Here is a 57,671-nt window from a genome sequence, read left to right as displayed (position 1 = left end):
TGGAGCAGGGCAACAGCGAGTGCATCCGCTCCCATCTCTTCGCTCATGACAACGATACTGGACGATGCACCTGGTATAAATCCTAGTAAACTTGTAGTGCGATCAATCCCAGCCCAACGACTTAAAAGATACCCATTAAATAGACTCAAACTCCCCGTGAGAAAAACACAGAGTAACAAGGGTACGGCGTAGGTTGTTGCTACACTAATGGTTTCTGGAGAAAAGCGAGTGGCTGTAACTAAACCCACAACCACTTGTCCGATGAGTTTAAAGCTTGAAGGTAATGGTTGACGGCATCCTTGGCTAATCGCATAGGCAATTCCCACCAGCATCGAACCGAGTAGCCAACTGACGGGAACATTCAACCAGCTAAAGAGTAAGCCAACACCAATCGCTGTGATGATCTGCTGTGTAATTCTTTTGGTCTGAGGCAAATTGTCAACGAGTTTCTCTCTCCAATGGGAAAGACGGTTTTGATGGGGTATCGATGGGGATTCCGGTAATGAGGAGAGTTGCAAAACCACAAAGATTAATGGAGTATAAAAAACTTAACATTTCTATTCTATCATCTCTATTAATCAGGGTGCAGGGTATGGAGGGTAGGGTATTTACGGTAGAGTGTAGTGGCGTGACACACCTAATTTGATAGATTAGATTCGGCTTGTAGTAAGGGATGCGAGCCCTTGATTTCGTTGGGTTTCCTTGCGTTTTCCCAACCTACAACCTATTCCACAATTTTAGGTGTGCCACGGCAGTAGGTTGGACACTTGCGATCGCGAAACCCAGCAGGTTAACCTTACAATTGGGTCACTCTACCCTTCGGGAACGCCAAAGGCGAGTATGAGAAGGTTCTGCCCACTGGAGTAACACAGCTAAAATTGTGGACTCGACTTTACCATTAAATCGGGCGCAAAGCTTTGCGCCCCTACCAAGGTGACAAAGGACAATTAAGACCTTGTCGCACCTGTCGGAATTGGCTCCTCTTGTTCTTCCAATTCCTCATCTTCAAAGGCATCTTCGTCTTCGTCTTCATACTCCAGTTCAATATCCTCCTCAACCTCGGTAGCGCTGACTGGAATCGATGTATCTGCACTGTTGATAATTGCGCCCAATAGGGGTGATGGCTCAGCTTCGGTTAATTCTTGAGCTGCCATATTCAAGATTGATTTCTCGCTATAACCAGGTCGGGTGACGAGTACCATCCCATCGGCTAGGGGTTCGAGTAACAGGGTATCATTGGACAGGGAGAGTGCCGGACTATCAATAACTACAAAGTCGAAGCGACCGCGAGCATCGGTGATTAGCCTTTGAAATTCCCGTGATTCTAGGATCGCGGCGGCTTGTTTTTGGGGTCCTGGACTGGGTACGATATAGAGATTCTCAATATTTGGGACTAACTGAATGCAAGCACTCTTAGACCCGTAGTAAGGTAAGGGTTGGGTCTTCGCTTCCGGTTCAGGGGTGACTTGGTGGAAATGAGCTTGGGAGGATGAGCGCAAATCGGCTTCAACTAAAAGGGTACGCTTACCCGCATGAGCTGACGCGATCGCTAAATTATAGGCTGTGGTGGTTTTTCCTTCTCCGTTAACCGTGCTGGCGATTAATACCACTTTCAGGGATTTATTCTCCCCACTACAGAGCTTACTCCGGAACCGTTCGTACACCTCTAAATAAGGTGAACTTGACTTGAGTAAAATACCCGTTTGTCCCAAATCGGGGTCGATGCTCATCACCACAGGCAATTCTGCCAAGACAGGGACATCATGTTGTGCCAGCAGTTGCTGGATTTCTTTCGCCGCATAGAGTTTGCTATCCAAGATAGCCAGGATCAGAATCACACCGCTAGCCGCAATTAAGCCGACAAAAGTTCCCCCAGCGAGGATAACAATCGGATTGGTTGATTCTTTCCCGCCTTTCTGCTGAACGCCAGGACCCTGATCAAGGGTTAGATAGCTCACGGTTTCTGCGTCGGCGGCTTTGGCATCAATGAGTGATGCCTGTAATCTATTGTAGAAGTCTTGTTTGAGCTGAAATTGCTGCGTCAAACGCACCTGCTCAAGTTGTTTGGTGGGAATCTGTTGATAGTCTTTGAGCAGTTCCTGTCCAATTCTATCTGTGGTTTCCAGTTGGTCTTGCAGCGTATCGCGTTGAGTCGATAATGATACCAATGTATCGGCTAATTGTTTCCGAGCTGGGTCAAGGCTGCTATCCGCTCGGATTTGCGGGGAGGTTAAAGCTTCACCCAAGCCGTTTCCTTGAACGATCTCAGCCGCTCGCTGTCCCAGCATTGCTTCATAAGTCCGTTGCTGTCGCTGTAACTCTTGGACATTGGGATGTTGGTCTCTATACCCTTGACTTGTGAGCAGTTTTATCTGGGTTTCAATTTGTTGCAGTTGTCCTCGTAAGCCAGCGATGGTGGGGTCAGCGCTGAGCGCTGAGTTGGTATAAGCTTGGTCAGCCGTCAAACCTAACCGACTTTGCAAACTAGCCATCTGACTCTCAATTCCTTCTAGAGTCTGTTGCAGTTGGCGTTGCTGTTGTTTGTTGGCACTAATTTGTGCCAGCAAGCTGTTATCTTCAGCTAAGGCTAAGGCGGCGCCCTCAATCCGGTTAAAGGTTTCTAGTTCTTCTTGTGCTTGTTTTAATTCGTTTTCCGCCTCGGCTGAGCGTTTTTCAATGGACTCAATAATCGCTTGCAGTCGCCCGCTATTAATTAAACGACTTTGCTCGATCATTTTCTGCATCAGCACTTCTACAGTTTTACCAGCTTGCTCCGGATCGTCATCTTTGTAGAATACCAATACATGTGACGGAACAGGGGATTCCTTGCCGACTCCCTCTAACTCCACCTTGCTATTCTCTTGAATTTCTTTGGGAGTAGCACCCACAGCTATTGCTGTAGCTTTAATCACGTTTTCCGCTAAAAGATTTGGCTCCGTAAGCTGTTGCACTCCCTGCTGCTGAATTTCCCCTCCGGTTTCCGAAAAGACTTTCGGAGGAGTCGTTACTGACAAAGCTGCCCAACCCTCATAAGACACAGCACTGGGGGGAGAGGGCATAATTGCCACAATGCATGATCCGCCAGTAATTAGAGCAAAAATACCTATGCCAATAAATTTATAGCGATCAAGGGCGATTAAATAGCGTTTAATTAAGGGGATAGTCATAGTAATTTCACACTAACGAGTCGTGCAGGCGGAGTCTAGGAGAGGGTGAATGAATGGGGCTATACTAAATTGAGGCAACTTATATCAAAGGGTCTGTGCTTGTATTGTAGCTCAGCACCTCTGTAGGGTAAGCAACCCCGGTCTAAAGACACGGAGCAAAAGCCAAATAAGTTGAAGCTGTGCTTACCAGCCTAAGTCTTCACTGACTACGTTATCGGCAAGTGTTCAAGGCCTACCAGTAGATGCTCCCGCTAGTCTACTGCTCTAGAACCGAAAAGTTAAACAGTTTTAAGGTCACTGAAACAGTGCTTTTTGGATAGTTACCGACCGATAACATTGGCGAAGCTAACTTTACCCCGGAAACGGGAGACTGAGGCAACCATACCTCATTGGAGGGGCAACCATACCCCTCCGCCCCAAAAAGGGGTAGGCGGTTGAAACCGCTACCGAGTGTTCCTCCCCGGTCTGAAGACACGGGGTTTCCCACAACGGAGGAGTCCTAATGATAGGGGAAAGGATGCGATCGCACAGCACGTCATACCCAGTTGCGCCTCATAGAGGTTGACGAAGGACGCTCCCCCAGCTCCCAGACGTTGCATGCAACGTCTCTACAACCCCTTTATTCAGCAAGCCCTAATTATTATTATCCCCTGAGCCAAAAACATCCCCTACATTCTCAAAAAAGTTACGAAATCCGAGAAAATCGCTAAAGGGTCGAGTCACTAAACGTAAAGCATAGGTAACCTTGGCGATAAGGCTACGACCGACAACAATAACATCTTCATTCTGCAAGGGGACATTTTGCGCCAAATCACCCATGAGAACAGCTCTCCCATTAATGCGCTGTGTTACTACCTTCCCCTGTTCTGGATCAAAACGCATTAAGGCAATTTCACTTAAGTTCGCATCCTCCAAACTCGGCGCCAATGAGGTCAACGCATCAATAAAATTACTCCCATTGGGCAAATTCAGGTTGCCAATTCGACCATTGGGATAACTCAAGACTCGCAACGTAATTTGTGGTGTCGCTAGAGTCGAGCGAGAGGCGAGAGAGCGGTCATAATCGCTAATTGTACCAGTTTCTAATTCCAATACGACGACAGAATCCCCATCCCGCAGACGCACATCCGGTAAGGATGTAGCATTTTGCAGAGGCGTAAATAAGTCAATCTGTTGTTCAATAATCGAATTATTCACAGGAGAACGCCGACGCAGGATGATAGTACGCAAGTCAGCTAGATTCGTTGTCCCGCCAGCCGCTTGCAGAGCCGAAGTAAGCTGGGAACCGGGCGCTAGGGAGTAATAACCGGGTCGAGTTACTTCACCCGCAATCGTCACCGTGGCGGGACGCAATCCGGCTAGAACCACGGTAACATTTGGGTCAACTACAAATTCACTGAATGCGGCGGCTAGTTTATTTTGGACTTGGTCGGGAGTAAGTCCGAGAACGTTAATTTTACCGACTAAGGGAACTAATATATTCCCTTGTAAATCAATCGTGCCGGAAAAATTTAGGTCAGGAAAGCGTTCTACCGTAACCGCGATGGAATCACCAATACCGAGAACATATTCATTAAATTGAGTAGTAGGTACTCTTTGAGGCGATTCTTCTGGGTAACCCAGGGGTGGCGGTGGGGCAAAGGGATTAGGAACATTAATATTTACTCCCTCTGTCGGACTATTGATTTCTGGTGGAGGTGGCAATGTGGGAATTTGAGCCTGTTCTCTTTGAGTCGTTGGCACTGAGGTTTCTGTTATTCTCAAAGACGTTGCCCAAGCGATTGAATTAATTTGTCCTAACCAGCCAATTGCTATTAATGTGCCGATAGTATAATTAACTTTAGTCAAAATTATTCTCTCCAGTGACTCATAGTCTCGTTCCCAGGCTCTGCCTGGGAATGCTCCTCCTGAGGCTCTGCCTCCTTTGAGGAACAGCTTCTTTTTTTCGCCTATCTTTATTGGGCTATTGACCGAATAATACAAGTTGGGTTAAACCTTGGTCAGGGCGGGTTTAGTTACATCTAGGTGCTTTCCTAAATGATAATAGTAAAACCCGCCCCTACCCAAAACCCGGTTCCCTCGAATGTCGTGAAAGGTCAAGACTTATCTTCTCCCGCCAAGGCTTCTGTTATCAATGCCTTTTGCACAGTTTGACTGAGAGATTCAGCTATCGGTTTGACCTCTGCCAAATCCCCTAACGGTTCCATCGGAATCTGGATAGAAACCGCTACCCATGGTACTCGCTGACGCTTTAACTGGGCAATTTGGTCAACCCAAAACCATTGACGGGTAGCTGGATGACCCCCTGTCGCCCAAGCGTACCACTGAACAACGGCGAAGGTTTGCTTTTGAGTCCAAGCGCGAAAGAGACGGGCATTAACTTGCGCCTGCTGGGATTTCGTTTCAACGGTAAAGTTTAAGCGTTGATGGGAATCTGTCTTCCATTGAAAGACACCATTAATATCCACCCATTCAACCTGAGGTTGATCAATCGGACCATTGGGAGGACGTAATAGTAGTAATACAGGTTTATCTAAGTCTCCCTTAATTTCCTGATAAGACCATTTATGCCCCCCTAAGGTTACAGTTTTTTGCTCTAGGGTTTCCCAGCCCGGAATTTCTAGCCCCTCAATTTGCAGCACTTTGATGCTACTGAAATTGGCAAATCTCGGTGGCTCAATCCACGACCAGTTGCCTGTCAAATAACTCGGTACTGCACCGATCGCGACAATGACTAACAATAACAGTAACACGATCGCGCGGTTGAATCCCAGGCGTTTAATCACCTGGCGCAGTCTTGAGGATTTCATCAGATTTGCCTTCATGGGCGCAAGAGTTTTGAGGAAAGTAGGGGCGGGTTTCACTATTATCGTTTCTTGTCCCACCTAAATGCAACTAAACCCGCCCTGACCGATGTGTAGGGGCGGGTTTCACTATTATCGTTTCTTGTCCCACCTAAATGCAACTAAACCCGCCCTGACCGAGTTTTGAATTTTGAGTGCAAGAGTTTTTAACATTTCAAATTCAATCTCCCTCAGATACGGAATGATGGGTTTGGGGTTCGGTATCAACATAACCTTCAATAAGTTTAAGTAAAACCACTAACATTCCTAACATTCCCGCCGAATACAGATCCCCACCCCAACTTTCATGCAGCCAATGGAATGCTCCATCCATGCCGGTGCCATGGAAGAATGTGAGTAGAGTATTGCGGATAATATTACCAATCACGCTAACCAACACCGCACCAATGAGTAACAATGTGGTCTTCTGTCGCGATGCCCACGCCCCACTCCAGTACAGCAGCATTAAACTTACATATAAACTGGTAAACAGCATCTTTAAGCCGGCACAGTGGGGGGCGACTTCGACAATTCGTCCGCCGACAAATAAGTTAATGCCAACGACATTAACATCAATGCCAAATTGAATCAAAATAAAGCCCGCAACTCCAGCAATAAAGCTCTGTAGGGGTAAGGCGTAGGGTTCGATTAGGTAAGGAAATGCAGTTGGTGTTGCTAGAATTACCAAGAGTAGGGGAAAACTTTGTAAGCGTAAACCAGGAATGCCTTTAAACCATAAACAAAGTCCCGCTAAAACCGTGGGAAAGGAAATATTAACCAGTTCCGATTGACCCGACAGATAAAAGACACCACCGACGGCGAGTAATCCTAACCCGACATAATTCGATTTATCCGGTATCGTTTGCCACTCATGGCGGTGAGTCCAGGCGATGTAGGCAGCAAAAGGCAGTCCGATTAAACCGTGGCTAAAGTATTCATGCTCAATACTAATACTTTTATTCAGCCAGCCATCGTACCAGTGGATTAATAGGGGCGCATAGAGGATAATCAATAACGCCGCGATCGCACCATCCCACAGGTGACGGTCAATAGCAATGGGAATCTTTCGTCCAAGTTCCATGAGCTTACCCCGAAATTACAGCCGCCGGATGCGGTTCAAACAAGCTATTTAGGCAATCAACCACTCGCTCAATTTGAGCGTTACTTATTCCAGGATACATAGGCAATGATAAAATTTCCTGGCACAGGGTCTCAGCATGGGGGAAATCACCCTCTTGATAGCCCAAATAGTGATAAGCGGGTTGCAGATGGCAAGGGAGGGGGTAGTGGATACCCGTTTGAATCCCAGCTGCATTGAGTTTATCTTGCACGATTTGGCGATTCAGGGAACAGGCGGCGGTAATCCGAATCACGTACAGATGATATACATGACCTGTACCGCTTTGGTTTTGGATGGGGAGAATCCCTTTGTCGGCTAAGGGGGATAATAATTTGTCATAGTACTGGGCGGCGGCGTTGCGAGATTGGTTCCATTGGGACAAATGGGGTAACTTGGCGTTGAGAACCGCCGCTTGGATGGAATCTAAGCGACTGTTTTTGCCCAGTTGTGAGTGATAATATTTACGGGGTGCGCCATAATTCCGCAGCGATCGCAAGGTCTGATAGATATCGGGATCACTCGTCAATATGATTCCGCCATCGCCAAAGCAGCCTAAATTCTTACTCGGATAAAAGCTAAAGCCGGCGGCTTTACCTACCGAACCCGCCCGATATCCGTCCCGTTGGGCTAAATGGGCTTGGGCGGCGTCTTCAAATAGTAACAGGTTGTGGGTATTGGTAAAGTCGAGTGACTGCTGAGGCGATACCATCTGACCATAGAGGTGAACCGGTATAATCGCCTTGGTTTTGGGGGTAATTGCCTTTTGCGCCGCATTCAGGTCAATCAGGGCGGTGTTTGGGTCACAATCAACTAAGACGGGTGTCGCCTTTGCCTGAAGTACACCAATGAGAGTGGCGATGAAGGTATTGGCAGGAACAATAACTTCGTCACCGACACCAATACCACTTGCCTGTAATCCTAGCGCGATCGCATCCGTACCTGAAGCGACACCGACACCATAGTCTACACCAGACGCTGCCGCAAATGCCACTTCCAACTCGGCTAAGGCTTGACCTAAAACGAAATCGCCGCGCTGGATAACTGTCTGAATCGCTTGTTCAATGTCCGCTTGAATCGGCTGGTGTTGCAGCGTCAGATCAACAAAGGGAATGGTTTCTGGGGGTGGGGGATTCATGAATATACTACGAAAGAATAGGAGTTTGCTGAGTTAGGTTAGTTTATCCCTTATTTAATTTATGCCCGATAAGGCGCTAATGCCTAGCCCAGAACTATCAAGTTTTGGTAAAGTTTCCGGTTAACCTGCGTTTGGGAGCAACGTTGTCGGGGCGGGTTTTACCGATAAGATTTTGACATCAACCCATAACTTAACTAAACCCGCTCTTGTTGAACCTAGGATTGTGATTAAACCCTGAATGATTTTTCTCAAAAAGCTACAATTGTAGCTAGGAGAGTAGCATCGGGAGAATCTCATGAATCGGCTACCACGTATGAACTTTAAGACCTTATTTGCCACTGCTCTTTGTTTGAGCCTAATTAACAGTGTAGACCTAGAGGTATCGCGCGATCGCATCAGCGCATCACTTGATATACGTCACGACGCCTACGCTAGAAGCAGTGGGGGACGCAGCGGTGGTGGTTCCTTTAGTCGCGGTTCATCCTCACGTTCGGGTTCCAGCAGTAGCAGCCGTTCATCTTCCCCTAGCCGTTCATCCTCCCCTCCATCATCGTCGAGAACATCTCCATCTCAATCTAATCCTACCAATAGAGGAACAACCGGGGGACGAGCTAGTGGCGGGACATTAGAGAAACCCACATCTCCAACTCCGACTCAAACCAAACCGAATCAACCGAGTCCCTCATCAACCCATCCCAGTCGCATCCCTCACCCGACTTATAGACAAGGTGGACATAGTTCGGTGGAACTCGAAATTGAAATTGAAAATGACGATGACGATTTCCAGAATTATCCGCCAACATCCTATCCAGGGACAACCTATTCAGCACCGCCTCCACAACCCAATCAAACCCTTCCCAATTCAGCACCCCCCGCACAACCCAATCAAAGCCTGACCAATCCGGGATCAACTACTAGTACAACTCCACCGCCAGCTACCGCGCCAGCAACGAATCCAACTCAAGCGGTGAACTCAACGAAATCAGCCAACTCTTTACCCGTCTTGATCATTTTACTATTTTTTGGGGTCGGTATTTTCCTGGTGGTTTATCTACTAATCAGGTTAATTTTGTCTCTCCTCAAACGCCGAAAAGCCGCCACCAATGAACTAGAAAATGATATTGTTACAGTGAGTAAATTACAGGTCGCTTTATTTGCTCACACCCCCAACTTGCAATCAGAGTTATCGGAACTCGCCTTAACTGTCGATACAACGACTCCCGAAGGCTTACTCGAACTGCTACAAGAATCGGCGTTAATCTTGCTGCGTCATTCAGATACCTGGAGTCATGTATTAAGCAGTTCACAAAGCGTTAATATCGAGGAAGCCAAAACCCTATTTACAAAACTTTCGGTAGAAGAACGCAGCAAATTTAATGCCGAAACCCTCAGCAATGTTGGCGGAAGAGTGCGGCAAAGAGTTCCGGTAATGCCCGATGCTCAAGAAGATCCATCGGCTTATATTGTCGTGACGCTGCTAGTTGGAACAGCAGATGATCACCCGTTGTTTAGCGACATTCGTTCAGCCGAAACCCTGAATCAGGCATTAAAAAAAGTGGCGTCAGTACGTCCTGAGTATTTAATGACCGTGGAACTGCTGTGGAGTCCTCAAAGTCAAGATGATAGTCTAACTTATGATGAATTGTTGACGGAATATACAGATATGATTCAAATCATTTAATTAACAAAAATGCCTCCTCATATCATGTCCGGTTGAATACCCATAATTACGGTGATGGGGAGTAGGGGCTTGGTAACCAAGCCCGTACATTTTTATTATGGGTGATTTGCTGGACATCATATCAAGAGGAAATGTAGAGACGTTGCATGCAACGTCTCTACTAACGCAGGGGCTCCTTATCGATGAGAAAAAAACATGAAATTTATCAGTCCTAAACTAGATTATGCATTTAAAAAAATATTTGGTTCTGACCAAAGCCAAGAAATACTGATTAGCTTTCTCAATGCCATTATTTATAGTAACAAAAACGTTATTCGTTCTTTAACCATTCTCAATCCATACAATCCTGGTAAAGTTCGAGAGTTAAAGGAGAGCTATTTGGACGTGAGAGCCATTTTGTATGACGGCTCGACTGTTATTATTGAAATGCAAGTATCCAGCACAAAAGCTTTTGATAAACGGGTCACGTACAACCTCGCTAAGACTTACGCAAATCAGTTAGGCGTTGGCGAAGGTTACTGGCTGTTAAATCCAGTAATTGCTATAAATATTGCTGATTTTATCATGTTTCAAGAAACCCCTAAAGTTGTGACAAAGTTTATTTTCAAAGAAGAGGAAGAGTCATTTAGGTATAAAGCCGTAGAATTACAACTCATTTTCCTAGAATTACCGAAATTCAATAAAACCTTGTCTGAGTTAAACAGTTTGACGGACAAGTGGATTTATTTTATTAAAGAAGCAGCAACCTGGGAAAGCATTCCAGCCCCCTTAGCGGAAGTATCTGCAATAGAGAAAGCGTTAAATATCGCGAATCAAGCAAATCTCACCGTAGAAGAATTGGAGGAATTGGAGCGGCGAGCCATAATGTTACAAGATGAAACAGGGCGAATCATTCAAGCTAAAGATGAAGGAATTCTACAGGGAAAGCTAGGAGTATTAATAACTTTACTCCAGCAGCGTTTTGGCGAAATTCCTAAAAACATTAGCCGCAAAATCGAAGGCTTGTCTGGGAAAGATTTAGAACGCTTAGTTCAGACAATTTTAAGCTTTAATAGTCTGGAGGATTTGTCGATTTGGTTAGAACAAGATACATCGGCGGAATAAGTTGGGAGACTGATAGTTGTCCCAATTTTTGGCTCTAGCAAACCTAATTGAACGTTACGTGTTTTCGCTGACCTTTTCCTACCCTCATCTCCTCTCAACGTTGAGACCAAGGAATCTCAGACTTATCCGCCAAGAAACTCGCCACAGCCGCCGCACCATAGCGATTGAGATGACTCGGATCAGCAAAATACTGATTTTGATTTTTCCATTGCTCTGCTAAATCAACAAAAACAAACTCATTCTGAGCCGCCTTCTGCTGCATTCGCTGTCGAAACTGCCGTTCCCTCGTTAAACGCACCCCATCCAAATAATCTTCACTCAAAGGCAAATTAACAATTACCAAAGGAATCTGCTGCTGTGCTAAAAATGCCTGAATCGAATTCAACGCCACCGCCTGGGGACCGGCAAAGCTAAAGGGTTGATAATCCGCATCATAGCGTCCCGCCACACGGGGATTTTGCTGATAGTAAGTTTTCGGGTCAAATTTACTATCCATCGGCAAAAAGCCATTGGCATCCATCGCGATCGCACTGTATCCTGTAGTATTACGTGCCAGTGCTAGTCGTTGCGGTTGGCTTCCCCCTAACTGAGTTAAGAGTAACCGAGTCTCTGGGGTGGGGACGGGATTGCTACTCGTCTCAAAGGAAACTCGGGTTAACCGCCAGCGTTCCGCCGTGTCATTAGCAGGTATAGTATTTCCCGGTTGTGTGGATTTATCCGAATCGGGACTCTGGGTAATTGAAGCAGGAATTTCTTCACAAGTATCTGGAGTTTTGGTCGTCGATTCTGGTAGTTTGGGGCGATTTCCTGCCATTAACTGTTGATATCCAGCCGATGTTGCCAAACTATTGTAGGTTTTATCTGTTCGCCCACTATTAAACGCCCGCACGCCATCTGCCCAAATAACCAGGCGCGGGAGTTGTTCTGGCGTTAAGAGTTGTCGCAGTTGAAAATCAACCACTTGAGCCGTCGCCCCATTCACGCCAAAGTTGAAAATTTTTAAACCCCCTTTACCGTAACGCGCCAGAACTTGTTGCAGTTGTTGCGGATCAACACCAACTAATGCTCGTGAACTGCCCACAATCAGGACATCTGGAGGACCTACGGCGGCGACATAAGACAGATACAGCAGGAGTTGTTCTTCAAAGATGGGGTTATCAAAGCTGGCAAAGGGTAGAGGAGAGGTTTTTGTCGTCGCTTTTTGTTGGGCAACATCCAAGTTTCTCAGATATTCTGCCACCTTTTTCTGAGCAAACGCCCGTTTCGGACTATCCGGTGACACCGATTGCATCGCCTCAATTGCTTGAATCCAGCCTAAGACAACCAAATCCCAATCTTGGGGGGATTGGGCAGATTGAGCCAGATTCGCCGCCCCCGTCGCTTTGTCAATTGCTTTGGTAAAGGGATCAACTTGGGACTGACAGGATGGGGGATTTTCCACCGCTAGAATGGATTCAGTCTGAGAAGATAAATCCTGATCTGCAACCGTATCAGGGGGTGAATTGAAGGAACAGCCAGTTACCCCCATCAATAATGCAGCGAGGACAGTATAGGGACGTTTACAGTAGAAGTTAGCCATAAGGCGATCAGTATTCCTCTAATCGTCAAATCGATGAACATTTGTCGAGTTTGTGGACATAAACCGTGTCTACGTTGAAACCTGTAGTTTTTCCCTAAGAGAATCTCCAGTTTTCAACTTGGACGGGGTATAAGTGTAACCGTCAGTTTTCCACAAGAGGTGGAAATACTTCCAATTAATGCTTTGCAGTTTTCCTTCTGTAAGGGAACGCCAGAAGCCCCACAGTAAGCACATTGGTGATTCCACTTTGCACCGCTCAACGCGGTAAAAACAGGGTAGCCTTTTGAGATTGAACCGCGATCCCGGTAAACAGCTTTCCTGGATCAATTCCGACTACGATATCTTGGGTTGCTTCCCCCGATGGCTCCTTAAGTAACTGGACTTGAAATAACCCCAAGTCGTTGTGTATAACCTTGGCTTTACCGCTCCCTAGCCAACGCCTAACACGGCTGGCTTTAGCTGGTATTAATGGTTTACCTTTCGGTGATAAAACTGGTACACGAATCATGGGTATAAGCCTCTCGTGTGAGTCGTAAGTCCCCTCGACCACCGTTAACAAGATGTCCTTTCCGCAAGCACCTATAACAAGTAGGTTTGTAGATAATCCAGACTGGGGAAGTATCCGGAAGTACGTACCAGTTAACGGCTAATCAGGTCTATTCAACGCTTACGTTGCCAGTCCTGTTCCTGGCAATCCCTGACTTCAAGCGATAGCTAAGTCAGGGTTGTTGAATATGCTCAAAATCGGGATCGTAATAATCGGTTATTGGGATAATTCTCCCCCATCTCCCCCATCTTCCTCATCTCCTGGAGCCCCTCCGCCCCCCGCCAAGAGAACTACGGCAAAAATCGATCTAACGCGGTCTTCAATTGTTCAATTTCCGCCTCCATGTTACCTTCATCAGCCGCCCGACCGATACATTCAGTTAAATGCTCATCTAAAATAACTCGGGCAACTCGATTTAATGCGCCTCGAACCGCCGCAATTTGCACCAGCACATCTGGACAGGGGCGGCTTTCCTGTACCATCGTCTTAATCCCTCGGATATGTCCTTCAATTCGAGAAAGCCGATTGACAATTCGCCGCAGAGACTCCTCATCATGAACATGGGTGTGGCTAGATGCCGCATGATCATGATCATGATCACCATGGCTGGTGTGGCAGGATTGATTCAGTGACTGTAAGTCTGAGTCTGAGCGAGTATAGGTTTCATTAATCAATGGCTTAGCTCCAGTTCGGGATTGGCAACATTTATGGGTTGGTTCTTCTGTTCATAGTAATCCAGAGTCGAGATGTTTGGGAGCAAGGTTTTCCAATGGAGGGGAACCGCTCATCGCTGAAACACTTTTGGCTCAAAGAACGTCCTGGATTAACCAGCCAATGTTAAGCAATTGTGACAATAATTTGGATAGATGATCATAGATACATATAACTGAACTCAAGAATAAGGCTATGCGATTGACAACGTTGTTCCCTCGGTTACGCCAAATCAGCGCTTATGTGATTGCGATCGCAACAGGTGTTCTGTTGACGGTTGGGTTTTATAATGTCTTACCCTCTCACGCTGAACCGGTCTTGAAAAATGAACCCGAATCTCCCATAGTTCTCGCCCAACGCCCACCCATTACCGATATCGGCGGCAGTTTTGTTACAGCGGCGGTGAATCAAGTTGGACCTGCGGTGGTGCGGATTGACACGGAACGCACAGTGACACGCCGCCTTGATCCATTTTTCGATGATCCGTTCTTCCGACGGTTTTTCGGGGAGGAGGCGCTTCCCCAAATGCCCCAAGAACGGCGTCTGAGGGGTCAAGGTTCTGGCTTTATTATTGACCCGAGTGGTGTGGTTGTCACTAATGCCCATGTGGTAGACCGGGCTGATAAAGTAACGGTAATTCTCAAAGACGGACGCCAATTTGAAGGAAATGTGCAGGGTGTCGATGAAATAACCGATTTGGCGGTAGTCAAAATTGATGGCAACAATTTGCCTGTTGTCACATTGGGAGACTCCACTAATGTGCAAGTCGGGGATTGGGCGATCGCAGTGGGCAATCCCTTGGGGCTAGATAATACCGTGACGCTAGGGATTATCAGTACTCTCCAGCGATCGAGTGCAGAAGCTGGGATTCCCGAAAAACGACTCGATTTCATTCAAACCGATGCGGCGATTAACCCCGGTAACTCTGGTGGTCCACTCTTAAACCAACAGGGACAAGTGATTGGTATCAATACCGCCATTCGTGCCGATGCGATGGGAATTGGTTTTGCCATTCCCATCAATAAAGCCAAAGAAATTACTGCCAAATTGATGCGCGGTGAAAAAGTTGTCCATCCGTTCATCGGCATTCGCATGACAACTTTAACCCCTCAATTGGCGCAAGAAAATAATCGCGATCCAAATTCCTCATTCATGGTACCGGAAGTGAATGGGGTTTTAGTCGTGCAAGTTGTGCCAGATTCACCAGCGGCGGCGGCGGGTATGCGTCGTGGGGATGTCGTCACGGCGATTAATGGACAATCTGTCAATAGTGCACAACAGTTACAACGCCTGGTGGAGAATAGTGGTGTGAATCAAGTTCTCCAAGTCAAAGTGGTGCGGGGTAATCAGACGAAAACTTTATCAGTACGCACCAGCGAAATGCGAGAAACGACTTAGTGTAACAGGTTGGTGTGGTAAAAGGGCGCACGTCTGTGCGCCCCTACCATTCCAATCCATCACATCAGATTGGGTTTTCTCGGGTACACTCCCAGCCGCGATCGCACAGCTTTTAACTCATATGATGTCCGGACTCATCACCCCTACTCCCCATCACCGTAATTATGGGTATTCAACCGGACATGATATCACCTTATATTTCCTCCGCAGTGATGGTAACCGTTGGTTCTGTGAGAGTTGTATCAATAAGATTTAGGTTGACGACATTGAATAATTAGGCGTGGTTTTCATAACTATTTTTTCTGGCGATCGCATCACTATAAGAGGTATGGGGATTAAATTGTTTATTTATGTTACAATTAAATTGTATCCTATCATTTCAGGCTAAAACGGGAGAAACAAATGAGATTTATCAGCCCTAAGGTCGATTATGCCTTTAAAAAAATATTCGGTTCTGAACAAAGCCAAAGAATTTTAATTAGCTTTCTTAATGCCATAATTTATGGCGGCGATAAGGTGATTCAATCCTTAACGATTGTCAATCCTTATAATCCCGGTCAGGTGTTCACCTTAAAAGACACGTTTTTGGACGTAAAAGCTGTATTAGCAGATGGTTCTATTGTGATCATAGAGATGCAAATCGCGTCTATGGTGGCTTTTAACAAACGGGTGGCGTATAACCTGGCAAAAGCTTATAGTAATCAGTTGGTCAAAGGGGAAGATTATCCACTAATCAATCCAGCGATCGCGGTGACGATTACCGATTTCATCCTATTTAACGATACGGAGAAAATAATTAGTAAGTTTGCTTTTCATGAGGAAGAAGAAAAGTTTAAAATCCTGGAAAATGAATTGCGACTCATTTTTGTAGAATTGCCGAAGTTTAATAAAACTATCTCTGAGTCACATAGTTTGACAGATAAATGGATTTATTTTCTGAAAGAGACGGCACATTTAGATAATATTCCGGAGAGTTTGGCAGCAATCTCTGAGATAGAATTTGCTTTACAACTGGCTAACCAAGCTAACATGACGGTGGAAGAGTTAGATATCGTGGATCGCCGAGGGATGATGTTGCAAGATGAAAAAGGGCGAATTGCTTATGCTGAAGAAAAAGGTGAAAAACGAGGTGAAGAACGAGGTGAAAAAAAAGGACGAATTAAAGAGGCGATCGCCTTAATCATGCGCCAACTGAAAAAGCGTTTTGGAGATATTCCGGCGACAATCAACAGCCAACTGGAAGACTTATCTATTGAAGAGTTGGAACGTTTAGGAGAAGATATTTTTGATTTTAACAGTTGGGAAGATTTGTCAAGTTGGCTGGAAGTGCGATCGCGTTAAGCAGATGTTACAGGAGTGCGATCGCTCACCTCGTAGGTTGGCTTGAGGAACGAAACCCAACATCACAATCCATATCATATCCGGTACCCCGCCAGATGTAGGAAAACACAATAGTATAGAAATATGCTATAGGCATGACTTTAGGGGTTGACAATCAAGCATTTTATGGCACTAAAGTGCCTCCAAGACGCATTGTAAGCGAGTTCGGCTGTCAGGGTTAACCACCAGTATGTCCAAGACGGTAATAAATCACCATTATCGATTAGGCAACGTTTCCACGGTTCGAGAGCGTCGTAATCTACCATCCAGGCGGTTGTTCGTACAGAACCTTCCACCTGAACGAGTTTGCTGTCCAACTGTAAATCCTGCTCTAGTAACTCTACCGAGAGTTTACTCAGAGGAATACTTCGCAATACATCGCTTGTTGTCATACGAAGGCATAGCCCTATCCGCGACTAATAAAAAATTTAACTACTTTGTTTTCCGGATCATACTCAATTACATATTGTTCATAGTCAAGTCCAAAAGGAGAGACACCTAAATAATACAAGTCTGCATTTTCTCGGACTTGCTCAGGTCGTCCAAGAATCTCTCTTACTACTTCTCGGGACATACGTTTGTGTAAAACTTCCCGTTCTAAATCAGGAACCATACCAATACGAGGATTATCACGCTGATATTTTTTATATTGCGCTCTCCATAATGCGGAATCAAAATTTCCCGTAGAAATAGTGGTACTCATCACCTTCACCTGATTATTAGAGGTAATCAAGGATTACTTAATCCCACCATGCATGAAAGATATTAAAACCCGGAAGTATTTCGGGCGCATTGGATGGTTTTTCTGTTGCCCATCCCTCAACAACCTCATCTGGCTGTAGCTCGGCTAACCAATTTTCAACTTCTGTCCTTGAAGCCGAGGTGATTATATATATGTGATCAGAAAAGGGCCACATATCTGGAAAATCTTCCTCTATTTCAATAACTGCAACTAATACATCTTGAACATCTTGACGTTCACGAATGAACTTTAGACGCTCAAAAAACTGCTCAAGCCCTGGATGTTCTAGCAAGTTACAACCAATTGATCCATAATCCTCGTTCCCTAGGAAAAAATCTTCCAATGAAACAAGAGGAAAGGGAGGGTTTTGTGCAATAGGCAAAACAAATCCTTGCGCTCGAATTTTTTCAATAAGTTCTTCACGCTTACCCATTTCATTTTTATCGCTTCATTGTACAGATTTTTCTGGTGGATACTATTGCCGGGTATTTGAAATAACTAACCAGCAAAAATACCTTTGATATCTGAGTTCAAAATACATATTGAACTTCATATAGGAAAGATTACCGGGAATCTGGAAAACCAGATATGGATGAAGCATTAGCTATCACTTGTTCGGGATTTTTGCCCTCTCGTACCACTCCTGACAACGGTAGATAGAAGTCTTCTGCTGTCTTGACAGTAGTGCGGAACAAACGCTGAAGTTCCTGAACTGATAAAGTCCCGTCATCCCGACGGGGCACACTAAGTCGATAGTAGAGCAACCGACTGACATGATTTAGCCCGAAGCCTGGTAATGTTAATGCATGGTTAATCCGTGCGATCGCGCTTTCAGCAGCAGGAATTCGGTCTTCTGGCACTTCAAAAGGTAAAGGATGGATGCATTGCACTAATGAGCTTCTTGCATCCCATAGAATTAGCATCTCCCCTTCGAGCTCTCCAGATTGAGTGGGAAGTTCCACGCTTTGTTGTTCTGGGTTAGCGCGGTGAGGTACATTATCTTCTTTCAACAGATTCAGTAAATCCTGAAAGTTTGCGAGTAGCTTTGATTGATCAGATTTAATTGTCATTTTTACCACCAACTTGTTACAGCATCCCAGGCATTGCCAGCAGTTTCTGAGGCATTATTCCAGGCATTACCAGCTCCTTCTTGGATACCACTCCACGCATTGCCAGCAGTTTCTGAGGCATTATCCCAGACATTACCAGCTCCTTCTTGGATACCACTCCAAGCATTGCCTGCGGTTTCTGAGGCATTATCCCAGGCATTACCAGCCCCTTCTTGGATACCACTCCAAGCATTGCCTGCGGTTTCTGAAGCATTATCCCAGGCATTACCCGCTCCTTCTTGGATACCATTCCAAGTATTACCTGCGGTTTCTGAGGCATTATTCCAGAGATTACCCGCTCCTTCTTGGATACCATTCCAAGTATTACCTGCGGTTTCTGAGGCATTATTCCAGAGATTACCCGCTCCTTCTTGGATACCATTCCAAGTATTACCTGCGGTTTCTGAGGCATTATTCCAGAGATTACCCGCCCCTTCTTGGATACCATTCCAAGTATTACCGACGCCTTCGGAAATAGAATTCCTAGCCCCAGCAATGCCATCCCATACTCCAGCAAGATTTTCGTCGTAGTTACCTAGCGCACCGCCCAATCCCTCCTTTGCCCAGTCTGTAAAACCGCTACGATTGGCTAGTTCGTGAGTTAAATAACTTCCTGCCATACCGGCTAGAAAACCAACGCCAGCTCCTACAGCCGTACCCGCTACTGGGATCACTGAGCCAATAGCTGCTCCAGCCGCTGCGCCTGCTAACCCAGAACCTACACCAACACCTGTATCAACTGCAACATTAGCTGTAGCCTGTCCAGCACCAATATCGCCCTGCTCGTAGGCTCCTGCATTATCCCAAGTAGAAAACAAACCGCTAGTTGCAGCATCGATAATGGCTCCAGCCTTGAGACCACCACCAACTCCTCCTCCTAGGCGTGGGGTAAGCAAATCGTCAGTATAACCAGACAAACCACCAAATCCAGCGTTGAGGCCTATGCTGCCAACGTCTTCTGCGCTCAACTCCCCATCCATCAGATTTTGAACAGCCGCCATCCCACCTGCGGCTAAAGCCCCAGTTCCAGCTTTTCCCATCCATTGAGGCTTAGGTTGGTAGGTTCTAGCACTGCTGAAATCTCCACTATTAGGATCAACGCGAACAAAACTGTTCACTGCGTCAGGATCTCTGATGGGAATTTGTTGTTCATGATGCAAGCTCTGTCCAGATTGAGTATCAACCTCTAAATTCCAACGTCTGTCAGTGTTTGGATTAATGCCAGCATTATCTGGTCGGTTTCTCCCTACCATATTACGTTGAGCATTAACCTGGGCTTGATTGAATCTGATGTCGTTATAACCCAGGTTTTGCATTTGCTGGTTAATGTTTTGGGCAAGGGGATCTTGCATTCCAGGGAGATGATAGGAAACGTTACCATTATTAGCTCGTGGAGCGCCTTCTCTTGCTCCTTTACCGGGCTGTGCTTTGTACTTTCTTGACGGTATATTTGTGTGGTTGGTACGATTCAACTCTACCCCTAGGAGTTGCTGGAGTCCAGCCTGCTGAAAATGCCTTTCGGAATTCCACAAAAAGTTTTCGGCACCCTGAGCGCCAGCTCTACCAAGCACGGGAGCAGGCAATAGGTTTTCATTTTGCGGCTCTCCCTCTTCCTCTTGACGCTGAATTTGTGGAGAGTTGCTCAAAGGTGCTGATACTGACGTCACTCTCGACTTTGTATTGTTAACCTCCTGGTTAGATATGTCCCCTGATTGTTCATTCTCCGGCTCTGTGTCCAGAGAGCGCATAATGTTCGCCGTTAACAAATCGGCAGCGGCGGCGGAGTGGCTTGGGATGTCCTGAAAGTCAGATTGTGTCTCCCGTTTCCGCTGCACAGCCGAACTGCCAGGTTTGGAAAAGTTCTTACTCTTTTTCTGAATCGAAGTTGGAGTCCACGAAGAACTTTTTTTTTGTAATGGTTTATACATAGACAACCTCGGTTGGGGAAACTCGGAAGTGAGGTAAAATTGGTTGAAACTGTCTCCTGCTGTACGTTTCCGTTTAGGGAATTTCAACGGACTTAAGCGGATAGCTAGAGAATAAATTCTCTGACAAGTTGTCGTAATGCGTGCGAGATGTCAACCCAAATATTTTATAGTGTGGTAATTATAATATGATACACATCCCCTATATCAGTCAGACTTGAAACAGTCCTTAACATTACGGCGAATCACATTACATTTGGCAACATTTGGATACCACATAGACTAATTATGGCTGTCTCAGCACTTCCCACCTGGCATCAGGCTAACTTACAATACTTGCTAGCATCATTACATCGAGTGAATCAGGCGTTAGCCGATTACATCACGCGCTTGCAATCATCACCCATCCAAATCCCATCGGTTCCCAAATTAGCTCCAGAAGCTTTAGCCGTTTTACAGAACAATCCCTCAACTTTAGATCAACTCTGTAATCTCTTCAATTTATCTAGCTTTGAGCGGGATATTCTCCTCTTGTGTGCTGGTATGGAGTTAAATCCCTATTTTGAAGAACTGTGTACTAAAGCCCAAGGTTCTTTAAAACGAAATTATCCCACTCTCGGTTTAGCCTTATCTATTTTTCCGGAAATCAATTGGCGTATTTTTTCCTCAAAATCCCCCTTGCAGACGTGGAACCTCCTTGAAATCGAACAGGGGCAAACTTTAACCAAATCTCCGATAAGAATTAACTCCCGTATTTTCTGCTATCTTTTAGGTGAACCCTGTGAGGATGATGACTTGATTGGTATCCTCAAACCTATACCCCCTTTTCCTCCATCTTCTCTTCCCCCGTCCTACCAACAACTCACCGAGCAACTCATCGCTACTTGGTCTCAAAAAACACCGACATCTATCTTTCCTATCGTTCAATTGTGTGGTGCAGAACTCGGTGCTAAACATACCATTGCTGCTGCTGGCTGTAGTGCTTTGGGTTTGCATCTGAACTTCATTTCAGCGTCCCAACTTCCCCTTAATCCCCATGAACTCTATCAATTAAAACAGCGGTGTTTACGAGAAGCCATATTAACCAACAGCGCCCTCTTACTCACCTGCGATGAACTGAATCAAACCGATGGGATGCGAGAGTTGGCTATCTTTCAGTTCGTTGAGGACTTAAATCTGCCTTTAATTATTAGCACTCAAGAACGACAACCACAACGCCAGCGCCCGATGATTACGTTGGATGTGGGTCAACTCAGTCACAGGGAACAAAAGTTGATTTGGGAGTCGTATCTCGGTTCAACGGCGTCAGAATTAAATGGACAAATCGATACGCTAGTGTCTCATTTTAATCTCAATCCTCTAGCCATTCAAGCGGCTTGTTTATCGCTGGAAGGGATGGAGTTTCCTCCAGTCAAAACCGAGGACCCTAAGGAGAAAGAACCTGAGAAACCTGCTTCCTCTTCAAGGCGTACTCGCAAATCTAAAAGCCAAACCTCAAAACCCAAAATAGAGAATCCTTTCTCTCCCCTGCAAACTCACTTGTGGGATTTTTGTCGCACTCAAGCGCGTCCCCGATTAGATGATTTGGCGCAACGGATTGATGCTGTAGCGACTTGGGAGGAATTGATTCTACCTGAACGGGAAAAAAATACATTACAGGAAATTGCGGCTCATGTTCGACAACGAGCGAAAGTCCATCAAGAGTGGGGATTTGCCGGAAAAGGGGGACGGGGTTTAGGGGTTAGCGCTCTCTTTTCTGGACCGAGTGGTACGGGGAAAACGATGGCGGCGGAGGTATTAGCAAAGGAATTACGCCTGGATGTTTATCGGATTGATTTGAGTGCGGTGGTGAGTAAATATATTGGCGAAACGGAAAAGAATCTACGACGAATTTTTGATGCAGCGGAAACGGGTGGGGTAATTTTACTGTTTGATGAAGCGGATGCTTTGTTTGGAAAACGGACTCAAGTGAAAGATTCCCATGACCGCCATGCGAATGTGGAAGTGAGTTATTTACTCCAACGGATGGAAGCCTATCAAGGATTGGCAATTTTGACGACAAATCTGTTGGAATCATTAGACCAAGCATTTCTGCGTCGAATTAATTTTTCGGTGAAGTTTCCGTTTCCTGATGCTGAAGCGCGAGCCGAGATTTGGCAGCACATTTTTCCTGAAGAGACGCCGACGAAAAGGTTAGATATGAAAAAGTTGGGTAAGGTTAATATGGCGGGTGGAAATATCCGCAATATTGCCCTAAATGCAGCGTTTTTAGCTGCTGATGCGGGAGAAGCTGTGATGATGAAACATATTTTACAGTCAACGAAAAGTGAATCTCTTAAGTTGGGGAGAATTTTGACCGATGTAGAAATCAGCGGCTGGGTTTGATGGTATCTAAAGAGGCAGAGAAAGCCCATGTAAGAGGAGGCGATTGAAATCGCTGCTACACAAACTAAGTCCGCCTGCGCGGACTAGATTATAAAGGGGGTGGCTAATCCGGATTTGGGATGAAACGCCAGGTAAGGATGCAAGGTAGAGGGACATGATAGTATATCCGGTAGTATCGGACAACCCGCCAGATTTTAAGGCACTTTAGTGCCTACTACAAACAGGTCTATTCAGGAAATTTTTGCTCAGATGAGGCTATGGCTTTAATCGTCTCGATTCCCCATTCGGCTAAGGGGTGATTTAGGGTGACTAAATAGTCCCATCCTTGGCGATACATGAGCAATAATTCAGCAAGGTTTTGCTTTTCTTTGTCTTCCCCAGCCGCTTGCAGTATAATTGCTGCTAATAATTCTGGTGAATTGATGTTTAATGTAGTATCTTTAAGGTTAACTCCACTCAGGTTAGCACCACTGAAATTAGCCTCCTGCAAATTAGCATGACTGAGATCTGCCCTAGTCAAATTAGCGCTGACTAAACGCGCATGACTTAAGTCTGCTTCACTCAAATTCGCCTCGCTTAAATTCGTCAGACTCAACTCACTCCAACTGAAATTGGCTTTATATAAATTGGTCTGACTCAAATCAGCGTTAATCAAAGTGGCATTGCTCAGATTGGCTCCGACTATTGTAATGCCAGTTAATTGAGCGCTGATTAATTGAGCGCCGATTAGTTTTGCCCCGCTGAGATTTGCATTAATCAAATTGGCTTCTATCAGGATGGCATCGGTTAAATTCGTGGCAACTAAGATGGCACCACTAAGGTTGGCATTCAGGAATAGGGTTTGACTTAAGTTTGAGCCGAATAAAAGTGTGTTGCTAAAATCAGCATGGCTGAAGTTCGCCTCTTGGAGTTTTTCAGTAATGAGTGTTGCACCTGGTAAGTTAATCCCCGAAAAGTTTCGTTGATTCTGGCTATATTGCTGAAGCAGTTGATTTTCTTTGTTCATTTTTACTAATAAGTGATAACTTATAAGCTCTCAACCCCAGCCCCTCTCCATCCCCCCTAGCCCCCCTTTGAAAGGGGGGAATGAAGGGAGAGGGGAGCAAGAGATGCTAATCCATCAAATTAGGTGTGCCACACGACTTCTTTTTATGCAATTTGCAAGGCGATTTTTCCGGTGGTTGATCCTGATTCTATAGCTTGATGAGCGCTAACGGCGTCGGGGAGGGGAATGGTTTGAGAGAGGTGAATGTTTAGCTTACCTTTATCTATCCACTGGGCGCATTGTTCGAGAATCTCGGTTTGGTGTTCCTGCGCCGCAACCAATCCTTGGAGTGCTGGTGTTAACATGAGTTCTAAGCTAATCCGCAGATTTCGCGATCGCGCCGTTTTCAATTTCCCAATATTATAGTCAGGTTCGAGGATGGTAACCAAATCCCCGTAGACTTTCACGGCGGGAACGGTATCGTAAAAGGTTTGACCCCCCACAGTATCAAAGGCTACATCTACACCTCTTCCCTCTGTCCAATCTAATGCAGCTTGGGCAAAGTCGGTTTGTGTGTATAGAATCGGTTCGTCTGCGCCGAATTGACGCACTAATCGGGCTTTTTCCTGGGAACTCACCGTTGTACACACATTAGCCCCTTTGATTTTGGCAAGCTGAATGGCAACATGTCCCACACCACCAGCACCCCCATGAATCAGCGCCGTTTGTCCGGCTTCTAAGCGCCCTCGGTCATATAATGCTTCCCAGGCGGTAATTAGGACTAAAGGGGCGGCGGCGGCTTCTGTAAATGACAAGGATTTGGGTTTTCGGGCGACCCAGCGTTCATCAACAACTGTGAGTTCGGCATAATTACCTGTACCCGATTTTCCTAATCCGCCGGCACAGAAATACACCTCATCGCCAACTTGAAATCGGCTGACAGCAGACCCCACGGCTTCCACGACACCCGCACCATCACAGCCTAAAATCGCAGGCATTTCGTCGGGATAGAATGTGCCACGGCTTCGCAGTTTGGTATCGATGGGGTTAACGCCTGCTGCGTGGAGTCGCACTAAGATATCTCTATCGGTTTGCAGTTTCGGTTCGGGTACATCCTGCAATTGCAGCACCTCTGGCTTACCCGGAGTAGTCATGACGACGGCTTTCATTTCTTTGTCCTTTGTCATTCGTCCTTTGTCATTTGTCCTTTGTCATTTGTCCTTTGTCATTTGTCCTTTGTCAAGGAATAGGGAATTTTTTCTAAAAACGGTAACATAAAGATACAAAATATCTCCTCTGATGCCTGATAACTTATCTGACTTTTCACGCCTGAGTCGGGGCGGGTTTAGTTACATCAGGTTGCAACCGAAAAGATAGTAGTGAAACCCGCCCCTACAGAGGCACCACATACCGTGAAAAGTCAGGATAACTGATGACTTTAGCCTAGCATTACTCGCTATTTATATTTAATTCTCGGATCAACTAACGCATAGGAAATATCAACAACAAGATTAACCAAGACAAAGATAATCGAGACAACAACGACGCCACCTTGAACAATGGGATAGTCTCGTGCCAAAATTCCTTCGTAAATCCAGGAACCAATTCCGGGCCACGAGAAGATAGTTTCGGTTAGAATAGCACCGCCTAAGAGCGTACCAAACTGCAATCCAATAATTGTCACCACGGGCAATAGAGCATTTTTTAGTCCATGGCGAATAATTACCCAATGTTCGGGAATACCTTTTGCCCTAGCTGTGCGAATATAGTCCTGGGAGAGAACCTCTAACAGAGAAGAACGAGTAATTCGCGCTAAAATGGCTAAGGGAATTGTGCCGAGGGTTAGAGCGGGTAAAATGAGGTGAGATAGAACATCTTGTAATAGGTTTATATCTAATTTTAGAATAGCATCTAAGAGGTAAAATCCCGTAATCGGTTGAAAGCTTAATCCCGCTTCAATACTAATTCGTCCACTGGGGGGAAACCAGTTCAAGGTAATGGCAAACAGGTAAATTAAGAGTAATCCCAGCCAATACACAGGCATGGAAACCCCTAGCAATGAGCCAATCATGGTTACGTTATCGGCGGGACGATTCTTATAAACAGCCGCTAAAACTCCAGCCGGGATTCCCAAAATGACGGCGACTATCATGGCGGCTAGGGATAATTCAAATGTGGCGGGAAAACGGGTTCTAACTTCATCGATAATGGGAATACCGCTGATAATACTTGTGCCGAAGTCGAGATGGAGTAGATTGTTGATAAAAGTGAGATATTGCAGAGGTAGGGGTTGATTTAAACCCAGTTGTTCCCGTAACGCTTCTACCTGTTCGGGAGTCGCTCGTTCTCCTAGCATAACCGTTGCTGGGTCACCGGGGATTAGGTGAAGGAAGAGGAAGACTAACAGGGTAATACCGAGAAGAACCGGTAACAGGTTCAGTAGACGCTTGATGATATAGTAAGTCATCTGCGAGCCGTATTGGGTCAACAGAGTTTAATGTGTGAACGGTTAGACAGATCAAACTTTTTAAGGTTATCCTCGACCCAAGGCTTAACTTCGTCTTCTGTTAAAATGTCTGCACCCAGATCAGAATACATAGAGGTTATTTTTTCATAATTTTGCTTAATCTTTTCATGGGTAGGATCGTGTGAATTAGGAGGTAAAGTCACAATAGCTAAAGGAAAATCAGGTTGAAGTTCTTTCACATCATAAATTTTCCAAGAGATTGAATTTTGAAGAGTCGTTTTAACTTTAACTTCAAAAGAAAGTCCTTGAGCAGCAAAATAAGGTTTTCCATTGGCAACGACAACATCAAATTCGTGTTTGATATTATGAGAACCCAACAAAGGGTAATTTTTGTGTATTAACTCTTTTGCTGCATCTCCAAAACGATGTTCAAGCACGTTTTTAATTTGCCTTACAGCCACGCTAGCGGCAACAGCGCGATCGCGCGGCTTTGGCTTCTCCGGTGGCTCAAATAAACAGGTATCAGCAATATCAGCTAAAAGGCTTTCTACATCGTCCAGAGAACCACGCGGTTCAGTTAACTGAATGCTATTAAACCAATTCTGAGCGACTCTGATTAAACGTTCCTGCTGGGGAGTCTCATTTGGCGAATCCCCCGGAAACAATAATCCATCAGCAGCCGCATCCTCCACGCGACTAGCGAAATCTTTGAGGAAATGGATATCTTCCATTCCAAAGCGTTTTACCCGTTCCCAATTGCTTAAAAACCGAACACACACCCGCTCATCATCAAAGGCAAGCACACCAATATTGATCCGCTCATCAGCAATCGGATTGGGAACGTATTGGACGATACTGTATCGACTAACCATTGCTCTTGCCTTCTTTTGATACCCACTATTCACTAAATCCCACTTGGCTATTTCTTTCTCCTTCGCTACTGACATTTCCTTTCCCTTGACTCAATGTCGTTTCACCTCATTTTGTCAAGTCCTAATAACTTAAACTATTCTTTACTCTAGAACGGTTTAATTTTTTCAATCAGAGTCTCGTCTCAACAAAACGTCATAATTGCTCGTTTTTCACCTCTTTTTGCGAAAAAGCTACGAAGTTTCAGGGGTTACAGCGATTGTGAGAGGCTTGTGCGGTTTTCAGGTATACTATCTATGATGGGTTTTTTGTGGGCAAAATTAATTTTGACACAGCTAAATCCCTTGAATATTCGTAAAACTTTGTATAATTTATAGTTTTCGTCTCACTCTTAATGTCTCCTTGGATGCATGTATTTTTTTTAAGTTTAGATAAAAATCATGACTAAGTATTGACAAAAACACAGATGACACAGAGGGGATGATGCAGACAGAAGCCTGAATAGTGAGGGACACAGATTGACACAGAGAACTAACTAATTTCCTCAAAACTTTAATCATCCTTTCGTTCAAGTCAATCTACAATGGTGATATGGATTGACTTGGTTGAGGGTTTGTGGTCAACGCTCTACTTTTAATGGCGCTAAAGCGCAACTACAAGCGCAACTACAAACTTTTGCTTATTGTCTCAAACGTTTCTGAACCTAGGGGACTGGGTGTCCACCCGGTAACGGATTTGCGTTTAGCTAATAAGGGCTGAGAGTGAACGATGGGTAATCGGACGGCTTCTTGGGCTAAAATTTCATCGACTTGGGCATAAATTTGAGTTCGTTCTGCTTGATCATTTGTCGCCCTTCCCTGTTCTAAAAGCTGGAGAACTTGCTCATTTTTCCAGCCGCCTAAATCCTCAGTTGCGCCGGGACCAAAATGAGCATAGTAAAAGTTATCGGGATCACCATAATCTCCTGTCCATCCCAACATAAAGGCTTGAAATCCTGGTGATTTTCGGCGATCCTCTAAATAAGCTGCCCAATCTTTAGTTTGTAAGTTAACGTTAATCCCAATTGCACTTAATTCGGCGGCTATCGCTTCCGCGATGGGTTTGGGTGTGGGAAAATAAGGACGACTGACGGGCATATACCACAAATCCAGGTCAAAGCCATCAGGATACCCTGCATCAGCAATCAGTTGTTTGGCTTGTTGAGGATTGTAGGGATAATTGATAATTTGCTCAGATTGATACTCCGAGAGAGACGGCGGGGTAAAATGATTATCATGTTGACCCAATTCTCCCCAGAAGGCGGGGACAATTTCTGAGGTATTAATAGCTTGCGCGATCGCACGACGTACTTCTACCTTAGAAAGGGGTTCATAGCTGGGATTTAGTGCCAAATAGCCGACGTTAAATGAGGGGCGAAATACGGCGTCTAGGTTGGCATCATTTTCAATTTCGGCTAGTTGATCGGGGGATAAATCCACAGTAAAATCAATAGTACCCGCCCGTAATTGTGCCAACCGTGCCGATGGATCAGTAATGAAGCGAATCACCAACTGATTCGACTTCGGTAACTCCGGTTTCCAGTAGTTCGGATTCTTTTCTAGAACAATGCGATCGCCAGTCCGCCATTCTTTAAATATAAATGGTCCCGTACCCACTGCCAAGGATGCTGGAGTGCCATAATCCGCCCCCGCTTGTTTAATCGCATCGGGACTGGCAATCCCAAAATAACTCGAAGATATCGCCGCCCCAAATGCGGCAAAGGGTTGCTGAAGGATAAACTCAATGGTATTATCATCCGCGACAACAATATCTTGTAAAATTGAGTCCGGACTTCCCTTATACCCGCCAAACAAATTCGCCCAAATCTCGTAATTTTTCCCTGCATCCCGATACCCAAACTCACTGTCGGGATTCCACCAACGTTCTACATTAAACCTTACCGCTTCGGCATTAAAATCGCTACCATCGTGAAATTTAACATCATCGCGCAACTTAAACGTCCACCTCTTACCATCCTCAGATACCATCCACTCCGTCGCCAACCCTGGTTCTAACTCCGTGGTTCCCGGTTTAATACTCAGCAAGGTATTATAGATTTGATGCTGTACAACAATAGAATTACCGTCGGTAATATTTCCCGGTTCCAGGTTCACCGGTTGTCCACCCGAACCATAAACCAGGGTATCAGCAGGAATCGTGGGACTATCGCTAGTTTGGGGAGAGGGACTATCACAATTCGCCAGCCCTAAAGCCAAAGCCAAGCCAACAATAACCAACAGAATAAACCGAATCAGCGATCGCCGATTGGATGCGTTCATACTTTGCCTTACACAGGACACAACAAAACCCTTAAACTCTCATCAACTCTTACCTTACGTTCGTAGTCAGGGCTTTAGCCTTAAAATTACAACCGATTGCCATACACCACTAACTCCCTCTGCGTTCTCTGCGTAAACCTCTGCGTTCTCTGCGTTAAAAAAATATATATAATGACTAACAGATTTAATCCTACAGCCTTTCTGGGCACACGCCCCGTGCGCCCCTACATATCTTGAACCAACTCAGCCGATGGATTCACCCCCGTATTCCGGTCTTTTCTCGCCTTTCGTACCTCCCCCAAAGCCTCCTTAATCACAACAGCAGTGGGTACCGCTACAATCACGCCCAATAATCCCCCCACCCTTACCCCAATTAACAGAGAAATAAACACCCAGAACGGATTTAATCCTGTAACACGACCAAAAACTCTCGGCGCCAATAAATTTTCCACAAGTTGCTGAAAAACCACCGCCACCGCTAATACCTGAACCCCTAAGCCAATATCTCGCAATGCTACAAGTAGCGTGACTAATGCTATACCCACAGAACCGCCAAACGGAACAAGTGCCATGACTCCAATCGTAAAGCCAAATAGCAGACCAAAAGGAACTTTAAGTAAGACAAATAGCGAAATTAACCCCGACGCCATACAGGTGGCAATAATTAGCTGCCCGATAAAGTAGTTTTGGAAGCTTAAACGTAGGGTGTTTGACGCCGATTTCTGCAGTTTCTTAGGTAACCAATCAATTAAACTACGCCAGACTTCGTGACCATGCTGAAGTAAATAAAATGTGGAAATAATGGTTAATAATACATCCAAAACCTTAGTTACGGTAAACACCGCTAAATTTAGGGTAAGATTCAAGGATTTAGAGGCAATAATTTGCAGTTGTGCTTTAAGTCGGTCATTAATTTGAATAATTAAACCATCCAAACTAATCGGCAAACCTAAATCTTCAATCCTCTGATCCAGCATGATAAGCTGACGCCGCCCGGAATCGAACCATTCGGGTAAACGACTCACCAGTTGTTGGGCTTGAGTAATAACCAGGGGAAACAGCGTTACGCCAATTGCAAACAACAGCAACAGCGCGACTAAAAAGACGAATAACGCGGCTAATCCTCGCTTAATTCCCAGGCTTTCCAACCAACTTACTGAATAGTTCAACAGAAATGCTAACAGAGAAGCCACTAATACCGTGACAAGTAGGGATTGAAAATAAGCGAAAATTTCCGAAAATGCCCATGCATTTAACACCGCCAAGGGTGCAGCCAGGGCGATGACTAATAACCGTGATTGGGGAGTTAGGGACTCCCACCAGCGCATTAACTTGTTTTTGGGTGTGGATGACCCGGAATTGACCATCTATAGCAAAAGGCAGAAGGCAGAGGGCAGAAGGTGTATTATGGTTACGTGGATGCCAGAGCCGTTAAATCTGTCCTTTATGGCTACAGCTAATTTTCCCCGTTAGGACGAGTATAGCGATTTCCACTATTCACTAATCCTAACTAAAAATTATAGGTTGGCAGTGGCTCAAAATTTGCTGTAGATTAACAACATCACCAATAACCGCGATCGCAGGCGCTTCAAAGCCAGTTGCTTCTACTTGCTGCACAATGGTTTCCAGGGTGCAAATTAGGTGTTCTTGCTGCGGTGTGGTTCCCCAGCGAATTAGAGCCACGGGGGTGGCTGGAGAACGTCCGGCGGCGGTAAGTTGTGCCACGATATTGCCCAGATTATGCACCCCCATATAGATTACAATGGTTTCACTTCCCTGTGCGATCGCCTGCCAATTGACTTGGGGGCGATATTTACCTACGGCTTCGTGACCGGTGACAAAGGTGACGGATGAACTATACTGGCGATGGGTCAAGGGAATCCCCACATAAGCGGGTGCTGCAATCCCCGACGTGATACCTGGAACCACTTCTACCGACACACCCGCCCGAATTATATCCTCCATTTCTTCCCCACCGCGCCCAAATACAAAGGGATCACCCCCCTTGAGGCGCACCACAACGGCATTCGTTTTGGCTTTTTCAATTAGTAACTGTGTGGTTTGTTCCTGGGGTAATGAATGACGCCCGCGCCGTTTTCCTCCATTAATCTTTTCCGCCTTCGGGTTAATCATTGCCAAAATAGGCGCACTGACTAAAGCGTCGTAAACCACCACATCGGCATGTTCTAACAAGGTTTTACCTTTGAGGGTAAATAATCCGGGATCTCCAGGACCTGCGCCGACTAAATAGACTTTACCGAGATAGGTGGGTTGATTCATGATCATTCAATAAAATTGTCAATTGCAATTCATCTATATTCTCTACCCTCATAAGTTACATTCATTGAGATTGATGAATGGCACTAAATTAAGGGTAATCTCGCGCTCATCGTATAGCCAGGAAATAAATTTCTGGAACCAATCTATAATCTATAGGGAATGCCCAATTCATCTAGTTACTTAAGATACATAATACTAGCCAAAATGACGTTTTTGCATGTCAACTATGCGACTTTAACATTTCTCACTTGATGTGGTGCTTATAAATCAGTCAGTAATCTCGCTTTTGTGAGAATGAAGGTCAAAACCGTTTCTTCTGTGGTAATAATATCGGCTCTCCCTTCCATACCCGATTGAATCGGACAATTTTGCCCAGTAGAATTCAACTGGAAACGTTCGGGTTCAATTGTCACATCATAAGCAGGACTCGCTGTATTTGTATTACTGCCCACAGAAGTATTAACACCATTGGAGTGAGGTGCGATCGCGTCTGGAGAAATGGTGCTAACTGTCCCGGGAAGCGTACCGTAGTCGGGATAGGAACAGGCAGAGACGCGCATTTGCACCCGTTGACCTGTTTTTACTTTACCGATATCCTGAGAGGGTACTAGGGCTTTAATCACTAAGGGCGCTTCACTGGGAGCAATTTGTGCGATCGCCTCTCCTGAATTGACGACTTGTTCTCGGTTGCGGAGATTCAGTTGTTGGATAATCCCAGAAGCTGAAGCACGAATCACAGTACCCGTGAGTTCAGTTTCCACCTGTTTGAGTTCATTCCTATCTCGGTTGAGTTGGTTCTGGAGTTCCACCTGACGCTGGATTAGTTGTGAGTGTTCTTGGTTTAATCGGGATAGACTGGCTTCGCCTGTGGCGCGTTCTTGGGCGATTTTCTCTAGGGCTATGGCGACGGTAGCATTACTGGGGTTCAGGTGGACCAATGCCCCTGCTAGTCTAGCTTGGGCTGCATCGACGGCGGAGGCGAATCGTTCGATGTCTTGTTTTTGGGCTTCAACGGTGGCTTTTTGGGCTTCCAGGGCTTGTTCTTGTTGAGTGACAGAGAGTTGGGCTTCCTGGAATTGATCCTCAGACAGGGCGCCCAATTCAGCAATGGGTTTGTAGCGATCGCGTCTAGCTTTGGCGGCGTTTAAGGCGGCTTCGGTGGACTTTAAATTCGCCTGAGCTGATTTTAGCTGTGCTTGTTGTCGTTGTAAATCTTCTTTGGCTTGGTTTAAATTGGCTTCGGCTTCTTGAACTGAGGTTTGGGTAGTGATTTGTCTATCTCGATAATCCCGTTGGGTGTGGTTGAGTTCAGCTTTGGCGGAAGCGATGGTGCGTTGGGTGCGATCGCGTTCGGCGCTAATCTGTTTATCGAGGGCAATAATCTGGGCGTCGATTTGCCTAAGTTGTTGTTGATTTTGTTTCAGATTACTTTGTAGCTGGCTTTTTTGAGTTTGGAGGCGGGAGTCGTCAATGGTAGCAATAATATCCCCTTGTTTAACAGGTTGGTTTTCTTTTACCTGGATACTTTTCACGGTTCCTTGGGTAGCGGCTTGTACCAGACGCAATTCACCCGCTGGACGAATTGTGGCAGGGGCTTTTACGGTAATATTGTATTTGGTGAAAGCGGCAAGAGCTACCGCGATTCCACAGGTTCCCACTAGAAACAGTCCGCCAAGGGTTGTCCAGCGACTGATTGGCGGGAGAAACTCATCGCTTTGAATCGGGCGGAGAACCTGAGGGTTAGATTCACTGAGCATAATAAATTAGCAAGCAAAATTTTAGATTATCAAAGCCCATCCCATTCAGGTTAATCTTAACCCCCCTTTATCCCCCCTTGCCAAGGGGGGATAGCAAAGCAAAGTTATTCGATTTCCATCGCCCTGAAGTGAGTTCCCTCCCCTTGATAAGGGGAGGGTTAGGGAGGGGTCTTTTTTTAGGGTTAGGGAGGATTAGTGTGGTTTATTCATGCTTCCCTGACAACGTTTCCTTCAGTATCAAAGTTCATAACTATCCACAATAAATTGGAAAATGCCCAGCAGTTTTTCCAGTTCATTGATGTAATAGCGCGGGTTATCCACGAAAACACAATTGCCCTCTAGCTTCAAAAATTGCCAATCTTCCCCCGTGGTTACACAGCCGTAAATCCTAGAAATTGAGTTATCTTCTAGCTCGTTAAAGCGTTGCGCTCCCAACATTTGAGCAATGCACTGACCTAAACCACCTTTGATATCGCTTTTCTTCGCTTCTACCAAAGACACAATCGGAGCCTGCATCGTCAGAGAAACGGGACTTTTAGCCAAGATAAAATCACATTCTCCTTTCAACCCTTGCTCATCGTCTACATCGAGCTTTTCGCCAGAATAGATGGATAGTTTATTCGGATTTCGTCGTTCTAGCTCAATTAAAATGGGGGCAATAATAAATTCTGAACGGGCTTTTTCACTGGAGGAAAACAGAGCTAATTTAAGGCTGTAGCTAAGGGTTTCCTGTAGCCAATTACTTGGTTCTAAGGTGGCGACATCACTGAAAAGCTGAACCGATTTTTCAATTAGTCCAAAAGCTTTTTTAACCTGATTCAATGAAAAATCGCTGTATGCCATAGCAGCCGTTCATAACTAGACTAGGATTGTTTAACGACTACCTCACGGTTACTTCTGGTATATTATCGGTGCTGCCACATCTTAGTTACACTCCAGTTACATCGAACTGAGATTTCCCATGAATTATTCCTTGTGTCACGGTGATCTGGGATAAGTTTTACGACTTTTCCCAAATGTTTGCCCTCATTCCTCGGCGCGAGAGGTGATTGCTTCATACCAGTCAGTGATGGGTATCTCAGTCGGTGCCGTTAGCTCATCAAATACCCGACGGCAAAGTTCTAAAAAGGAAGGATAGCATTCCCGACGCCAATTAGCAGCCAGTTGCCTGAGAGACGCTTGTCGTAGATTTCCCAGAGCATATTGGCGAGCAAATCCATGTTGAATTGGCACAACTGTACCATCAGCCTCAATAATCAGTGGCGACAAAATATCAGCAAATAAGCCCTCCGTATTTTCAAGTAAAGACGTATCTGCAAAAACCATACCAGGATATGCCCGCAACACATCTCGGTGGGCAAGATCAACTTGCACATACAGACGATCTCCAAAGGCTTTTTGCAGGCGCATCCCTTGCAGATAGGCATAGGCGGATTGGTTCTCGTTTGCTCTTACTCCCGCTAAACGCTCCTTGGCACGTCCAACTTCTCCAAGGGGATGAATCTGCAATAATTTCGCTCCTTGTTCAATGGCGAAATTGGCTACCCAGTCTAAGTCCTGAAGATTGTACCGTGTTAGAGTAAAAATAAATCCGAAAGGAATGCCCGATTGTCGAAGCCCTTCAAGTCTTGATGTCATTATCTCAAAAGCTTGTTCTAAAGAGCGCATTCGGTTATGGAATGCAGGTACACCGTCAAGACTAATTGCTAGTAAATCCACCCGGTTACTTAGCTTTTCCAGGTGTTTCTCATCTAAGAGCATCCCATTTGAGGTAACGGTTGTTACCATACCACATTGATGAGCCTGTTCCAGCAGCTTGTCGAGTGGTTTGTACAAAAGGGGTTCTCCACCTGAAATGTTAGCAACTGTATAGCCTTCTGCACTAGCGTCGGCTATTGCCTGTTGGAGAAGTACCTCATCCAGTTCCTCCTGTTCTTGAGGGCTAGAAGAGGAGTAGCAATGAAGACATTGTAGATTACATCTTCGAGTTGGGTGGATCTGTAAAATTCGCTGACACTCTCCAGTCGGTGCCATAAAATCACGCTACTCCAAGTCCTAAAAATTTACTAAAATGTTTAGGGAGCGCACTCCCTATAAAACTGCCTTTTTCCTGAGTCAGTCTTCAGGTAGGCAATCCCCACCTGACCGAAAAATGCGACGTTGTTTTGAGACGACTTTTTTACGGATCAAAAATTACCTATATTTATTCTTCCTTAAAAAGTCAGGATTAGCAATTCCATATGGGAATCCTGGGAAGAGCTTACTTAGAAAGGGACCCGTTATACTTGGTTGAGGATGAGGATCACCCCGGAAAGTAGGAAGTAATCCCCCTTTCAACTCTTCTAGTTCTTCAGGGGTAAGTTCTACAAACAATTCTTTATCTTTAAATTCTTCCATTTTTCTTTAACCTACTAAAATTAATTTTACTTATTGGATATATTACCACTAGAATCTTTAAACGTCAAATGATGCGTGGTACGCCATAACTATATAGATATATCGTTTGTCTAAGTCGGTCGTTAAATAGCTATTCTTGCTAAGCAAACTTTGCCGCCTCATCTAGATTCCACTAGACTTATGCTCCCCATTCGGCACTTCAACTTGAAGCTTGTTTTTTCGTACCATGAAATCGGGGTAAACAGAAGTATTTATACCTAGTTCAATCATTCAAAAATTCAAAAGAACATTTATCGGGTTAGGATTGTTGTGGAAAATAATGCTGGCTCGGCAAGAGTCAATAACGATACAATAAGGTTTTGCCTTCTTAGCGGTGAAAAAATATCAGAGTGTTCTCCAACACAGCGAAGAAGACTGTGGTGCTGCTTGTCTAGCCACTATTACTAAACACCACGGGCGTACCTTTACCATTAGTCGTATCCGAGAAGCCGTTGGCACCGGACAACAAGGAACCACTTTATTGGGACTTAAACGGGGCGCGGAAGCCCTAGGATTTAATGCCCGTTCCGTTAAAGCCACCCCGGAAATCCTCGACAAATTAGATCAAGCCCCCTTACCCGCCGTTATTCACTGGAAAGGCTATCACTGGGTCGTATTATATGGACAACGGGGCAAAAAATACATCATCGCTGATCCCGGTGTAGGTATCCGTTATCTGTCCAAATCCGAACTCGCCCAAGGTTGGTTTAATGGGGTAATGCTTTTACTCCAACCTGATAAGAGTCGCTTTTTTAGCCAACCGGATGATAGCGATAAACCCAGTGGCTTTATCCGCTTCTTCAAGCGCGTCTTACCCTATCAAGGCATTCTCGGTGAAGCCTTATTAATTAACCTAGTTCTCGGTTTACTTTCCCTAGCTTACCCCTTCTTCATTCAAATTCTCACCGATGAAGTGTTGGTACAGGGGGATACCCAATTGCTAACGGGTGTAGTCGTTGCGGTGATGGTGATGAACCTGGTGCAAAGCAGCCTACAACTCGTACAATCGAACCTCATTGCCCACTTTGCTCAACGCTTAGAATTGGGACTCGTCCTGGAATTCGGACGGCAAATTCTACGCCTTCCCTTAAGTTACTACGAATCCCGTCGTAGTGGCGAAATCGTCAGCCGTCTCCGCGATATCCGTGAAATTAACCAACTGGTTTCCCAAGCCATTATCAGCCTCCCCAGTCAGTTTTTTATTGCCCTGGTTTCCTTGGGATTCATGCTGTTCTATAGCTGGAAACTCACGATTGCGGCGGCGGTGATTGCGGTTTTAATGACCCTTTCCACGATCATTTTCCTACCCACCCTACAACAGAAAACTCGCCGCCTTTTAGTCACCGATGCCGAAAATCAAGGGGTTTTAGTCGAAACCTTTAAAGGCGCACTCACCCTAAAAACTACCAACGCCGCCCCCCAAGCCTGGGAGGAATTTCAAAGTCGATTTGGTCGCCTTGCTAATATTACATTCCGCACGATTCAAATTGCCATTTATAATAATGTATTCTCTGGATTAGTCTCCAGCATCGGTAGTATTGCCTTACTCTGGTTTGGTAGCCGCCTAGTCATTGGAGATGAATTAACCATCGGTCAATTGCTGGCATTTAACAGCATGAATGGTAACTTTACCAGCTTCATTAAAACTACAATTACCTTTGTGGATGAATTCACCCGTGCCAAAACCGCGACAGAACGATTAACTGAAGTCATCGACGCCACTCCAGAAACCCCAGAGGACAGCAAAAAACCCTTTGCCAAAATTCCCGACGCGGCGGATATTATCTGCACCAATCTTAACTTTCATCATACCGGACGAGTGAACCTACTCACGGATTTTTCTCTCACCATTCCCGGCGGTAAAGTCACCGCATTAATCGGTAAATCTGGCTGTGGTAAAAGCACCTTAGCCAAACTCATCGCCAGCCTCTATTCACTGCAATCGGGCAATATTCGCATTGGCATTTATAATCTCCAGGATCTCTCCTTGGACTGTTTACGACAGCAGGTTATCCTGGTTCCCCAAGAACCCCATTTCTGGAGTCGTTCCATTTTAGAGAACTTCCTCTTCAGCTATCCCAACGCCACGTTTGAGCAAATTGTCACCGCCTGTCAAATTGCCAATGCTGATGAATTTATTAATCAACTTCCCGATAAGTATCAAACGGTTTTAGGCGAATTCGGTGCGAATATTTCTGGGGGACAACGACAGCGATTAGCCATAGCTAGGGCAATTGTCACTGATCCTCCGATACTTATTTTAGATGAATCAACAGGCGCTCTTGACCCCGTAGGCGAAGCAGAAGTTCTAGACAAATTACTCTTTCATCGCCAAGGTAAAACCACAATTATGATTAGTCATCGCCCTCGCGTGATTAACCGCGCCGATTGGATTGTACTCCTAGAGAATGGACAACTCAAACTAACGGGAACTCCCGATGAATTACGCCGCTTGGAAGGAACTCATCTAGACTTCATCAACCCTTAAGTTCGTAGTTGCGCTGTCTTCGCCATAAACTGACGTGGCACGCCTAAAATAGAGCAATAATAATTATTTTATCGGGTCACTATGCATCGGGTATCGATAATTATCTGACACCGCCTACATTTAGACAAGGGCGAGTCGAGACAAGTTAATTCTAACACCGCCTACTATGAACAGCGACTCGCCCCTACAATAAACCGTGATAATTCCTACAATCCCAATTTACTCTAAATTCCTCGACTAATCTATCCAGATCAAAGATTGTTAACGGGTAGATAAGTAATACCAAATCCGGGTTAGCTACCCCCGTTATAACTTAGTCCGCGTAGGCGGACTTTGTTTGTGTAGCAGCGATTTCAATCGCCGTGGCAAAAGGGGGTAATAAAGGCGGATTTGGTATAATAGGATCATTAAGTTTTGTAAAAATACGCGATCGCTCATTGGGAAGAGGCGAAGACATCGCAACTATAAACTTAATCAGATACTAATCGTCCCACCTCTGAGGCTTTGCGAATAATAATTTTATCCCCTGGCTTAACCCTCACTATTGTGGGATTATTATCCGCCACCAACTGTCCCGCCTCCCGCGTAATTTCCAAACTCAGTTCTCCGGTTTCATCAAACAACAAAACTGAATTTTGTATTACCTGTCATCTGTTCCTGAGACAGCCGCTGAATTTCCAGTTTCTTTGCTAATATACTGTAAAATTCGCTCAAAGTCACGGCGAATTTCAGCTAATTGTTTCACCTCTTTGTTGGAACCTGCGATCGCGTCTATTTCTTGCTGCCGTTTTACGCTAATTTGTTGCTCAATTTGGCGATAGGTTTGTTGCTCTACTTCCCACAGTTTAAGATTAATTTGATTTTCTAAATATTTAGCAATTGTCTGAAATTGAGTTGTAATATAACGGATAATATCGTTCATTTGCTTTTCCATCTGTGCTGTGGATTCCCGACTATCTGATTCAGCTTTTTCCGAGAAAAGGATTGTCGCTGAACTCAAGAAATGCGAGATATGAACAATCGGAGTCATTGCTTCTACCGTCTGCCAAGGTTTGACTTGAAACTCGGCTAAATTCTGGGGAGAGTTTTCTGAGATCATCTTAACGGTATCCCTAAAATTTTTCAACCAATACAGTTGATGCTGGATGCGTTGTGCCTTTTTAGAGTTATCTAAATTTTCAGTATTCTGTTGAATATTTTCCCAGGATTCTAGCAAAATTTTCACGAGGTTTCCTTTCAAGATTGTACCGACATGCTCGTGCAGGGATATCATCGCCTGCTTCAGAGTATTAGCTATTTGTTGTCCCGCTTGTTCATAATGCTTTTGGATATTCAGTTCCGTTCGCTGAGTCAATTGTTCAAAGTTAAGTTGGCTACCCAAGGCTAATTGCAGGATATCCCCTTCTTGAATAATCGCGGCAGATAGACGCAGAATTATCCCCTGAATCTTGGTACGCAGGCGATGGCGTTCTTGGTGTAGAATTCGATTTAGGCGGGTAAGAATTTCTAAGAATACGGAGTCTTGGGGGGTGGTACGACTGATGTGGAATTGCGCGTCATCCACACAGCTTAAGGCGATGCGAATGGGTGTATCAAATCGGCTCAAATACCCTCGCTGTTCGACAAAAGTATTCAATGTCTCCATTAAGGTGGAAAAACGACTCACGTCTATCAGAAACTTATCCCCTGCATCGATTCCTTCACAGTAGTCTTTTGCATCAATAAAACAGATCGGAAATTCATCAAGATTATAGGGATGTAAGGCTTCCGCCAAACTGCGACGATAGTTAGCCATTTTTTCACTATCATCACCCGCCTCATCAGACATTTTATTAATCACCAGCATCATTTTCCAGCGATAGCCTTGATGGTAGGCTAACTGCTTAAAATTTTCCACCGTTATGGCGTCAAATAGCATTGAGGTAAGACAGAAAACCAACAAATCTGCCTTCGCGATCGCGCCATAAGTTATTTCATCATGATCCTGCCGTTCTGTAAAGAGTCCAGGGGTATCGATAAGTTCTATTCCCTGCCAATTATAATGGGTGATCTGATCCATTGTGATATCTGAATGAATGGCAATATCCCGTCGCCCTGTTAAAGCTGAAATGAGGGTAGATTTTCCCGCCCCATATTGTCCCACCACCACAACACTCAGCATTCCTTGATGGCGATAGGTATTAAGTTCATGGCGTAGTTTTTGACGAATTTCAGTTAGAGGCGTTTGATTTATTTTTGCCAGATATTTGTCAAATTTGATACAGGCTGTCGTTAACTTAGACGCGACAACCACCGATTTAAATTGATTCGTCATTCGTCCTTTGTCCTTTGTCTTATGTCTTATGTCTTATGTACAGTCGGGGCGGGTTTAGTTACATCTGGGTGTAACCAAAAAGATAGTAGTGAAACCCGCCCCTACACAATTTTCCCTATCTCCCGATAACTGATAACTGATAACTGATAACTGATAACTGATAACTCCCTCATCTACTGAAGGCGATGCATAGACACATCTTCTTGCAAAATTCGATTAATTTCCTGGCTGTCTAGATAAGATTGGACTTGAAATTTGGTTTGAATATTAATCTGTTTACCAAACTCCCGTTTTACTTGGGTAATTGTTTTGTTAATTCCGGCTTCAGTTAAGGGTTCATAGTTTCCTTGACACCAATCGACAATCCGCTTACCATAGGCGACATTAAGCCGATTAATCGTATCATTGAGTTTTTGCTGAGGCTGATGAAACTGCTTTGATATTAGCTCAAACTCTTGAATCAGTCCCTCAATATACTGCATAAGGTTACCCACTACATGGCGATAATAGCCGCGAAAATTATCAGCCGCTTGTTCGGTGATCTGGCGCTGACTCTCGCGAATTTGAGGAACTAATAACTTAGACAACCGTTGAACGGCAAAATGGCGTTTTTGTTCGCGAGTTGTAAAAACGCCCAAAATGCTATTGAGCACAACTGCTCCCATCATCACTGTTTTGTTCACCGGGGGACTAAAATGAGTAACGACAGTTTGGGAGAGTCTCAGGAAACTACCGCCAATTTGTGCCGCATTATCGCTGTACAGATCAGAAATACTGGGGAAAAATCGGAGATTCTCCCCACCCATCTGAGCCATTAATTGTAAATCTGTTCCCAGTTCGGATAAGGCGATTTCTACATCCCGGTTAAAGTTTTGCACCGTTGTTTGATAGGCGTGTTGCAGGCGATCATCAATTTGCAGGGCTTGCAGTTTATAGTCCCAATTTTGTCTTAAGCTTTCCTGACTAAAATTCCAATTGGATTCAGCAAAATCGGGTAAACTGTTGAAAATATCTTGAAAAATGCTGGCAATTTGATACTGGAGAAATTCCAGATGATCCTTCCCCGCTCCTTTAATTTGTGTCTGTAAGGTTTCCCGTTGACGGGTGAGGGTAGTACTCAATTGTTGATAGCTTTGACTTTTCTGACTCATCCAGTGGTAGGGGCGTTCAATCGCACCCACAGTGGAACCTAGAAGCGTTTGCGATCGCCGAATTGCGCCATGCTTAACTAGGGATTCGCGGATGGAGTCTAAAAAGTCCTGGATGCGACTAGCTTTGAGCAGTTTTTCCCGATTGGCTTGGTGTTCGGGTTCGCTTGCCATTTGCGCCGCTAGCAGCATGACGGGGATAATATCAAAGTAGTCGTTGGCATAATGGTTTTGGGCATAGCGATGGATGCGATCAATATGTCCAGCAATCCCACTACTTCCCTCTGAGGTAAAGAGTTTATCGGGATTTTTTAAGAAGTAATCTAAGCGACGCGGATCACGCAGGTTATATTTAAGGTTGAGCAGAATAACTAAGGGTTTTGCTTTGGCTTTTAATTGCTGCAAGAATTGGAACTCAGTTTCTTGGATGCTGTCATTGGTAACAACATAACAAATCAGATCCGATTCCTCAATCACACTGGCGACAATTTCTTCTTCGCTTTTCCCTCCCGGTGCGCCAATTCCTGGGGTATCGATAATGCGAATATTTTTCCAATCATACACTCGATTAAAGCGAGTCGTGCGCTGTCCCCCACTACCAATCGCTTCCCAGCCTTCACCAATAATAATCGCATGGAGGGTACTTTTGCCGACTTTGGTTTTCCCCATACAGGCAAGACTAAAATGGTGCAGAGCGCGTTGTTTTGCCCACAGGGATTCGCGTACAGAGTTTAATTCTTGCCCAATCTCGGTGGCTAAGGTGTTTTTGGTTTGATTTAAGTGATTGATCAGTTCTTTCGTGGTTGGGTTCGTTGGCTGCTTTTTAATGGTTTTCTGGAGGTTTTCGAGGGTGAGTTGTAGGGTTTGATTTAAGCTGATTAACGTGGATTCAGTATCCGTGAGTGCGGTTTCAGCGAAGCGATAATCTTCCCCAGCGATCATACTATTGCGTTGTACCGCTTCTTCGTAATCGGGTCCAGCTAAGAGGATTTGTCGTTGCAATTGGACAATGCGGCGTCCCAGAGTTTCGGGGGCGAAGGTAGCGAGTTTGGCGATTAAGGTGCGGGATAAGATAGACTCTGCACCCATGAGTAAAATCGCGCTGAGTGAGAGTTTCTCGGTGTGAGAATCCCTGCCTTTTTGCCGATTGGCTTGCAGGGTTTGGGCTTGAGTTAGCATCTGTTCCACCTCTGTCGCATCCCAGCGCCAAATTTGCGCCACCTGTGCAATCATTTGCTGTTCGAGAGGGGAAAAGAATCCATCGACATAAGCCAGCGCCAGGAGTTGCTGCATGGCTTCCCGTTGTTGTTCCTCTGGGATTTGCTGGGCGATGTCCTCTACCGGGAGGAGGGTTTTCTCTTGGGTGAGAATTTTCTCCATTTCTTGGATTGTCTGTTTTCCCACCTGAGTTTGATCTGCCAATTCATGCAAGAGTTTCGACTCTTCCCGATGAATTTGGCGATCGGCGCAGACGAGATGGGTGAGTAGGAGAAAGGGGTAGTCGAGGGGTTCGCTAGCCATGGGAGTGGTGTTGGGTAGGGTTACCTGGGGGTAAATGCCGGAGGTTAGGGATACCATGATAAAGGAAAGCACAATAGGTTCTCCTATACAGTTCCCAGGGAAAGCGATCGCGAACCGGATGCTTTGACTGCAAACGCACCGAGGGGAGATGGCTAAACGTGAAAATGGTTATCTTACACCAAGCCAATTAATTTGATGGAATTACCAGTCTTTGTAGGGTGGGTTAGGCGGGAACTGAATGATGGTACGTAGCCGTTAAATGAACTATCCGCCGTAACCCACCAAATTGTAGTGGAGGACAACCCGACTAACTTGAATAGATTGGTGTTAATGATGGGACGTAACCGTTACATTAACTATCCACCGTAACCCACAAAATTGAGTAAAGGGCGACCCGACTAACTTGAGTAAAGGGCGACCCGACTAACTTGAATAGATTGGTGTTTTTGATTAATGCAGGCGGGTCGCCCCTACACGGCTAATGTTGACTGATTTTTGTCGGGGCGCTAAACACGATCACATCCTATGTCAATAAATGTAATCGTTTTGATTGATGAAAATTGTCTAAGTCGGTTTTATTGACATGGCAAAAGGCAGGTAGGGGCGCAAGGCTTGCGCCCCCAAAATTTAGGGCTTTAGCCCTTACTACAAACCCGTTAAAACCGAGATTGTCTTTCCTCTTTCCCTGGCACCAGATAACCCTCCGTCCACTCGGGACGCGGGGGAACATTTCCCTCCTTAATATCATTCTGCCATTCACTATCCGATTTGCGAACAACTCCCGGCATTTCAAATTCATAATAGCTTAACACGGGTCCAGCATACACCATTTTGTCTTCACCATTATCCACCGCAATCATCAGCAAATCTACATTCCCTACTCCTTGGTGCAGTACCGCCCCCGGATCACCAAAAACGGGATCGGGAACATCCGTATGTACATCGGCAACAATGGCATCCCAACTATTAGAATCCTTGGGTTCTTCGTAGAACAAAGACGGATACCAACCACTGTAATAAGGACCTCCTGAACCGCCATCGATTTCCACAATATTTCTGAGGAATTGAGTCTCAGCTTGGCTAAGTTCCTGCTGTGCCAATTCCTTGGTGGCAATGCCTTTCAGGATGGCTAATTTTTCCGCAAAGTTCTCTAAAAATTCGACTTGTTGTTCCTGAATCTGGCGAGATGAACCGGGAAAACTGGTTTGTTTAATCTGTTTGGCGGCTAACTGTACCATCCTCTCAAACCGTTCCCAAAATTCTGGTCTGGGTTCAACAAATCCGGCGGGGTAAAAGCAACGAGTTCCACCGGTGTAGGATTGTTTGGCATATAAAATCGTGTCGTGGCGTAACTGCGTCCAAGAGGCTAATTGGGTATTTAGGGTTTTCATTGCCCAGGCTTTTGTCCGCATTGCTTCGGGGTATTTCGCTTCGGTGGTTGGTGTTGAAAGTTCCCGTAATGTGGCTAACCAATTTAGGTAGATGTTTTGTTCCCAGATGGCAGGATTTTGCTGATCCACAACGGTTTTGACAGCAGCTAAGTGATGTTGATAATTGAGTCCATCTCTAAATTGACGCCCTCCTCTATTCGTCATCCGATCCACTAATTCGGGGACAATCTGATTATTACCTAACGCGGCAAACGCCACATCTAAACTACTGGGAATACGACGTGGTACTTTCTTTCCATCCCAGAGAATGTCATCATAAAGCCCACGGGGTTTAAACTGGGAAAAATCAACGCTGCGATCGCGTCCAAATAAGTTAAACTCTTGAAGCTGTCCAGATTCAATGGCATCAAGGGTTTCAGCGACGCGACTATTCTGGTTAAAATAGGCTCTAACTCGATTCCCGGAAAGTAGCGATCGCGCCACGGCGATAAAATAATCGGCATCAAGGATACTCTCCTCTAATACACCCGTACCATATTCCTGCCGTAATTGAGGCAGCCTCTGCGCCATACCCGCTAAGATTTCATCCAGCGATCGCGCCAAATACTCGGCTTCTAATTCCTCCAACATAGCATCATAAGACCGATGCCATGCATGAAGTAACGCATCACTAGAGACAAACACAGGCAAATCCCGACTATAAATGTTATAAAATATAGCGGCAAAGCTAGGAGCGCTCATCCGTTCACTGACGACAAAGCCATTACGTTGAAAAATCGCTAATTCTTCCGCATTCAGGCGAAAGTCATCACGAGGTTGAATGGGAATTATCTGATCCCGATACCGCCGAGAAATATCCTCTGGTGATAAATTAAATTCATCCCAAAACTTCGCCGTCGTCACATCCCAACTAATTTGAGGCAAATACTCAGAGAGAGACGTTCTGGGAGAACGTCTCTACGACAATTGCCATAACGTCAACGTCTCTAATTCACAAAGACTTGACCATCTTCTTGAATTCTCAGAACACCTTGGTTACTGTCTAAGGTTGTTTTTTCTTCAAAAGTAACCTCCAATTGCCCAGTTTCATCAGCAGACATGGGCATCATCTGAATTAAGCCATCATCCTGACGAACGGCGGTTATCGTAATCGGCGTGGGCAAGTTTTGCAGGAGAATTTCTTCTCCACCTGACAAATATCGACGATCAGTATGTCCGACAGCTTGATAAGAAACAACAGCGTTGGTGTTATTTTTCAGTCGCACATCAACAGTACCATTTGTGGGTTGAATTCGGGCAACTGCATCACTGCGTACTTCAGGTAGAGGGGGTTGAGACACACTTGTAGGCGTTGTAGGCGTCATTTGTCTATTAAGCATTTGACCGCCTCTACCCCTCTGTGCTGCTGCATTCTGCGGACATCCGGGTGGAACCATGCGTGTACTATTGTAAGGTTCTTCGTAGTAGATTCCCGGACAAGGATTAACTTGAGCTAACGTGGAAATCGGTACGGCTGATGCTTCTAGAATCGTTGCTGGCAGACTAATCAGGATGCCGCCAACTATCGCTCCTAATAGTCCGGTATTTTTTAGCTTACTCTGATGTTCTTTTTTCATGAAAACCTCTTTTAAAATTATCTATGGACGATAGTTTTGCCACCCAAACTAAATTTAATTACTTAGTTGAATTATCAGGCAAGACTATTTTACGATCCGTAATAGATCCGTAACAGCTTAAGGTATACGAATACTGTTCGCGCCAGAACCGAGTTGCCTCTGATTTTCGTTGTCCACCTAACAATTTAACCGCTTCTATTGACCGTTTCATCTGCCTAGGGAAGGGCATAACCTTCTATCGAAAGTAGGAGTTTTTATAAGCCTAGCTCCTACACCCTGCGCGAAGCGCACGTCATTCGGCAAAAATATCTAACTGCTGTACCGATGTGTCTGGCGTAATCGTTTCAGTATCTTTGGCTTTCTTGCCAATACCTTTCCGCAATCCCATAGCAATTTTACTGTGCTTTTCAATTTGCCCCATCACCTGCTTTGCCCGTTGAATCACCGCCGGGGGCAAACCCGCCAGACGCCCCGCTTCAATCCCATAAGACTTATCTGCCCCACCAGGTTGAACTTGGTGTAAAAAGATAATTTCATCGGGCAATTCTTTTACCGTTACCTGATAATTGGCAACATTCTCTAAAATAGATGCTAGTTCGTTCAATTCATGGTAATGGGTAGCGAAAATAGTGCGTGCCTGAATTTGCAAGGATAGATATTCTGCCACAGCCCAAGCAATGGATAACCCATCAAATGTGGCTGTTCCTCTGCCAATTTCATCTAATAGAACCAGAGACTTATTGGTGGCATGATTGAGAATATTCGCCGTTTCATTCATCTCCACCATAAACGTGGATTGACCCGTGGCTAAATCATCAACCGCCCCCACACGAGTAAAAATGCGATCGCAGATTCCCAATGTCGCCGATGTCGCCGGGACAAAACTCCCCGTCTGCGCCATAATTTGAATTAATCCCACTTGGCGTAAATAGCAACTTTTGCCACTGGCATTGGGTCCTGTGAGGATAATTAAATCGGGATGTTGATGATTTCCTGTCTCCGTCTTTTCTTCAGCAGATGACGTAGACTCTTCCCATCCCAAATAGGCTGAATTAGGCACAAAAAACCCCGTTGGGAGAGACTTTTCTACCACAGGATGGCGTCCATCGATAATCCTAATCTCTCGCCCCTCTACCATTGTGGGACGGCAATATCCCTGACGTACAGCCACCTCAGCTAAACCAGACAGGACATCAATCGCCGCTACTGCACGAGATAGGTTGCGAATTAACTGGGCATAGTTTCCCACTTGGGTGCGTAATCCGACAAAAATCTCGTATTCCAAGCGGTTTAAATCATCCCGTGCGGTGAGAATCCGAGTTTCTCGTTCTTTTAAGTCGGGGGTAATGTAGCGTTCTTCGTTGGTGAGGGTTTGCTTGCGGATATACTCCTGGGGAACTTGGTCGGCTTTAGAGCGAGAGATACTGATGTAATAGCCGAAGGTTTTGTTATATCCTACTTTTAGATTAGCAATGCCCGTGCGATCGCGTTCGGTGACTTCTAGGTTAGCAATCCACTGCTGATCCTCCTCCGCCATGCGACGCATCTCATCCAGTTGGTCATTCACCCCGGAACGAATCAAATTGCCTTCCTTTATCTGTAACGGCGGCGATTCCACCAGATGGGCGCAAATCGTTTGTCCCAACTGTTCTAATTCTGGGGGAACTTTTTGTAATGCCCTTACATAAGGGGAACCCCCATAAGCCGCGAGTTCTGCCAAGTCCGGTAATTTTAAGAGGGAATCCGCTAACGCCACCAAGTCCCGTGCATTTGCTGTTCCTGAACTTGCTCGTCCCGTTAACCGGTCTAAATCATAAATTCCCCGTAATAACTGGCGTAAATCTCCCCGCAGTCCGGTATTTTCCACCAACTCCTGAATCGTATCCTGTCGCGCCCGAATTCCTTTAATATCTAATAACGGTTGCAATAACCAACGCCGTAATGCCCGTCCTCCCATGGAGGTACTGGTTTGATCTAATGCCCAGAGAAGGGAACCATGAAACGTATTATCCCGCACCGTTGCTGTAATTTCTAAATTGCGGCGGCTTTGGTGATCTAATATTAGATAATCCGCTAAGGTATAGGTGCGTAAATGTTGCAGGGCGACATAATTTTCTTTTTGAGTTTCTTCTAAATATTCCAGCAATCCTCCCGCCGCCCGCACTCCCAGAGGCAGATGTTCACAACCCATCCCTTCTAGCGATCGCACTTTAAATCGTTCCAAGAGTCGTTGTCTTGCTTCTGAGGGACTGAAGGGGGTTTGGGAACGCAGGGTGTAGCAAAAGGAGTTCGGTAACCAATCGGGTAAAGACTCCGATTTTTCCCCTGGGCGCAGCATACTGCCCAAATCCGGGGCGTTGGTGGGAATTAGGACTTCTGAAGGGTGCAAGCGCAATAGTTCCTGTACCAGTAGCTCTAAATCTGTGGCTTGGGTAGTGAAAAATTCCCCCGTCGAAATATCAGCATACGCTAATCCCCAATGATTCCCCGCCATCACCACCGCCGCCAGGAAGTTATTGCGTTTAGCAGTTAGCATCCCCGCTTCGGTTAATGTACCAGGGGTGAGAATACGAGTTACTTCTCGTTTAACCTGACGCCCTTCTTTGGCGGCGACTGACGCATCTTCTACCTGATCACAAATAACAATGGCATAACCTTTTTCCACTAACTGAGTGGCGTGGCGTTCAATGGAGTGATGGGGTACACCAGTCATGGGAACTCGTCCCACACCCTTCCCCGCCTCCTTACTGGTGAGGACTAATTCCAATTCTTCGGCTATCCGTCGCGCATCTTGGAAGAAGGTTTCATAGAAGTCGCCAACTCGATACAGCAGTACCGCATTCGGATACTGGTCTTTGAGTTCAGCAAAATGCTGCATCATCGGCGTTAGCTGTTGGCGGTCTACCGTCCGATGATCCGCATTCTCAGACGCCACTAGCTTCGCCTTATCGGTAGCGCGAATGGGAGTAGCACCGTTGGATTCGGGAGTAGATGCGTTGGGATGTCCGCTCATGAACAGTCTTTGATATGCCGACAACAATCATGACTTTACCGCAATCTGGGTAAAATTGGTCTTAAAAATTTGTGAGGATTGGGTATTCAGCAGCACAAAGACCGGAAAATTGACTGAATAGACGCAAACCCAACTTAACAACACAGCTTATTTATTCCTCTAGAGTCTGAGGTTGGCAAATGGGAATTTCAATCCAAAATTCAGTGCCTTCTCCTGGCTGAGAACTGTATTTAAAAATTCCTCCATGTTTTTCCACGATAATTTGATAACTAATCGAAAGACCCAAACCTGTCCCTTTGCCAATCGGCTTGGTCGTAAAAAAGGGATCGAAAATTTGCGATTGGAGTTCTGGGCTAATTCCCGCACCACTGTCGGCAATTTGAATCACGACATGATTTGGAGATGAGCAGTGATCGTCCTCTAATTTTACCGTGCTATTGTTCAGGTTATCATTTTTTTCAACATTCGGAGACTGAACACTTGTGGAAATTGTAATCGTTTGTTTATCTGGCTCGCATTCTTCTAAAGCATCGATCGCGTTGCTCAAAACATTCATAAAAACCTGGTTCAGTTGGCTCGGATAACATTCAACCAAGGGCAACTTCCCATAATTTTTGATCACCTGAATTTCCGGATAATTATGTTTTCCTTTCAGGCGATATTGCAAAATCAGTAGCGTACTATCTACCCCTTCATGAATATCCACTAACTTTTTCTCAGCTTGGTCAAGGCGAGAAAAATTTCGCAACGACAAAACGAGCTTGCGAATCCGCTCAGAACCCAATTTCATGGATTCTAACAGCTTGGGTAAATCTTCTTCCAGAAACTCCAAGTCAATCAGATCTAGCAACTCAATAATCTCTCGCTCCGGATGAGGATGGTATTTCTGATATGAATGAATAATAGTCAGTAAATCCTGAGCATACTGACTGGTATAAACCAGGTTACCATAAATAAAATTCACCGGATTATTAATTTCGTGAGCCACCCCTGCAATCAACTGTCCAAGACTCGACATTTTTTCCGTCTGAATCAGTTGTGCTTGAGTTTGCTTGAGATGGTGGAAAGCACTTGCCAATTGTTGCGCTTGCGCTTGAGTATGGGTAAATAATTCCGCTTGCTGAATCGCCACAGCCGCTTGATCGGCTAGCTTTCTCAGGAGTTTAATCTCTGAAGGGAGCCAGTCTCGCCTAGCTTTACATTCCTGAGCAATCAGAAGTCCCCAGAGGGGTTGTTCCCATCGTGGACATGGGAAACTATCCGGCATAATAGGTATCTCATTAGCTTGAGGATTCCCGACACCAATGGGAACAATTAAAGCGGCTTGCACTTGACAACGCTGTAAAAACTCTCGCTGATCCGGAGTTAATCGGGCTTGAGTGACATCCTGAATTACTCCTAATTTGCCGAGCTGGTAAAATTGAATCTGGGCTTTCGAGAAATACTGCTGCGGATCGTCAATGTTTAAAAGTGATAACCACTCCCCTGTAATCGATTCCACAATCACTTGACCATGGGAATCATCGGTGAACCGATAAATCATCACTCGGTCAGTATCCAACAGTTGGCGAACTTCCCGTACAATCGTTTGCAGAGTCGTTTTCAGATCCAGAGTACCGCGAATTTGGTTGGTAACCCGTTGCAGCGCCCGCCCTTGCTCTAGAGATTGCTGTAGCTTGGCGGTGCGTTCAGCCACTTGGCATTCTAAGTTACTATTCAGGGCTTGTACCTGAGCATAAAGTTTATATTGCTCGATCGCCATAGCAAAATGATGACCGAGTGCGAGCGCTAGTTCAATGTCGTAATTCGTCCAAGGTTGAGCTTGATGCCGTTTCACCTCTCGCCACTGTTCAAAGGATTGACGGGGACAGTGTTGTTTTTCATTCGGGTTAAATTTTCCAGCCCAGAGGATTTCTTGAGCGACTTGGCTGCGAAAAATACTCAAGCTACCCAGGAATGAGGAGCGATAATACAAAGGTACCACTAACCAACCTCGAATTGAAGTCCCCTGAAAGGCTGGAGCAAGACTCGCCAAGTCGGAGACTTGATACAAATCGTTGACAATTAGAGGCTGACAACCAACATGAGCCGAATTAGATTCGGATAAACCATTGTGGGTGTCAACGGTTTTATCCCCTGTTACCCATTGAACAAACACAGGATGCTCTTCAAGCGTCGTCTGGCTGTCTCCATCTCCAAATGCAGGTTGAGTTCCACAAATGAGGCACTCTGCCCTAGGATTGACTCTGTCTGGGGCAATATATAGCCTACCTCCCGAACTCCCAAGAGCGTTAACTGTTTCTTTTAATGCGGCTTGTAGTTGAATCGTGGGTAACGAATGTAGCAGGGTAGAGACACGATTAATTGTCGCTTCGATTCGATGCTGCTGACGTGTCTGGGATAAAAGATTAGACTGGGCAATGGCAATGGACACTTGATCCACCACTGATTGGACAATTTGCAATTCCCGTTGGCTAATGCTGCGTGGTTTGACATGATGAGAGACTAAAAGCCCCCAGAGTCGTTTCTGTGCCTGCTGAGCCTGGATATCATAGTGGACAATGGGTAAGACCATTGAAGACTGGATGCCCATTGCTTGCAAGTACTTTACATGACAAGCGTCTACAGGACGATAGTGGATCGGCTGAGGGGTTGAGTGATCATCGGTTTCTGTAGGTTCTAACGGTGATAAACCAATCAGTCCGGCTGAAAGATCCACAATGGAACGCAAGCGCTGTGTGAGGTACAATTTACGGGCTTGTTCTGGAATGTCATCAGCGGGGAAGTTTAATCCGTTGAGACAAGGAAGGCGATTGGTGTCTACCGATTCAGCAATCACCTGTCCACCACCCGACTCATTAAAGCGGTAAACCATGACGCGATCGGTTCTTAATAATGATCGCACTTCTGCCACCGTGGCATTTAAAATCTCTTGTAATTCCAAGGATTGGCGAATCCGATTCGTGATCCGGCGCAACAAGTCTTCTTGATCGAGTTCTGGTTGTAACACTGTCCTACTCCTATGAAACACTCTCTGATTCCGGTTTAGAGGGCGATCCAAGTTACGAATCAGATATTTGGCTCGATGCACCGACTTCACAAATCTATGTGAATATACTTAACAGTGTAAGGATTTCAAGTATGCCTGTGTCTAACTCAGATTTAGCGATCTAGGAGTTTATAGTTGGTTTGTGCCAAGCGCTGTCGGATTTGTTGACGGACATTCATCAGCGTTTTCCCCAGATGATTCTGACCCGTTTGCTCCTGACCGCAACCCCAGTAGTAATCCGTGGGAGAATCTTCAACAATCACTTCTTCTCCGGTGTTCAGCAGGATTTGTTGAATATCAGGATGGGTGAGGAATTTGGTCAAAACCCCTTGCCACATGATCTGGCGTTTCACCTGTTCCCAGTCAAGACGCCGTTGGCGGGTGCGATCGCGTCCTAGGATGGCAGCTTCCATTGGCGTTGCCGCATTTTTGATCGTCCAGATTAAGGCTTCGTCTGTCGTTCCGACGAACTTGTGCGCCTGATAGTAATGCTCAACGGTTTGCCAACACCAGCCATCGATCTCAATTGGGTGTGGCGAGAAGTTGGAAAAGCAACCATAGGGTTCATCAACCTTATAAAAATAAATTGTCATGGCAAAACTATCAAACTATTTCGCTGTGTAAAAAGCCTCGTCAACAGACGAGTCATGTCCTAGGGTGCGGCGTCGGAAACGAGGTTCCGTCAAGCCCTCCCCAGATTTAAGGGTTAGTTAATCTAGTCCTTTTTATTGGTCAACCGACGGCTGATTGATACCTAAATCTTATAGTAGCGATCGCGAGGCGTTTACGATGAGGGAGATAGAGGAAGACTCTGAGAAGATGGACAGAACAAAAAAAAAGAGTCACTTGCGCGACTCTCTTGATTATCAGGGTGCATCTACATATCAAACTATAGCACTTTAGGGATGAGGGGTGTCACCCCCTATTTTATTTAAATAAGCAAAGAGAGATTGCTGGGAACTAATGAAGAAAAGGTTTTCAGGGAAAAATGGATAAAAAACCAGCTCACATTTTGTTACAAAAATTAACTAATATAGAAAAAACAGTCACCCTGAATCGGGAAACATGCAAACAGCTACCCCACCATCAACCCGTAAAGCTTGGGCAAACGCGATCGCTCAACCTGCCACTGAATTTCCCTTAACTCCCTTACCGATTCTCTCTGGCAGAATCCCCCAAGGGTTACAAGGCTCTCTGTATCGCAATGGGCCCGCCCGCTTAGAACGGGGAGGTCAAAGGATGGGACATTGGTTTGATGGGGATGGCGCTATTTTAGCGGTTCATTTCACGGAGGCTACAGCCACTGGGGTCTATCGCTACGTGCAAACGACAGCCTATCAAGCAGAAGCAGAATCGGGGAAATTACTGTACCCCAACTATGGAACCAAAGCATCGGGGCGGATTTGGGAACGTTGGGGTAAACCCGTAAAAAACAGAGCAAATACTTCTGTATTACCCTTATCCGATAAATTGTTAGCCCTCTGGGAAGGCGGTAATCCCTATGCACTCGACCTGCAAACCTTAGAAACCTGGGGATGCGATCGCTTAGAGAGTTTACCCGAGGGTTCACCCTTTTCAGCCCATCCCAAGCGTGATCCAAAAACGGGTGAGATTTTTAACTTTGGCATCAGCATCGGACTCAATTGTCGCTTAAATCTCTACAAAAGCGACTCAAGCGGCAAAATAGTTCAAAAAGCAACGGTTCCACTCCCAGGAATACCCCTGATTCATGATTTTGTCCTAGCCGGATCTTATCTGGTATTTTTCGTGCCACCTGTGCGGGTTAATCCCCTACCCGCCGCATTGGGGTTGAGTAGCTTTAGCGAGGCGATGGAGTGGCGTCCCCAATTGGGAACTCAAATTTTAGTTGTTGACCGAGAAACGCTCTCATTAGTCGCACGTAGCGAAGCTGATCCGTGGTATCAGTGGCATTTTGTCAATGGCTATGTGAATCAGCAGGGTTCTATCGTGGTCGAGTTTATTCGGTATGAGAATTTTGACACAAACCAACGTCTCAAAGAAATCGCCACAGGTGAGATTCAGACGGTTACTAACGAGACATTATGGCAAGTTGAGATCAATCCCCAAACCGGGACAATTATCGCCCAACGGGAACTGTTGGATCGATACGTCGAGTTTCCAATTGTCCCAGATGCTCAAGTGGGTCAAGCCTCCCGCTCTATTTATCTGGCGCTGCATCGCCAAGACGTAGATAGACGTTGCGAAATTTATGGTGCGATCGCACGGTTTGATTGTCACACACAAACCCTCATCGAAGCCGATCTCGGCAAGAATCGCTATCCCTCAGAACCAATCCATGCACCTGACGCGCTTAATCCAGAACAGGGATGGGTGTTAACCGTAGTTTATAATGGGGATTCTGACCAAAGTGAAGTTTGGATCTATGACAGCGAGGCTCTTGATCAAGAACCTACCTGTCGGCTGCAATTACCGCAGGTCATTCCTTTAAGTTTTCATGGCAAATGGAAATCTGTTCGTTAAGACGTCCGTGAAATTAAAGTGGAGTGATTAAATTCCTCATTTGTCCTTTGTCTTATGCCCTTAAAAATAAATAACCCGACTGCAAAAACCGGGTTGCCACTAAGTATGTGATAATTGGCATTCAATCTAGTAATCTGAATTTGGTCTAAAAGCTGTTTACTATCGAGGTTGACAGTCAGGAGGGTCAATCCGATTACAACCAGGGGGTGGACTTTCATCTGTTGAACCTAGCGCAAACCTCTGCTGATCTACCAGAAAAGAGGGTTCAAGTTTTCCAGGTTCAGTGATTGACAGACTAGCGAACAAAATCCAGCTATAAATGTGCATTGTAGATATCTTTGTCATCGCTTGTACATCAAGACTTACGCTGTGACTCCTTTGAGGAGATTTAAAGGTTAATCTCTACAAGAAGGATTTTAAGTTCGTAAGTCATGTAATACTTGCTTCAGACAGTTCAACACCAAATCCGCATAAAATTGAAAGGGATAATAAATTCTATGAAGTTTGCGGCAAATGGGGTTGCTCAGAAACAGCACGGAGGTAGAGGATATAATTCAAATATTTTTGATGTAAATGTGATTTTAAATAGGTTAATTTATCTCTATGGAATTAAACTGTTAAACCTATTGACAATAATAATAAAAGCACTAAGTAAAAGTTATGAATTTACCCAAAACAGGATGCACTCCTCATCATTTAGGGTAGGCAAGAGAAATAAAGCTGTAAACGTTTATACTATTGTTGATTAATCTTGTGCGGCTTAGGGTTACTTGTAGCGATATCACAAGCCCCACAAGATGATCGGCTAAAACTCGTCGATTAACATCCAATGGATTATAAAACAGCTCGTAGCTTTATTATTAATCAGACAACAGCATCTGACCCAAATACAGATGCCTTTTTGGTTCGTCTAAAGTACCGAAAACCACCCGTTCCAGGTCAGGTTACCAATATTTTATTAGCGCTGAAAATGATATTTGAGGGTTTGCGAGATGCATCGACTCTAGATCGAGAACTCGTTTACTCCCTATATTTGTTGGCTTATGAGAGCCGAGAACAGTTTGAAGCAGGGCGTCAGGCTAGGGTGAATTGGCCCCCCCTGCTCAATGAAGATCTCAAGCGTATTGCTCGTGCTGTTGAGAGTATTTTTTCAGGTGTTTGGCAAATAACATAAGACTAGCGATTTCGCAACTCAACTTCAAGTTTATCTAAATCTTCTGGCAAAAAAACCGTTATCCGCCCATTAATTGGCTTGCCATTCTCAGTTTGAGTCACTTCTAACCAATAGGCAAAGCGATCACCTAATAAAAGCTCGCCTTGTCGTGCTACCAGCATCGGTCGATTCTGTCGCCGAGCTAAATCGATGGTTTCTGGTGTGGGATAGGCGTATACCAGTTTAGCTCTCTGGTAATCTTGATAGATCGCTGGACCATAAATCACTCGCATTGACTCCGTGAGTCGTTCTGGAGTCACCCCATTAATCATGTCATAGAAGGAAATTTGCTCACTTTGAATGATACGGCGATTCGTGGGAAAGGTGATTTGACCTGGAGGAAGCACCGAGGCTTCAAATTTAAATCGTTGAGCGGCGGTATTATGCTTGGTTACGACTAATCCATCTCCAATACCTGGTTCTAAAGTAGGATGAGCCGCAATCCAAGCCGCAACTGTTTCCACCGTTTGACCGGGTAACGCCTGAGCGGGATTGGCTATCAATCCCAAGATCATGCCAAGGAATAGAAATGACCCCAGTTTACTTTTTTTCATCGCCAGCCTCCTTCAAGTTTTCTTTTCCCTTATAAACAATTATGGCAGTTAGCTGAACATCTCACCGTTCGCTCATTTGGGTAACTCAGTAAGTAGTCGGACTTTTATTAAAGCTAACGGTGGAGATTAGGCAACAGGCAACAGTACAGAATGTCCTAACCTGCCTTGGTAAGGCTATAAGCTGTCATGCATTTAAATTGGCAATGGGTAGCGAGCAAGATGCTCGCACTACGGCAAGGATTTCGCCATTATACAGAGTTTGCGGTTCAGTGAACGAACCAGAATGATATGTGGTAGTGAGGTTGAGAAGCCTTTATTGAAGGTTAACTTGCGGAAAAATTTTCACCAGTGGGCTTTGTATAATTGAATTCCAGGGAGTTTTAAAAGACAGCTAGTATTTGCCTTCTTCTCCTCTCCCTTATTGTTTATCCGAGTCTGACTCGCTGAAAAGAAAACTTGCTTTCTTGCTCTCGTTACTCCCACATAAAACACACTAAGTTCTTCTAGAAAGTTTGTTTCATTTTCAGAACTTATTCTAATATTACAATCACTCCTGTATTGACACTCACCACACAATCCATACCAGTTTGGATTAGAATATTGTTCCATATCTGGCATGATTACATAATCCCATTCAAGTCCCTTAGCTCCATGAATAGTAGATACAATTACGTTTTTATCGATGTATTCCATATTTTGTTTGAGAGCATTATTTTCAAAAGTATCTTTTATAAAAACTATTTTGTCCTCCAATCCTAGAAAATTATATTCAGTTATTATACGTTTAATAAATATTTCTAGTAAATTCAATAAAGAGCTAATAATTATTTTTCTTCTGCTTTCATCGTAAGGATTCAGGTCTGTGTTTAGCTTATTAATCAGCCTGGGGGCGCTCGCCGTGACCAAATAACTTTGAAAGGGAC

General features: G+C 45.1%; 44 protein-coding genes and 1 pseudogene (1 of these 45 running past the window's edge). 9 read left to right on the top strand and 36 right to left on the bottom strand.

What is annotated here, in order from left to right; translation table 11 throughout:
• From ACLGGO_RS07775 to ACLGGO_RS07745, 7 genes are all read right to left on the bottom strand, one after another.
• Positions 1 to 524: the start of an AbrB family transcriptional regulator gene (locus ACLGGO_RS07775; RefSeq protein WP_446418872.1), read on the bottom strand. The gene continues 673 nt to the left of window position 1, outside the view; 524 of the gene's 1,197 nt are visible here — the first part of the coding sequence; its start codon is at positions 522 to 524; its stop codon lies off the left edge, out of view.
• A 423-nt stretch (positions 525 to 947) separates the two neighbouring features.
• Positions 948 to 3,167 (bottom strand): GumC family protein, encoded by a 2,220-nt coding sequence (locus tag ACLGGO_RS07770; protein ID WP_446418871.1) that lies wholly within the window; start codon positions 3,165 to 3,167, stop codon positions 948 to 950.
• 443 nt (positions 3,168 to 3,610) lie between these two features.
• The gene (locus ACLGGO_RS07765; RefSeq protein ID WP_446418870.1) at positions 3,611 to 3,766 is read right to left on the bottom strand and encodes a hypothetical protein; all 156 of its coding nucleotides are present in this window, start codon (positions 3,764 to 3,766) and stop codon (positions 3,611 to 3,613) included.
• Between the two features lie 34 nt (positions 3,767 to 3,800).
• Positions 3,801 to 5,015, bottom strand: coding sequence for a polysaccharide biosynthesis/export family protein (locus ACLGGO_RS07760; RefSeq protein WP_446418869.1), 1,215 nt, complete (start codon positions 5,013 to 5,015; stop codon positions 3,801 to 3,803).
• 248 nt (positions 5,016 to 5,263) lie between these two features.
• Positions 5,264 to 5,977 carry a cyanoexosortase B system-associated protein gene (locus ACLGGO_RS07755; protein ID WP_446418868.1) on the bottom strand — a complete coding sequence of 238 codons (714 nt, stop codon included), beginning with the start codon at positions 5,975 to 5,977 and terminating at the stop codon, positions 5,264 to 5,266.
• Between the two features lie 214 nt (positions 5,978 to 6,191).
• Positions 6,192 to 7,091 carry a cyanoexosortase B gene (gene crtB / locus ACLGGO_RS07750; protein WP_446418867.1) on the bottom strand — a complete coding sequence of 300 codons (900 nt, stop codon included), beginning with the start codon at positions 7,089 to 7,091 and terminating at the stop codon, positions 6,192 to 6,194.
• Positions 7,092 to 7,095: 4 nt separating this feature from the next.
• A complete protein-coding gene (locus tag ACLGGO_RS07745) occupies positions 7,096 to 8,265 on the bottom strand; it encodes a DegT/DnrJ/EryC1/StrS family aminotransferase (protein ID WP_446418866.1) in 1,170 nt (389 codons plus the stop codon).
• A gap of 295 nt (positions 8,266 to 8,560) precedes the next feature.
• Between ACLGGO_RS07745 and ACLGGO_RS07740 the strand changes: the two genes are divergently transcribed.
• Positions 8,561 to 9,946: a DUF1517 domain-containing protein gene (locus ACLGGO_RS07740; protein WP_446418865.1), complete on the top strand. Its 1,386-nt coding sequence runs from the start codon at positions 8,561 to 8,563 to the stop codon at positions 9,944 to 9,946.
• A 195-nt stretch (positions 9,947 to 10,141) separates the two neighbouring features.
• Positions 10,142 to 11,050: an Rpn family recombination-promoting nuclease/putative transposase gene (locus ACLGGO_RS07735; protein WP_446418864.1), complete on the top strand. Its 909-nt coding sequence runs from the start codon at positions 10,142 to 10,144 to the stop codon at positions 11,048 to 11,050.
• A 94-nt stretch (positions 11,051 to 11,144) separates the two neighbouring features.
• Here the strand turns inward: ACLGGO_RS07735 and ACLGGO_RS07730 are convergent, their stop codons facing one another.
• The 3 genes and pseudogenes from ACLGGO_RS07730 to ACLGGO_RS07720 all read right to left on the bottom strand — a co-directional run bounded on the left by ACLGGO_RS07730 (position 11,145) and on the right by ACLGGO_RS07720 (position 13,805).
• Positions 11,145 to 12,629, bottom strand: a complete 1,485-nt coding sequence (locus ACLGGO_RS07730) for a hypothetical protein (RefSeq protein WP_446418863.1) — start codon at positions 12,627 to 12,629, stop codon at positions 11,145 to 11,147.
• A gap of 265 nt (positions 12,630 to 12,894) precedes the next feature.
• Positions 12,895 to 13,137: pseudogene (locus tag ACLGGO_RS07725) on the bottom strand (RRXRR domain-containing protein); the annotation flags it as partial.
• A gap of 329 nt (positions 13,138 to 13,466) precedes the next feature.
• A complete protein-coding gene (locus ACLGGO_RS07720; protein WP_446339601.1) occupies positions 13,467 to 13,805 on the bottom strand; it encodes a metal-sensing transcriptional repressor in 339 nt (112 codons plus the stop codon).
• A gap of 277 nt (positions 13,806 to 14,082) precedes the next feature.
• Here ACLGGO_RS07720 and ACLGGO_RS07715 point away from each other — a divergent pair, with 277 nt between their 5' ends.
• Positions 14,083 to 15,285 carry an HhoA/HhoB/HtrA family serine endopeptidase gene (locus ACLGGO_RS07715; protein WP_446339598.1) on the top strand — a complete coding sequence of 401 codons (1,203 nt, stop codon included), beginning with the start codon at positions 14,083 to 14,085 and terminating at the stop codon, positions 15,283 to 15,285.
• A gap of 402 nt (positions 15,286 to 15,687) precedes the next feature.
• Positions 15,688 to 16,626, top strand: a complete 939-nt coding sequence (locus tag ACLGGO_RS07710) for an Rpn family recombination-promoting nuclease/putative transposase (protein WP_446418862.1) — start codon at positions 15,688 to 15,690, stop codon at positions 16,624 to 16,626.
• Positions 16,627 to 16,766: 140 nt separating this feature from the next.
• Here the strand turns inward: ACLGGO_RS07710 and ACLGGO_RS07705 are convergent, their stop codons facing one another.
• The 5 genes from ACLGGO_RS07705 to ACLGGO_RS07685 all read right to left on the bottom strand — a co-directional run bounded on the left by ACLGGO_RS07705 (position 16,767) and on the right by ACLGGO_RS07685 (position 20,444).
• Positions 16,767 to 17,057 (bottom strand): hypothetical protein, encoded by a 291-nt coding sequence (locus tag ACLGGO_RS07705; RefSeq protein WP_446418861.1) that lies wholly within the window; start codon positions 17,055 to 17,057, stop codon positions 16,767 to 16,769.
• A gap of 14 nt (positions 17,058 to 17,071) precedes the next feature.
• Positions 17,072 to 17,368: a hypothetical protein gene (locus ACLGGO_RS07700; protein ID WP_446418860.1), complete on the bottom strand. Its 297-nt coding sequence runs from the start codon at positions 17,366 to 17,368 to the stop codon at positions 17,072 to 17,074.
• Positions 17,369 to 17,405: 37 nt separating this feature from the next.
• Positions 17,406 to 17,840 carry a hypothetical protein gene (locus tag ACLGGO_RS07695; protein WP_446418859.1) on the bottom strand — a complete coding sequence of 145 codons (435 nt, stop codon included), beginning with the start codon at positions 17,838 to 17,840 and terminating at the stop codon, positions 17,406 to 17,408.
• A 130-nt stretch (positions 17,841 to 17,970) separates the two neighbouring features.
• A complete protein-coding gene (locus ACLGGO_RS07690) occupies positions 17,971 to 18,477 on the bottom strand; it encodes a YbjN domain-containing protein (protein ID WP_446418858.1) in 507 nt (168 codons plus the stop codon).
• A gap of 2 nt (positions 18,478 to 18,479) precedes the next feature.
• Positions 18,480 to 20,444, bottom strand: a complete 1,965-nt coding sequence (locus ACLGGO_RS07685) for a phage tail protein (protein WP_446418857.1) — start codon at positions 20,442 to 20,444, stop codon at positions 18,480 to 18,482.
• Positions 20,445 to 20,729: 285 nt separating this feature from the next.
• Between ACLGGO_RS07685 and ACLGGO_RS07680 the strand changes: the two genes are divergently transcribed.
• Complete coding sequence (locus ACLGGO_RS07680; protein WP_446418856.1) at positions 20,730 to 22,826, top strand: ATP-binding protein; 2,097 nt, start codon at positions 20,730 to 20,732, stop codon at positions 22,824 to 22,826.
• 226 nt (positions 22,827 to 23,052) lie between these two features.
• On the opposite strand, the gene ACLGGO_RS07675 is transcribed toward ACLGGO_RS07680, so the two are convergent.
• The 11 genes from ACLGGO_RS07675 to ACLGGO_RS07625 all read right to left on the bottom strand — a co-directional run bounded on the left by ACLGGO_RS07675 (position 23,053) and on the right by ACLGGO_RS07625 (position 35,900).
• Positions 23,053 to 23,832: a pentapeptide repeat-containing protein gene (locus ACLGGO_RS07675; RefSeq protein ID WP_446418855.1), complete on the bottom strand. Its 780-nt coding sequence runs from the start codon at positions 23,830 to 23,832 to the stop codon at positions 23,053 to 23,055.
• Between the two features lie 143 nt (positions 23,833 to 23,975).
• Positions 23,976 to 24,980 (bottom strand): zinc-dependent alcohol dehydrogenase family protein, encoded by a 1,005-nt coding sequence (locus ACLGGO_RS07670; protein ID WP_446418893.1) that lies wholly within the window; start codon positions 24,978 to 24,980, stop codon positions 23,976 to 23,978.
• A 287-nt stretch (positions 24,981 to 25,267) separates the two neighbouring features.
• Positions 25,268 to 26,278: an ABC transporter permease gene (locus ACLGGO_RS07665; protein ID WP_446418854.1), complete on the bottom strand. Its 1,011-nt coding sequence runs from the start codon at positions 26,276 to 26,278 to the stop codon at positions 25,268 to 25,270.
• Positions 26,279 to 26,295: 17 nt separating this feature from the next.
• Complete coding sequence (locus ACLGGO_RS07660) at positions 26,296 to 27,150, bottom strand: DUF3037 domain-containing protein (RefSeq protein WP_446418853.1); 855 nt, start codon at positions 27,148 to 27,150, stop codon at positions 26,296 to 26,298.
• Between the two features lie 663 nt (positions 27,151 to 27,813).
• Positions 27,814 to 29,466, bottom strand: a complete 1,653-nt coding sequence (locus ACLGGO_RS07655) for an ABC transporter substrate-binding protein (protein WP_446418852.1) — start codon at positions 29,464 to 29,466, stop codon at positions 27,814 to 27,816.
• 224 nt (positions 29,467 to 29,690) lie between these two features.
• Entirely contained in the window at positions 29,691 to 30,833 is a 1,143-nt protein-coding gene (locus ACLGGO_RS07650; protein ID WP_446338133.1) for an AI-2E family transporter, read from the bottom strand.
• Positions 30,834 to 30,972: 139 nt separating this feature from the next.
• Positions 30,973 to 31,746, bottom strand: a complete 774-nt coding sequence (gene cobA, locus ACLGGO_RS07645; protein ID WP_446418851.1) for a uroporphyrinogen-III C-methyltransferase — start codon at positions 31,744 to 31,746, stop codon at positions 30,973 to 30,975.
• Between the two features lie 260 nt (positions 31,747 to 32,006).
• Entirely contained in the window at positions 32,007 to 33,503 is a 1,497-nt protein-coding gene (locus tag ACLGGO_RS07640) for an HlyD family efflux transporter periplasmic adaptor subunit (RefSeq protein ID WP_446418850.1), read from the bottom strand.
• 237 nt (positions 33,504 to 33,740) lie between these two features.
• Positions 33,741 to 34,346, bottom strand: a complete 606-nt coding sequence (locus ACLGGO_RS07635) for a hypothetical protein (protein WP_446418849.1) — start codon at positions 34,344 to 34,346, stop codon at positions 33,741 to 33,743.
• Positions 34,347 to 34,529: 183 nt separating this feature from the next.
• The gene (locus ACLGGO_RS07630) at positions 34,530 to 35,537 is read right to left on the bottom strand and encodes a radical SAM protein (RefSeq protein WP_446418848.1); all 1,008 of its coding nucleotides are present in this window, start codon (positions 35,535 to 35,537) and stop codon (positions 34,530 to 34,532) included.
• 159 nt (positions 35,538 to 35,696) lie between these two features.
• Positions 35,697 to 35,900, bottom strand: a complete 204-nt coding sequence (locus ACLGGO_RS07625; RefSeq protein WP_446418847.1) for a hypothetical protein — start codon at positions 35,898 to 35,900, stop codon at positions 35,697 to 35,699.
• A gap of 373 nt (positions 35,901 to 36,273) precedes the next feature.
• Here ACLGGO_RS07625 and ACLGGO_RS07620 point away from each other — a divergent pair, with 373 nt between their 5' ends.
• Positions 36,274 to 38,427: a peptidase domain-containing ABC transporter gene (locus ACLGGO_RS07620; protein WP_446418846.1), complete on the top strand. Its 2,154-nt coding sequence runs from the start codon at positions 36,274 to 36,276 to the stop codon at positions 38,425 to 38,427.
• A gap of 470 nt (positions 38,428 to 38,897) precedes the next feature.
• Here the strand turns inward: ACLGGO_RS07620 and ACLGGO_RS07615 are convergent, their stop codons facing one another.
• The 8 genes from ACLGGO_RS07615 to ACLGGO_RS07580 form a co-directional block, all read right to left on the bottom strand.
• Positions 38,898 to 39,053, bottom strand: a complete 156-nt coding sequence (locus tag ACLGGO_RS07615; RefSeq protein WP_446418845.1) for a hypothetical protein — start codon at positions 39,051 to 39,053, stop codon at positions 38,898 to 38,900.
• 14 nt (positions 39,054 to 39,067) lie between these two features.
• Positions 39,068 to 40,741 (bottom strand): GTPase, encoded by a 1,674-nt coding sequence (locus tag ACLGGO_RS07610; RefSeq protein ID WP_446418844.1) that lies wholly within the window; start codon positions 40,739 to 40,741, stop codon positions 39,068 to 39,070.
• Positions 40,742 to 40,914: 173 nt separating this feature from the next.
• Complete coding sequence (locus ACLGGO_RS07605) at positions 40,915 to 43,482, bottom strand: GTPase (RefSeq protein WP_446418843.1); 2,568 nt, start codon at positions 43,480 to 43,482, stop codon at positions 40,915 to 40,917.
• 584 nt (positions 43,483 to 44,066) lie between these two features.
• Complete coding sequence (locus tag ACLGGO_RS07600) at positions 44,067 to 45,725, bottom strand: DUF3160 domain-containing protein (protein ID WP_446418842.1); 1,659 nt, start codon at positions 45,723 to 45,725, stop codon at positions 44,067 to 44,069.
• 62 nt (positions 45,726 to 45,787) lie between these two features.
• The gene (locus ACLGGO_RS07595) at positions 45,788 to 46,417 is read right to left on the bottom strand and encodes a hypothetical protein (RefSeq protein ID WP_446338147.1); all 630 of its coding nucleotides are present in this window, start codon (positions 46,415 to 46,417) and stop codon (positions 45,788 to 45,790) included.
• A 292-nt stretch (positions 46,418 to 46,709) separates the two neighbouring features.
• Positions 46,710 to 49,430 carry a DNA mismatch repair protein MutS gene (gene mutS / locus ACLGGO_RS07590; RefSeq protein ID WP_446418841.1) on the bottom strand — a complete coding sequence of 907 codons (2,721 nt, stop codon included), beginning with the start codon at positions 49,428 to 49,430 and terminating at the stop codon, positions 46,710 to 46,712.
• Between the two features lie 151 nt (positions 49,431 to 49,581).
• Positions 49,582 to 52,440, bottom strand: coding sequence for a GAF domain-containing protein (locus ACLGGO_RS07585; RefSeq protein ID WP_446418840.1), 2,859 nt, complete (start codon positions 52,438 to 52,440; stop codon positions 49,582 to 49,584).
• Between the two features lie 152 nt (positions 52,441 to 52,592).
• Positions 52,593 to 53,072: an NADAR family protein gene (locus tag ACLGGO_RS07580; RefSeq protein WP_446338150.1), complete on the bottom strand. Its 480-nt coding sequence runs from the start codon at positions 53,070 to 53,072 to the stop codon at positions 52,593 to 52,595.
• A 472-nt stretch (positions 53,073 to 53,544) separates the two neighbouring features.
• On the opposite strand from ACLGGO_RS07580, the gene ACLGGO_RS07575 reads away from it, so the two are divergent.
• The 3 genes from ACLGGO_RS07575 to ACLGGO_RS07565 all read left to right on the top strand — a co-directional run bounded on the left by ACLGGO_RS07575 (position 53,545) and on the right by ACLGGO_RS07565 (position 56,155).
• On the top strand, positions 53,545 to 54,981 hold the full coding sequence (locus tag ACLGGO_RS07575) for a carotenoid oxygenase family protein (protein WP_446418839.1): 1,437 nt from the start codon (positions 53,545 to 53,547) through the stop codon (positions 54,979 to 54,981).
• Between the two features lie 497 nt (positions 54,982 to 55,478).
• Positions 55,479 to 55,730, top strand: coding sequence for a hypothetical protein (locus ACLGGO_RS07570; RefSeq protein WP_446338152.1), 252 nt, complete (start codon positions 55,479 to 55,481; stop codon positions 55,728 to 55,730).
• Between the two features lie 80 nt (positions 55,731 to 55,810).
• Positions 55,811 to 56,155 carry a Dethiobiotin synthetase gene (locus ACLGGO_RS07565; RefSeq protein WP_446338153.1) on the top strand — a complete coding sequence of 115 codons (345 nt, stop codon included), beginning with the start codon at positions 55,811 to 55,813 and terminating at the stop codon, positions 56,153 to 56,155.
• Between the two features lie 2 nt (positions 56,156 to 56,157).
• On the opposite strand, the gene ACLGGO_RS07560 is transcribed toward ACLGGO_RS07565, so the two are convergent.
• Positions 56,158 to 56,748 (bottom strand): hypothetical protein, encoded by a 591-nt coding sequence (locus ACLGGO_RS07560; RefSeq protein WP_446418838.1) that lies wholly within the window; start codon positions 56,746 to 56,748, stop codon positions 56,158 to 56,160.
• 342 nt (positions 56,749 to 57,090) lie between these two features.
• Positions 57,091 to 57,671: 3'-5' exonuclease (locus ACLGGO_RS07555; RefSeq protein WP_446418837.1), on the bottom strand; the 581-nt coding region annotated here is incomplete at its 5' end.

The organism is Coleofasciculus sp., assembly GCF_046565525.1.
GTDB lineage: Bacteria > Cyanobacteriota > Cyanobacteriia > Cyanobacteriales > Coleofasciculaceae > Coleofasciculus.
The sequence above is the reverse complement of the archived record's forward strand: the minus strand, read 5'-3'. Positions and strand labels throughout refer to the sequence as shown.

Coding starts and splice junctions, on each gene's coding strand:
- ACLGGO_RS07770 (WP_446418871.1), bottom strand. CDS start 3,167: ATGACTATCCCCTTAATTAAACGCTATTTAATCGCCCTTGATCGCTAT.
- ACLGGO_RS07765 (WP_446418870.1), bottom strand. CDS start 3,766: ATGCAACGTCTGGGAGCTGGGGGAGCGTCCTTCGTCAACCTCTATGAG.
- ACLGGO_RS07755 (WP_446418868.1), bottom strand. CDS start 5,977: ATGAAATCCTCAAGACTGCGCCAGGTGATTAAACGCCTGGGATTCAAC.
- crtB (WP_446418867.1), bottom strand. CDS start 7,091: ATGGAACTTGGACGAAAGATTCCCATTGCTATTGACCGTCACCTGTGG.
- ACLGGO_RS07745 (WP_446418866.1), bottom strand. CDS start 8,265: ATGAATCCCCCACCCCCAGAAACCATTCCCTTTGTTGATCTGACGCTG.
- ACLGGO_RS07740 (WP_446418865.1), top strand. CDS start 8,561: ATGAATCGGCTACCACGTATGAACTTTAAGACCTTATTTGCCACTGCT.
- ACLGGO_RS07735 (WP_446418864.1), top strand. CDS start 10,142: ATGAAATTTATCAGTCCTAAACTAGATTATGCATTTAAAAAAATATTT.
- ACLGGO_RS07730 (WP_446418863.1), bottom strand. CDS start 12,629: ATGGCTAACTTCTACTGTAAACGTCCCTATACTGTCCTCGCTGCATTA.
- ACLGGO_RS07715 (WP_446339598.1), top strand. CDS start 14,083: ATGCGATTGACAACGTTGTTCCCTCGGTTACGCCAAATCAGCGCTTAT.
- ACLGGO_RS07710 (WP_446418862.1), top strand. CDS start 15,688: ATGAGATTTATCAGCCCTAAGGTCGATTATGCCTTTAAAAAAATATTC.
- ACLGGO_RS07705 (WP_446418861.1), bottom strand. CDS start 17,057: ATGACAACAAGCGATGTATTGCGAAGTATTCCTCTGAGTAAACTCTCG.
- ACLGGO_RS07700 (WP_446418860.1), bottom strand. CDS start 17,368: ATGAGTACCACTATTTCTACGGGAAATTTTGATTCCGCATTATGGAGA.
- ACLGGO_RS07695 (WP_446418859.1), bottom strand. CDS start 17,840: ATGGGTAAGCGTGAAGAACTTATTGAAAAAATTCGAGCGCAAGGATTT.
- ACLGGO_RS07690 (WP_446418858.1), bottom strand. CDS start 18,477: ATGACAATTAAATCTGATCAATCAAAGCTACTCGCAAACTTTCAGGAT.
- ACLGGO_RS07685 (WP_446418857.1), bottom strand. CDS start 20,444: ATGTATAAACCATTACAAAAAAAAAGTTCTTCGTGGACTCCAACTTCG.
- ACLGGO_RS07680 (WP_446418856.1), top strand. CDS start 20,730: ATGGCTGTCTCAGCACTTCCCACCTGGCATCAGGCTAACTTACAATAC.
- ACLGGO_RS07675 (WP_446418855.1), bottom strand. CDS start 23,832: ATGAACAAAGAAAATCAACTGCTTCAGCAATATAGCCAGAATCAACGA.
- ACLGGO_RS07670 (WP_446418893.1), bottom strand. CDS start 24,980: ATGAAAGCCGTCGTCATGACTACTCCGGGTAAGCCAGAGGTGCTGCAA.
- ACLGGO_RS07665 (WP_446418854.1), bottom strand. CDS start 26,278: ATGACTTACTATATCATCAAGCGTCTACTGAACCTGTTACCGGTTCTT.
- ACLGGO_RS07660 (WP_446418853.1), bottom strand. CDS start 27,150: ATGGTTAGTCGATACAGTATCGTCCAATACGTTCCCAATCCGATTGCT.
- ACLGGO_RS07655 (WP_446418852.1), bottom strand. CDS start 29,466: ATGAACGCATCCAATCGGCGATCGCTGATTCGGTTTATTCTGTTGGTT.
- ACLGGO_RS07650 (WP_446338133.1), bottom strand. CDS start 30,833: ATGGTCAATTCCGGGTCATCCACACCCAAAAACAAGTTAATGCGCTGG.
- cobA (WP_446418851.1), bottom strand. CDS start 31,746: ATGAATCAACCCACCTATCTCGGTAAAGTCTATTTAGTCGGCGCAGGT.
- ACLGGO_RS07640 (WP_446418850.1), bottom strand. CDS start 33,503: ATGCTCAGTGAATCTAACCCTCAGGTTCTCCGCCCGATTCAAAGCGAT.
- ACLGGO_RS07635 (WP_446418849.1), bottom strand. CDS start 34,346: ATGGCATACAGCGATTTTTCATTGAATCAGGTTAAAAAAGCTTTTGGA.
- ACLGGO_RS07630 (WP_446418848.1), bottom strand. CDS start 35,537: ATGGCACCGACTGGAGAGTGTCAGCGAATTTTACAGATCCACCCAACT.
- ACLGGO_RS07625 (WP_446418847.1), bottom strand. CDS start 35,900: ATGGAAGAATTTAAAGATAAAGAATTGTTTGTAGAACTTACCCCTGAA.
- ACLGGO_RS07610 (WP_446418844.1), bottom strand. CDS start 40,741: ATGACGAATCAATTTAAATCGGTGGTTGTCGCGTCTAAGTTAACGACA.
- ACLGGO_RS07595 (WP_446338147.1), bottom strand. CDS start 46,417: ATGAAAAAAGAACATCAGAGTAAGCTAAAAAATACCGGACTATTAGGA.
- mutS (WP_446418841.1), bottom strand. CDS start 49,430: ATGAGCGGACATCCCAACGCATCTACTCCCGAATCCAACGGTGCTACT.
- ACLGGO_RS07580 (WP_446338150.1), bottom strand. CDS start 53,072: ATGACAATTTATTTTTATAAGGTTGATGAACCCTATGGTTGCTTTTCC.
- ACLGGO_RS07575 (WP_446418839.1), top strand. CDS start 53,545: ATGCAAACAGCTACCCCACCATCAACCCGTAAAGCTTGGGCAAACGCG.
- ACLGGO_RS07570 (WP_446338152.1), top strand. CDS start 55,479: ATGAAGTTTGCGGCAAATGGGGTTGCTCAGAAACAGCACGGAGGTAGA.
- ACLGGO_RS07565 (WP_446338153.1), top strand. CDS start 55,811: ATGGATTATAAAACAGCTCGTAGCTTTATTATTAATCAGACAACAGCA.
- ACLGGO_RS07560 (WP_446418838.1), bottom strand. CDS start 56,748: ATGAAAAAAAGTAAACTGGGGTCATTTCTATTCCTTGGCATGATCTTG.